Annotated in this window: 51 protein-coding genes and 1 pseudogene (1 of these 52 running past the window's edge); 18 read left to right on the top strand and 34 right to left on the bottom strand. The window is 48.2% G+C overall.

The annotated features are described in order from the left end of the window. Both WBJ47_RS00260 and WBJ47_RS00255 read right to left on the bottom strand, forming a co-directional pair. Window positions 1–185: the beginning of a NarK family nitrate/nitrite MFS transporter gene (locus tag WBJ47_RS00260; RefSeq protein ID WP_422244474.1), read on the bottom strand. Its footprint begins 1,204 nt before the window's first position; only the first 185 of its 1,389 coding nucleotides appear in the window; the start codon lies at window positions 183–185; its stop codon lies beyond the left edge, outside the window. A gap of 22 nt (window positions 186–207) precedes the next feature. Next, a complete protein-coding gene (locus WBJ47_RS00255) occupies window positions 208–1,440 on the bottom strand; it encodes an MFS transporter (RefSeq protein ID WP_422244564.1) in 1,233 nt (410 codons plus the stop codon). 213 nt (window positions 1,441–1,653) lie between these two features. On the opposite strand from WBJ47_RS00255, the gene moaA reads away from it, so the two are divergent. Genes moaA through WBJ47_RS00235 form a run of 4 tightly spaced genes read left to right on the top strand, consistent with a single transcriptional unit; the run spans window position 1,654 to window position 6,015 of the window. Continuing rightward, window positions 1,654–2,646: a GTP 3',8-cyclase MoaA gene (gene moaA, locus WBJ47_RS00250; RefSeq protein ID WP_422244472.1), complete on the top strand. Its 993-nt coding sequence runs from the start codon at window positions 1,654–1,656 to the stop codon at window positions 2,644–2,646. Window positions 2,647–2,661: 15 nt separating this feature from the next. After that, window positions 2,662–3,327, top strand: a complete 666-nt coding sequence (locus tag WBJ47_RS00245; RefSeq protein WP_422244470.1) for a carbonic anhydrase — start codon at window positions 2,662–2,664, stop codon at window positions 3,325–3,327. A gap of 41 nt (window positions 3,328–3,368) precedes the next feature. Next, on the top strand, window positions 3,369–5,357 hold the full coding sequence (locus tag WBJ47_RS00240) for a type IV pili methyl-accepting chemotaxis transducer N-terminal domain-containing protein (protein WP_422244468.1): 1,989 nt from the start codon (window positions 3,369–3,371) through the stop codon (window positions 5,355–5,357). Between the two features lie 4 nt (window positions 5,358–5,361). Further along, window positions 5,362–6,015, top strand: coding sequence for a response regulator (locus WBJ47_RS00235; RefSeq protein ID WP_422244466.1), 654 nt, complete (start codon window positions 5,362–5,364; stop codon window positions 6,013–6,015). Here the strand turns inward: WBJ47_RS00235 and WBJ47_RS00230 are convergent. From WBJ47_RS00230 to ytfE, 6 genes and pseudogenes are all read right to left on the bottom strand, one after another. Further along, the gene (locus WBJ47_RS00230; RefSeq protein WP_422244464.1) at window positions 5,915–6,709 is read right to left on the bottom strand and encodes a Crp/Fnr family transcriptional regulator; all 795 of its coding nucleotides are present in this window, start codon (window positions 6,707–6,709) and stop codon (window positions 5,915–5,917) included. The two genes, WBJ47_RS00235 and WBJ47_RS00230, sit on opposite strands and share 101 nt — an antisense overlap. A 5-nt stretch (window positions 6,710–6,714) precedes the next feature. Continuing rightward, the gene (locus tag WBJ47_RS00225; protein WP_422244462.1) at window positions 6,715–7,419 is read right to left on the bottom strand and encodes an anaerobic ribonucleoside-triphosphate reductase activating protein; all 705 of its coding nucleotides are present in this window, start codon (window positions 7,417–7,419) and stop codon (window positions 6,715–6,717) included. Continuing rightward, window positions 7,382–7,564 carry an anaerobic ribonucleoside-triphosphate reductase gene (gene nrdD / locus WBJ47_RS00220; protein WP_422244460.1) on the bottom strand — a complete coding sequence of 61 codons (183 nt, stop codon included), beginning with the start codon at window positions 7,562–7,564 and terminating at the stop codon, window positions 7,382–7,384. Before nrdD ends, WBJ47_RS00225 begins: the two co-directional genes overlap by 38 nt. Before the next feature lie 18 nt (window positions 7,565–7,582). Further along, window positions 7,583–9,319: pseudogene (locus tag WBJ47_RS00215) on the bottom strand (ribonucleoside triphosphate reductase); the annotation flags it as partial. A gap of 113 nt (window positions 9,320–9,432) precedes the next feature. Beyond that, window positions 9,433–9,996, bottom strand: coding sequence for a hemerythrin domain-containing protein (locus WBJ47_RS00210; RefSeq protein ID WP_422243969.1), 564 nt, complete (start codon window positions 9,994–9,996; stop codon window positions 9,433–9,435). Then, the gene (gene ytfE / locus WBJ47_RS00205; protein ID WP_422243970.1) at window positions 9,993–10,691 is read right to left on the bottom strand and encodes an iron-sulfur cluster repair protein YtfE; all 699 of its coding nucleotides are present in this window, start codon (window positions 10,689–10,691) and stop codon (window positions 9,993–9,995) included. Before ytfE ends, WBJ47_RS00210 begins: the two co-directional genes overlap by 4 nt. 197 nt (window positions 10,692–10,888) lie before the next feature. Here ytfE and norR point away from each other — a divergent pair, with 197 nt between their 5' ends. Then, window positions 10,889–12,454 (top strand): nitric oxide reductase transcriptional regulator NorR, encoded by a 1,566-nt coding sequence (gene norR / locus WBJ47_RS00200; RefSeq protein WP_422243971.1) that lies wholly within the window; start codon window positions 10,889–10,891, stop codon window positions 12,452–12,454. Here norR and WBJ47_RS00195 read toward each other — a convergent pair. Next, window positions 12,438–13,394, bottom strand: coding sequence for a LysR substrate-binding domain-containing protein (locus WBJ47_RS00195; protein ID WP_422243972.1), 957 nt, complete (start codon window positions 13,392–13,394; stop codon window positions 12,438–12,440). The two genes, norR and WBJ47_RS00195, sit on opposite strands and share 17 nt — an antisense overlap. A 120-nt stretch (window positions 13,395–13,514) precedes the next feature. Here WBJ47_RS00195 and WBJ47_RS00190 point away from each other — a divergent pair, with 120 nt between their 5' ends. The 4 genes from WBJ47_RS00190 to WBJ47_RS00175 are packed head-to-tail and all read left to right on the top strand — an operon-like array spanning window position 13,515 to window position 17,332. Continuing rightward, window positions 13,515–14,453, top strand: coding sequence for a dihydrodipicolinate synthase family protein (locus tag WBJ47_RS00190; protein WP_290237640.1), 939 nt, complete (start codon window positions 13,515–13,517; stop codon window positions 14,451–14,453). Between the two features lie 45 nt (window positions 14,454–14,498). Further along, a complete protein-coding gene (locus WBJ47_RS00185; protein ID WP_422243973.1) occupies window positions 14,499–15,464 on the top strand; it encodes a Bug family tripartite tricarboxylate transporter substrate binding protein in 966 nt (321 codons plus the stop codon). Next, window positions 15,454–16,152, top strand: coding sequence for an SDR family NAD(P)-dependent oxidoreductase (locus WBJ47_RS00180; protein WP_422243974.1), 699 nt, complete (start codon window positions 15,454–15,456; stop codon window positions 16,150–16,152). Before WBJ47_RS00185 ends, WBJ47_RS00180 begins: the two co-directional genes overlap by 11 nt. A 13-nt stretch (window positions 16,153–16,165) precedes the next feature. After that, entirely contained in the window at window positions 16,166–17,332 is a 1,167-nt protein-coding gene (locus WBJ47_RS00175) for a mandelate racemase/muconate lactonizing enzyme family protein (protein WP_422243975.1), read from the top strand. A 1-nt stretch (window position 17,333) separates the two neighbouring features. Here the strand turns inward: WBJ47_RS00175 and WBJ47_RS00170 are convergent, their stop codons facing one another. The 14 genes from WBJ47_RS00170 to WBJ47_RS00105 form a co-directional block, all read right to left on the bottom strand. Further along, a complete protein-coding gene (locus tag WBJ47_RS00170) occupies window positions 17,334–18,158 on the bottom strand; it encodes a transporter (RefSeq protein WP_422243976.1) in 825 nt (274 codons plus the stop codon). A 69-nt stretch (window positions 18,159–18,227) separates the two neighbouring features. Then, window positions 18,228–19,208 (bottom strand): Bug family tripartite tricarboxylate transporter substrate binding protein, encoded by a 981-nt coding sequence (locus WBJ47_RS00165; protein WP_422243977.1) that lies wholly within the window; start codon window positions 19,206–19,208, stop codon window positions 18,228–18,230. Between the two features lie 22 nt (window positions 19,209–19,230). Next, window positions 19,231–19,818, bottom strand: a complete 588-nt coding sequence (locus WBJ47_RS00160) for a peroxidase-related enzyme (protein ID WP_422243978.1) — start codon at window positions 19,816–19,818, stop codon at window positions 19,231–19,233. Beyond that, on the bottom strand, window positions 19,815–20,351 hold the full coding sequence (locus tag WBJ47_RS00155) for a CMD domain-containing protein (RefSeq protein WP_422243979.1): 537 nt from the start codon (window positions 20,349–20,351) through the stop codon (window positions 19,815–19,817). Before WBJ47_RS00155 ends, WBJ47_RS00160 begins: the two co-directional genes overlap by 4 nt. 41 nt (window positions 20,352–20,392) lie before the next feature. Beyond that, a complete protein-coding gene (locus WBJ47_RS00150; RefSeq protein WP_422243980.1) occupies window positions 20,393–21,844 on the bottom strand; it encodes an NAD(P)-binding domain-containing protein in 1,452 nt (483 codons plus the stop codon). 112 nt (window positions 21,845–21,956) lie between these two features. Then, window positions 21,957–23,246, bottom strand: a complete 1,290-nt coding sequence (locus WBJ47_RS00145; protein WP_422243981.1) for a threonine/serine ThrE exporter family protein — start codon at window positions 23,244–23,246, stop codon at window positions 21,957–21,959. Next, on the bottom strand, window positions 23,236–24,864 hold the full coding sequence (locus tag WBJ47_RS00140) for an NAD-dependent malic enzyme (RefSeq protein ID WP_422243982.1): 1,629 nt from the start codon (window positions 24,862–24,864) through the stop codon (window positions 23,236–23,238). Before WBJ47_RS00140 ends, WBJ47_RS00145 begins: the two co-directional genes overlap by 11 nt. A gap of 76 nt (window positions 24,865–24,940) precedes the next feature. After that, window positions 24,941–25,630, bottom strand: a complete 690-nt coding sequence (locus tag WBJ47_RS00135; RefSeq protein WP_422243983.1) for a cysteine hydrolase family protein — start codon at window positions 25,628–25,630, stop codon at window positions 24,941–24,943. A 3-nt stretch (window positions 25,631–25,633) separates the two neighbouring features. Continuing rightward, a complete protein-coding gene (locus WBJ47_RS00130; protein ID WP_422243984.1) occupies window positions 25,634–26,602 on the bottom strand; it encodes a Bug family tripartite tricarboxylate transporter substrate binding protein in 969 nt (322 codons plus the stop codon). 28 nt (window positions 26,603–26,630) lie between these two features. After that, window positions 26,631–27,431 carry an SDR family NAD(P)-dependent oxidoreductase gene (locus WBJ47_RS00125; protein ID WP_422243985.1) on the bottom strand — a complete coding sequence of 267 codons (801 nt, stop codon included), beginning with the start codon at window positions 27,429–27,431 and terminating at the stop codon, window positions 26,631–26,633. Window positions 27,432–27,559: 128 nt separating this feature from the next. Next, window positions 27,560–28,822: a hypothetical protein gene (locus WBJ47_RS00120; protein WP_422243986.1), complete on the bottom strand. Its 1,263-nt coding sequence runs from the start codon at window positions 28,820–28,822 to the stop codon at window positions 27,560–27,562. Between the two features lie 43 nt (window positions 28,823–28,865). Next, complete coding sequence (locus tag WBJ47_RS00115) at window positions 28,866–30,596, bottom strand: carboxylesterase family protein (RefSeq protein ID WP_422243987.1); 1,731 nt, start codon at window positions 30,594–30,596, stop codon at window positions 28,866–28,868. 15 nt (window positions 30,597–30,611) lie between these two features. After that, window positions 30,612–30,887, bottom strand: coding sequence for a hypothetical protein (locus WBJ47_RS00110; protein ID WP_422243988.1), 276 nt, complete (start codon window positions 30,885–30,887; stop codon window positions 30,612–30,614). 146 nt (window positions 30,888–31,033) lie between these two features. Then, window positions 31,034–32,041, bottom strand: coding sequence for a Bug family tripartite tricarboxylate transporter substrate binding protein (locus tag WBJ47_RS00105; protein WP_422243989.1), 1,008 nt, complete (start codon window positions 32,039–32,041; stop codon window positions 31,034–31,036). Between the two features lie 200 nt (window positions 32,042–32,241). On the opposite strand from WBJ47_RS00105, the gene WBJ47_RS00100 reads away from it, so the two are divergent. From WBJ47_RS00100 to WBJ47_RS00085, 4 genes are all read left to right on the top strand, one after another. Next, window positions 32,242–34,161 (top strand): TIGR03768 family metallophosphoesterase, encoded by a 1,920-nt coding sequence (locus WBJ47_RS00100; protein ID WP_422243990.1) that lies wholly within the window; start codon window positions 32,242–32,244, stop codon window positions 34,159–34,161. A 134-nt stretch (window positions 34,162–34,295) separates the two neighbouring features. Further along, a complete protein-coding gene (locus WBJ47_RS00095; RefSeq protein WP_422243991.1) occupies window positions 34,296–35,489 on the top strand; it encodes a porin in 1,194 nt (397 codons plus the stop codon). Window positions 35,490–35,537: 48 nt separating this feature from the next. Continuing rightward, a complete protein-coding gene (locus tag WBJ47_RS00090; RefSeq protein ID WP_422243992.1) occupies window positions 35,538–38,363 on the top strand; it encodes a xanthine dehydrogenase family protein molybdopterin-binding subunit in 2,826 nt (941 codons plus the stop codon). Then, complete coding sequence (locus tag WBJ47_RS00085) at window positions 38,360–38,896, top strand: (2Fe-2S)-binding protein (protein ID WP_422243993.1); 537 nt, start codon at window positions 38,360–38,362, stop codon at window positions 38,894–38,896. Before WBJ47_RS00090 ends, WBJ47_RS00085 begins: the two co-directional genes overlap by 4 nt. 32 nt (window positions 38,897–38,928) lie before the next feature. On the opposite strand, the gene WBJ47_RS00080 is transcribed toward WBJ47_RS00085, so the two are convergent. The 3 genes from WBJ47_RS00080 to WBJ47_RS00070 form a co-directional block, all read right to left on the bottom strand. Then, the gene (locus WBJ47_RS00080; RefSeq protein ID WP_422243994.1) at window positions 38,929–39,948 is read right to left on the bottom strand and encodes a formylglycine-generating enzyme family protein; all 1,020 of its coding nucleotides are present in this window, start codon (window positions 39,946–39,948) and stop codon (window positions 38,929–38,931) included. After that, window positions 39,945–40,850, bottom strand: coding sequence for a formylglycine-generating enzyme family protein (locus WBJ47_RS00075; protein WP_422243995.1), 906 nt, complete (start codon window positions 40,848–40,850; stop codon window positions 39,945–39,947). The genes WBJ47_RS00080 and WBJ47_RS00075 overlap by 4 nt, the downstream gene beginning before the upstream one ends. A gap of 333 nt (window positions 40,851–41,183) precedes the next feature. After that, window positions 41,184–41,909, bottom strand: a complete 726-nt coding sequence (locus WBJ47_RS00070; RefSeq protein ID WP_422243996.1) for a hypothetical protein — start codon at window positions 41,907–41,909, stop codon at window positions 41,184–41,186. Between the two features lie 192 nt (window positions 41,910–42,101). Between WBJ47_RS00070 and WBJ47_RS00065 the strand changes: the two genes are divergently transcribed. Both WBJ47_RS00065 and WBJ47_RS00060 read left to right on the top strand, forming a co-directional pair. Beyond that, complete coding sequence (locus tag WBJ47_RS00065; RefSeq protein ID WP_422243997.1) at window positions 42,102–43,109, top strand: diguanylate cyclase domain-containing protein; 1,008 nt, start codon at window positions 42,102–42,104, stop codon at window positions 43,107–43,109. A 96-nt stretch (window positions 43,110–43,205) separates the two neighbouring features. Further along, a complete protein-coding gene (locus WBJ47_RS00060) occupies window positions 43,206–46,019 on the top strand; it encodes an EAL domain-containing protein (protein WP_422243998.1) in 2,814 nt (937 codons plus the stop codon). 25 nt (window positions 46,020–46,044) lie between these two features. On the opposite strand, the gene WBJ47_RS00055 is transcribed toward WBJ47_RS00060, so the two are convergent. Beyond that, the gene (locus WBJ47_RS00055) at window positions 46,045–48,774 is read right to left on the bottom strand and encodes a cation-transporting P-type ATPase (RefSeq protein WP_424585263.1); all 2,730 of its coding nucleotides are present in this window, start codon (window positions 48,772–48,774) and stop codon (window positions 46,045–46,047) included. Window positions 48,775–49,025: 251 nt separating this feature from the next. Between WBJ47_RS00055 and WBJ47_RS00050 the strand changes: the two genes are divergently transcribed. Continuing rightward, window positions 49,026–49,904 carry a hypothetical protein gene (locus tag WBJ47_RS00050; RefSeq protein ID WP_422244000.1) on the top strand — a complete coding sequence of 293 codons (879 nt, stop codon included), beginning with the start codon at window positions 49,026–49,028 and terminating at the stop codon, window positions 49,902–49,904. A gap of 60 nt (window positions 49,905–49,964) precedes the next feature. Here the strand turns inward: WBJ47_RS00050 and WBJ47_RS00045 are convergent, their stop codons facing one another. The 3 genes from WBJ47_RS00045 to WBJ47_RS00035 are packed head-to-tail and all read right to left on the bottom strand — an operon-like array spanning window position 49,965 to window position 52,660. After that, the gene (locus tag WBJ47_RS00045) at window positions 49,965–50,978 is read right to left on the bottom strand and encodes a manganese-dependent inorganic pyrophosphatase (protein WP_422244001.1); all 1,014 of its coding nucleotides are present in this window, start codon (window positions 50,976–50,978) and stop codon (window positions 49,965–49,967) included. 17 nt (window positions 50,979–50,995) lie between these two features. After that, window positions 50,996–51,442 carry a MaoC family dehydratase gene (locus WBJ47_RS00040; protein ID WP_422244002.1) on the bottom strand — a complete coding sequence of 149 codons (447 nt, stop codon included), beginning with the start codon at window positions 51,440–51,442 and terminating at the stop codon, window positions 50,996–50,998. 15 nt (window positions 51,443–51,457) lie between these two features. Beyond that, window positions 51,458–52,660 carry a CaiB/BaiF CoA transferase family protein gene (locus WBJ47_RS00035; RefSeq protein WP_422244003.1) on the bottom strand — a complete coding sequence of 401 codons (1,203 nt, stop codon included), beginning with the start codon at window positions 52,658–52,660 and terminating at the stop codon, window positions 51,458–51,460. Window positions 52,661–52,756: 96 nt separating this feature from the next. Between WBJ47_RS00035 and WBJ47_RS00030 the strand changes: the two genes are divergently transcribed. Next, window positions 52,757–53,521 (top strand): enoyl-CoA hydratase/isomerase family protein, encoded by a 765-nt coding sequence (locus tag WBJ47_RS00030; protein WP_422244004.1) that lies wholly within the window; start codon window positions 52,757–52,759, stop codon window positions 53,519–53,521. Between the two features lie 83 nt (window positions 53,522–53,604). On the opposite strand, the gene WBJ47_RS00025 is transcribed toward WBJ47_RS00030, so the two are convergent. Continuing rightward, window positions 53,605–53,955 (bottom strand): rhodanese-like domain-containing protein, encoded by a 351-nt coding sequence (locus WBJ47_RS00025; protein ID WP_422244005.1) that lies wholly within the window; start codon window positions 53,953–53,955, stop codon window positions 53,605–53,607. A 134-nt stretch (window positions 53,956–54,089) separates the two neighbouring features. On the opposite strand from WBJ47_RS00025, the gene WBJ47_RS00020 reads away from it, so the two are divergent. Continuing rightward, a complete protein-coding gene (locus tag WBJ47_RS00020) occupies window positions 54,090–54,731 on the top strand; it encodes a peroxiredoxin (RefSeq protein ID WP_422244006.1) in 642 nt (213 codons plus the stop codon). Between the two features lie 218 nt (window positions 54,732–54,949). Here WBJ47_RS00020 and WBJ47_RS00015 read toward each other — a convergent pair whose 3' ends face one another. The 3 genes from WBJ47_RS00015 to WBJ47_RS00005 are packed head-to-tail and all read right to left on the bottom strand — an operon-like array spanning window position 54,950 to window position 57,423. Further along, the gene (locus tag WBJ47_RS00015) at window positions 54,950–55,411 is read right to left on the bottom strand and encodes a rhodanese-like domain-containing protein (RefSeq protein ID WP_422244007.1); all 462 of its coding nucleotides are present in this window, start codon (window positions 55,409–55,411) and stop codon (window positions 54,950–54,952) included. Between the two features lie 37 nt (window positions 55,412–55,448). Then, the gene (locus tag WBJ47_RS00010; RefSeq protein ID WP_422244008.1) at window positions 55,449–56,753 is read right to left on the bottom strand and encodes an MFS transporter; all 1,305 of its coding nucleotides are present in this window, start codon (window positions 56,751–56,753) and stop codon (window positions 55,449–55,451) included. A gap of 7 nt (window positions 56,754–56,760) precedes the next feature. After that, window positions 56,761–57,423: an ArsR/SmtB family transcription factor gene (locus tag WBJ47_RS00005; protein WP_422244009.1), complete on the bottom strand. Its 663-nt coding sequence runs from the start codon at window positions 57,421–57,423 to the stop codon at window positions 56,761–56,763. Window positions 57,424–57,671 lie beyond the last annotated feature (248 nt).

The raw sequence follows: 57,671 nt of genomic DNA, 5'->3' as shown, positions 1-57,671 counted from the left end.
GTAAAGCTAAAACCGGCTTTATTCAGATTGACCACAACAACGGACCAGAGCATCCAGACGCTGAAGGCAAGCATCAGCGCTGGGATGGAGATCAGCAGATTTCTATTTGCAATCCTGCTGCCTTCTGAGCGCCAAAAGTCTGGTTGTTCAGGTTCCCAGCGCTTAAGAACGTAAGGTGTCGACATGATGTGTGCTCCGGGTGATCGATCAATGTTGCAAGGCAAGCGCTGCTTGACCTTTGGCGACTGTTTCCTTTCTGAAACTGAAATGCATCCAGATCAGAGAGATACAGACTGTTCCGTACAAAAGCATGAAAGCAGAGGTTCTGACGCCAGTAATGTCGACGAGCGCGCCAAACATGATGGGTAGCACGAAGCCTCCTAAACCTCCTGCCAACCCCACAATGCCGGATACAGCGCCGATATTGCCGCTAAAGTCATCGGAGATGAACTTGAAGACCGAGGCCTTTCCGATGGCTGTGGCAATGCCCACCACGAAGAGCAAAATGGTGAAAATGGTTGGGGAAAGCGCAATACGGAACGTGCGAGGCCCTTCAACGGTCAGGACAGTAAAGTCAGTCTGTGGGTAGCTCAGGAGAAAGAACGCGACCCAGCACACCCACATCACCCACCAGGTTGTTTGATAAGCTCCGTATTTATCTGAAATCCAGCCTCCGAGAGCACGTAACACTCCGCCCGGCAATGAAAAGCAGGCTGCCAAAAGTGCCGCAGTCTGAATGCTGAAACCATATTCGCCAACGTAATAACGTGTCATCCAAAGCGCGAGTGCGACATAGCCTCCAAACACAACCGAGTAGTACTGACAGTAGCGCCACACCCTCGGATCTTTGAGCATCTTGGCTTGCTCTTTCAGACTGACCGAATTCGAAGCATTGTGCGATGGATTGGTCGCCGAAAATATCCAGAAAAGAATCGCGGTGACAAGCATGGCGATGGAATAAACCTGCGGAACGATTGTCCATGAACCACCCGCCATCACGATGAGTCCCGGGGCTACAAATTTAGTCAGTGCCGATCCTGAGTTGCCTGCTCCAAAAATACCCATAGCCAGACCTTGTCGGTTTTTAGGAAACCAGCGTGCGACATAAGGCGTACCCACAGAAAATGAGCCTCCTGCCAGCCCGACGAACATCCCGATGACCAAAAAATGCCAGTACTGTGTCGCGTATGACATCAACCAGATCGGTAGGACAGTGCTGAGCATCAGCAAAAAGAAAACGATCCTGCCACCGAAGCGGTCGGTCCATAATCCCAAAGGTACCCGTACCAGTGATCCTGTTAGAACAGGCATCGCGGCAAGCAGGCCAAACTGAGTTTCGCTGAGATCCAGTTGTTTTTTGATAGGGATGCCGATCACGGCAAACATCATCCAGACTGCAAAGCAGATTGTGAAAGCCAGGGTACTGGAGGTCAGAACCATGACGGATTTTCTTTGGTTTGGTTCCACGGTAATGGTCTCCTGAGTCGTTCGTGTTTGATAGTGAACAGACTACGAGACTGGTGATGCTTTGCCCATTCTCCGTTGGCAGGAGACGGGCGAAGCAATGGACCTAGTTCCCCCCTACTTTAGGACTAGGCCCTTTTAGCCGAATGACGCATGGCTAAATTCAGCACTGAGGGCGAGAATATGTGTATGGATAATCATCTCGCTCCACTTGTTGACCGGTTTGGTCGAAAAATCGACTATTTGCGCTTAAGCGTGACAGATCGTTGTGATTTGCGTTGCAGCTATTGCATGCCTAAAAGTTTCAAAGGGTTTGAAGAGCCGGGAGACTGGCTCACTTTTGATGAGATTGAACGCGTGGTGGGCATTTTTGTGCGCATGGGGACGACCCGAGTTCGTTTAACAGGAGGAGAACCTCTGTTGCGTCGTCACCTGTCGAAACTGGCGGGGCGATTGAGTCAACTGCCGGGCTTGTCCGACCTGTCGCTCTCCACCAATGGAACACAATTGGTCAAACATGCCGAGGCTTTATACGAAGCAGGTGTCAGGCGCCTCAATATCAGCATGGATACCTTATCGAGAGATTGCATGATCCAGATTACCGGGCGAGATTCGATGAGTGCGGTGATGTCCGGTCTGGATATTGCTCAAGCTATTGGTTTTGCGCCGATCAAACTGAATATGGTGGTGATGCCTGGTATTAATTTATCGGAAGTGCAGGCAATGGCCGAGTTTTGTATCAACCGCGGACTGATTCTCAGGCTCATTGAAACCATGCCCGTAGGCAGTACGGGTTTGAAGAGTGGCTTTACCCCGCTTGGTCCGATCGTTGAGTCGTTGCGTCAACGTCTGGATTTGATTCCTGAAATTAAGGTGATGGGAGGAGGTCCGGCGCGTTATTGGCGGACAAGGGATGGAAAAGGTCAAATCGGACTGATTACGCCGATGAGTCAGCATTTTTGTGAAACATGCAATCGTCTGCGGATGTCAGTGGATGGCACGATTTATCTTTGTCTGGGTGAGGATGAAAAGGTCGAGCTTAGACCCTATCTGCGCGGCGGTGCGACAGATGCCGACATCGAGCACGTATTGCGTGAGGCAATTGAGCTCAAGCCAGAGCGTCATCACTTTAATGAAACACCCGAAAAAATTGTGCGGTTCATGTCGCAAACGGGTGGCTAGATTCAGGAAATTGCTATGCCAAAACATGATTTGGAAAAATTCATCAATGGTTTTGAACGTTTTCAAAAAACCTACTACGGTGACGATCACGAGCTCATCGAGGAGCTTACTCAGGCTCAACACCCCCGTACTTTTTTGATCGGTTGCTGTGATTCACGGGTCGATCCCGCGCATTTGATGGGGGCAGAACTCGGTGAGTTGTTTGTGTCCAGAAATGTTGCAAATTTAGTACCACCTTGCGAGGCGAGCGAGGGGAGTCATCATGGCGTCAGCGCTGCAATTCAGTTTGCAGTCCAGAATCTCCAAGTGGAACGAATTATTGTGCTGGGTCACGCTAGATGTGGTGGTATCCGCGCTTTGATGGACGACACTCGGATCAAAGAGCCAGTTGATTTCATTTCATTGTGGGTCAACATTGCCGAATCTGCTAAACGTGAGACCTTAGCGGCGTTTGGCGAGGCACCTTTCGAGGTCAAGTGCAAAGTCTGCGAACAATCGTCTATCCTGAATTCCCTGAACAATCTGATGAGCTTTCCCTGGATACAGCAGGCGGTGGAGGAAAAGCGCTTGACCTTGCATGGCTGGTACTTTGATCTTGAGGCAGGAGAGTTACTCGCTTACTCCAAGCGCGCAGGCACTTTTTTACCAATGGTATGCGCATTGAATCCATCCCTTGAATAAGAAAGACTAAACTACGGTGTCTATTGCAAAAAGTTCAAACGATGACCGCGACCGCGAATCAAACGAACCTGCGGAATATAGAGGAGTCCATTCGGGAGCCTGGGTCTGCTGGCGCCCGGATATCAATCGGCCGTAATTACCGGCTCGGTGTCAGGCTGGTGTCTGTAGCCTTGACCACGCTTGTATTTGGACTGACCATGGTGATGGTCACGCTTTGGCTATCATGGGCACTCGAAGGCGCTGCCGCGGCGATTAACGACACGGGGAGTCTACGCATGCAGTCTTTGCGCGTGGGCTTGCTGATGACCGAACAGCCGGTTTCCCATAAAGAAATTGTCGAACGCGCAAGTTTTTTCAATAACACCTTGCTCGCACTACGCAAGGGGGATCCGCAGCGACCGATGCGCCTGCCAAAGTCCGATGCTGTTCAAGAGCAGTTTGAGCGCGTGCGCTACATGTGGATTGAACAGTTACAACCTGCACTGATGCGTGTTGAATCAAGTCTGGGGCAGGATCGCGCATCGATTCAATCTTATCTCGAGGATTTGCCAGAGTTCGTCAAGCAATCCGATACGCTGGTTTCCTTGATTGAAGCGCAAAATTCCAGGGATACAGCATTGTTGCGTGGCTCTCAGATGGCCGTGATTGTTTTGATGATTGCGGGCTGTGTGGGTATTGTTTATTTACTGTACGGATGGGTCATCAGACCTGTCGAATCACTTCGTCTGGGTATTGCTCAAATGTCCATTCGAAACTTCGCTTACAGAGTGCCTGTGGAGGGAGGTGACGAGCTTGGGGAGCTTGCGCGGGGATTCAATGATATGGCCTCTCAGCTCAGCCATTTGTATCGTGATCTGGAACAGAGAGTTGAGGAAAAAACGCAGCAACTGGCCCAGCAAAATCGCGAGATTTCGACCTTGTACGAATTTTCCGCCTACTTGAGTCAGGCAGGGGATCTTGAGCAGCGGTGCCAAGGATTCCTGGCGCGTTTGATCGAATATTTCTCAGCTGATGGTGGAACTGTCAGGATTTTGGATCCGCGTCAAAAGAACTTGCATTTGACTGTCCATCAGGGACTTTCGCTTGATTTCGTAAAACAAGAACAGTGTTTACATGCAGGCGATTGTTTATGTGGAGAGGCTTCTGAAAAAGGTGTCATGGTCTTGCACGATTTTCGCAAATTGCCACAGGAGTTTAGTTTGCGATGCCGCGAGGAAGGTTTTACGGCGATTGCCATTGCGCAGATTATTCATGCAGGACAGCAGTTAGGTAGCTATACCTTGCACTTTCAGGAACCTCGGGATTTTTCCGCAGACGATAGGCGTCTGTTCAAAACTTTGGGTCAGCATTTGGGTGTCGCGATCGAAAACCAGCGACTGCTCGCCCGAACGCGTGAGCTTGCGATCGCCGAGGAGCGTAACCTCATGGCTCAAGGATTGCACGACTCGATTGCTCAAGGATTGAATTTTCTGAAGCTACAGGTTCAGATGCTGGAGGATTCAATCGCGAGAGGTAAAGATGATGAGGTGAAGGAGGTCATTCAGTTGATTGAGCTTGGCGTGCGCGAAAGTTATGATGATGTGCGCGAGCTCTTGACGAATTTTCGAATCAAACTCGATGAGGGCGATATCGTCGAGGCGTTACGAGCATCAGCCGAGCGTTTTAAAAAACAAACTGGCATTGCCGTATCCGTCCAGGTGTTGCATCAGGGTCCTCCCTTGCCGCCAGAGCAGCAGCTACAAATCCTTTTCATTGTTCAAGAGGCACTTTCAAACATTCGTAAACACGCGAATGCGCATCAAGTCAAAATCATTCTGGATGATCATGACGACTTCAATTTGACGGTTTCTGATGACGGACAGGGCTTTGACATAAAATCTTCGAACGCAAATGAAGAACAGCACGTGGGTTTAAAGATTATGCGTGAACGAGCCTTGAGGCTACAAGCCATTCTGTCCGTCGTATCTGAGCCAGCATCGGGAACATCCATTTCCCTGAGTCTCCCTAAAGAAAATCGTACCACCGGTTAGCGTGATGACTTCTCCCATAAAAGTTTTACTTGTCGATGACCATGCTCTTTTTCGCAGCGGCATCAAGTTATTGTTACAGCGAAACCATGATTTCGAAGTCGTGGGCGAGGCGTCTGACGGCATTGAGGGCGTCAAACGTGCGAAAGCATTGCAGCCTGATGTGGTCTTACTCGATTTGCATATGCCTGGACTTTCTGGTCTGGACGCGATCAAGTTGATTCAAGAAGAGGTCCCTGCTTGCCGTATTATTCTGTTGACGGTTTCAGAAGAGGGCGAGGATCTCACGACAGCGTTGAAAAATGGGGCGGTTGGCTATCTGCTCAAGAACATTGATGCAGACTTTTTTCTCGATGCGATGCGGCGCGCCATGCAAGGTGATTCAGTTATTTCTAATGAAATGACATCAAAACTCGTCGCGAATTTGCGTCGAGGCCATGAACCGATTCCTACTGAAATCAGCAAGCTCACCCCGCGAGAGGGTGACATTCTTTCTCAGCTTGCTTCTGGTTTGAGTAACAAGGAAATTGCCCGAGAACTGAATTTGGCCGAGAGTACCGTCAAAATTCATATTCAGAGTATTTTGAAGAAGCTGGGGCTATCCAATCGCGTGCAGGCGGCGATTTATGCTGTTGAGAGAGGTTTTGGCATTCAGCACTGAGTGTTTCAAACGTCACATCAAGCTGGGGAGCATGGCGCTTCAGAGCTTCGCCGTCAATGATGGTGATTTTTGTTTTATCCACGATGATGCATTTCTCATCGATGAGCTGATGCAACGCACGGGAAAATGTCTCGGGTTGTAATCCAAGTTTGGATGCTATCGTGCGTTTGGGAAGTGACAGATCGATTTCATGTCCCAGAGTCGAGTTTTGAAGTAAATAATCCGCGACTCTGGCGGCGGCGGAGGGTAGATTCACGACCTCGATATCGTGCAGGAGGGTTTCGAATCTTAGGGCCAGACCATTCACTATCTTTTTCATAAATAGTGGGTTTGAGGTCATGATACTGAGGAGTGCATCGCGTTCGATATGCACGAGCAACGTGTCTTCGAGCGCCTGGGCATCGATCAGGTACGGATGCTCCAGAAACATCACCGCTTCGCCGAAGTGTTGGCCGGTACCAAAAAATTCAATCACTTTGTCGTGTTCATGGACGCCAGGAATTGAGATTTTGACTTTCCCAGTCATGACGACGTAAAGACCTGTTGCGCGATCGCCTCGCTTGATGACATAACCGCCCTTTGGCAGTCGCACAATTTTGGAGGCTTGCGCCAGATATTCTCTTTCTTTGCAGCTGATGTCATCAACAAGTGGTATGTGTTTCAGCAGTTGACTGAGTGATATCTGATGCCCCATTTCTCTCACCTATAAGAAAAGGTTTCAAACAGATCCTTTAAATGACTGAGTGCGGGAGGACTGAGTGAAACATTGCTAGTGTGCGTCCCTGGAGATCTGAAACGCTGTAAGGCATATTCCCTCACACCTTGCTGGGACAAGCTTTGCGCTAAATCAATTAATTCGCTTTCAGACAGCCAGTCGGGTGACCAGGTTGTCCTGCACTCAAAATTTCCGCCCCAGTCCAGCAATATCTCGAGAGACTGTGCTGTTTGCTCGAAGCTTTTGGCCTGTCCAGTCAATTTTTCATAATGGCGTTCAGTCGTTTTAATATCCAATGCGACCCATTGAAGTTCTGGAAGGATCTTTTTCAGACGTCCCGAATACATGCCTGCCGTGTGAAGCGCAAGCCCAAAACCTTGTTGTCGGATGTCAAGTGTCATCTGCTCAAAAAATGGATCACTCAGGGGCTCTCCGCCTGACAATACAACGCCGTCTAATAAAGCAGCACGAGATTTTAAAAAGGAAAGTATTTGTGACCAACTTTCAGCTTTCTGACGTGTTTGGAGATGAGGGTTATGGCAGTAGTGACACCGCCACGGACAGCCTGAGATAAAGACAGTGCTTGCAAGTTTTCCTGGCCAGTCTACAGTTGAAAAGGGCGTGAACCCTCCAACTGAAGGCCCATCATTTTCACACTTTGTTTGATTCAGTAAAGAACTGACGCTCATTGAATTCCCCCTTTTTGCCGATATTGAACGAGCTCACCGGACGGTGATAGCCCATCACGCGTGTCCAGACTTCGCAGCGGGTTCTTAGGTGGTCTGGCGGTAAGTGACTGTTGTTGATGTTTGACTGGCTTGTGCTGTTTGCCATGATTGAATGCTCCTCGGGTTAGGTGATTTGAGTTTGGTTGCTTGGGTTAGACTGTTTGAGTGATGTCGCTTGACCAAGTTTTTCCTGTGCGATGATTTCAGCATCGCATTTTGGACAAAACTCGTGATGACCGGATAGATATCCGTGTTTTGGACAGATTGAAAATGTGGGGGTGATGGTCAGGTAAGGCACTCTAAAGTTGCTGAGGGCGCGTCTGACGAGTTGCTTGCAGGCTTGTGCACCCGATATCGCCTCACTCATATAGAGGTGAAGCACGGTTCCGCCGGTGTACTTCGATTGCAACGTTTCTTGCAGGCTCAGTGCTTCAAAGGGATCATCTGTATAGCCCACGGGTAGTTGACTTGAGTTGGTGTAGTAGGGCTGATCATCGGTACCCGCTTGCAAAATATCTGACCAACGCTTCTTGTCTTCTTTTGCGAAACGATAGGTTGTTCCCTCTGCGGGTGTGGCCTCGAGGTTGTAAAGATGTCCGGTCTTTTCTTGAAATTCAGTCATCCGCATTCTGACATGATCAAGAAAGCGTAGGGCAAACTCATGACCTTGTGGCGAGGATATATCAAAAGTGTCGTGACTGAAGTTTCTGAGCATCTCGTTGATACCGTTGACCCCGAGCGTACTGAAATGGTTTCTCAGCGTACCCAGATAGCGCTTGGTATAGGGGTACAGTCCTTCGTCGATGTATTTTTGAATCGTTGTTCTTTTGCGCTCCAAAACATCGCATCCCAAGTTCAAGAGTTCGTCCAGGCGATCCATCAGCGCGCCTTCGTTGCCTGCATAGAGATATCCCAGTCTTGCGCAGTTGATCGTGACAACGCCCACACTACCTGTTTGCTCGGCTGAACCAAAGAGTCCATTGCCTCGCTTGAGCAGTTCGCGCAGATCGAGTTGAAGGCGGCAGCACATTGAACGCACCATATGTGGTTCAAGATCTGAATTGAGAAAGTTTTGAAAGTATGGCAAACCATACCTGGCCGTCATTTCAAACAATGGCGACGTATTAGGGTGTTCCCAGGGAAAGTCTTTCGTGATGTTGTAGGTGGGGATGGGAAAGGTAAAGGCGCGACCCAGCGCATCTCCAGCCATCATCACATCAATGTAGGCACGGTTGATCATATCCATTTCTTTTTGCAAATCACCATAAGAAAATGGCATCTCAATACCACCGACGTAGGGGATTTGCTCTTTGAGATCTGCGGGACACGTCCAGTCAAAGGTGAGGTTGGTGAAAGGTGTTTGTGTACCCCAGCGACTCGGGACATTCAGGTTGTAGATCAGTTCCTGCATGCATTGCCGGACTTGTTGATACGTCATTTCATCTTTGCGGATAAACGGCGCCATATAAGTGTCAAAGGAACTGAAGGCTTGCGCGCCAGCCCATTCGTTTTGAAGGGTTCCCAAAAAATTAACGATCTGACCGATCGCGGCAGACATGTGTTTCGCGGGTGAGGCCTCCACTTTTCCGGGAACACCGTTAAAGCCTTCCCTGAGGAGTTGACGCAGCGACCAACCTGCGCAGTACCCTGAAAGCATGTCCAGATCGTGTATGTGGAGATCTCCATTGCGGTGTGCATCACCCGATTCGGGACTGTATATGTGCGATAGCCAGTAGTTCGCCGTGACTTTGCCCGCTACATTGAGAATCAGACCGCCCAGGCTGTATCCCTGGTTGGCGTTGGCATTGACGCGCCAGTCACGTTGCTCGAGATACTCTTCCATCGCTTGTTCAACATTGACGCTGACGGGAAATTGTGTGGTGATTGAAGGATTCATTTGACACTCTATGTTGTGTTGTTCGATGAATCCTAACACCACATATTGTGTTTTAAAGAAAAATCATTCGACTTCTTTCAAATCGCTTGATTGAGGTCAAGCGTCCTGTGGCCTCTGCGTAACGCCATGTTCATGCCAATCGTGCGAAGCGTTTCTGGGGGAAGAAACTGGGCGTGGGGATAGATGAACTTTTCTTCCCGATCTGCATGATGCATGTATTTTGTAGCAAACTCATCGAGACACATTGGCGTTGTACCCAGTTTGTTTTCAACAATATCTCTGAGCCAATTTTCAATTTTGCTCCACAGCACGCCGAATGCGACGTGCTCTGATTCAAGCTCTTGAATAGTGTTGTTCAAATTTTTATATGACTCTTCACCAAGCGTTGCTGGAGATAAATGCATGAGCGCTGGAAAAAGATCATCTTCTTCGTCCTGGTGATGAAGCGGAGCTGCGATCGTGAAATATCTGAGAACAGACTCGGCGGCTTCTTGTGCTTTCCTATCGATTCCCTTTTTCTCGATGTGATGCGCGATTCGCTGGGTCAGTGTCGCGAATCGTCTGATTTTTTCATGGCAGGCTTCGAGTAGTTCGATGGGTGAATCGAAGCCTGCACTGTGAAGGGAAAAAAAATCAGTCACGCTAAGTGGGCCTGTGTCGGAGCCGCTGATCGATCAGCCATGAAAAGAATATTGTTTTCAAGATGAATGTGTTGCATCAGATCCTCCCTGAGTTGACGTAAACCTGCGTATAGCGCCCGCCAAGTATTGCAGGCATCAGCTGGCGCGATGATGTCGTTGGTCAATTGTTCGAGATGCGCGAGCGCCTCACCATGTTGATCATGCTCAAAGCGCATCATTGAGATCGGTGCGGACACTTGTGCGGCGCTGGCTCGACGCAGCATTGGAAATAAGATCTGTTCTTCTTTCATCATATGACTTTCAAGCTCTTGCTGCATATCTGAGAGATGATCGGCGAGACCTTTCGGACAATCGGCGCGCTCTCCGTGCACTTGTTCGACTCGACGCGCAAGTCGAATGAGTTCGGGCAAATCCTCCCTGTGTTGCTGGTGGTACCTCACCAGAATGTGATCGATTAAGGCATCGTTGCTCTTCTCATGCCAGGGAGAGTTTGTGGTTTCAGTTTGGGTCGCCATAAGTTTGGCGAGCCGATCGAAGATCGGTTGAGGGTTGTTTATTTTGCGTCGTTCGAGAGTTTCGCGCAGACTGCGATGACCACCGCAGCAAAAATCGAGTTTGTATTCATGAAAGATTTGTGTGGCGCCAGGAACGTCGCAGGCGATTGAGCCGATGGAGCGGTCGAGTAGATCAGTCATGTTATTTCCTTCTATGAGTGTGTATATCACTCAAAGCAAATGTCATGCCAGTTTGTAACTTATTGAATTAATTCGATTTAATTTTTAATTGGTTAAAAATACCTTTTAATATTTGGTTAAAAGTACCATTTTTAGGGTTAATATCACCTTATTCATGCGGTCTCTCGCTTTATTCTTACAAAAGCTCAATCACCACGATGAATGCTGAACTGTCTTTAATTGCAGACATGATTGCAGACTTGCCACGCGCTGTCCGCGCACAGCGAATGGTACGTACGATTCGCGATCAATTTAATTGTCACGCTGTCGGATTGTTGAGACTCGAAGGAGACACTCTTGCACCGGTTGCATTTGAGGGACTGACGCGCGAGGCGATCGGTCGGCGGTTTGTGATCGCACAGCATCCCAGGCTAGTGAGCATTTTATCGACACGCACCCCTGTTCGTTTCCTCCCTGGTAATCCTTTGCCTGATCCTTATGATGGCTTGCTCGATGATCGCGTCGGCGAGCCTTTGCCCGTGCACGACTGCCTGGGGATGAGTCTTCATCTCGAAGGCCACCTGTGGGGCGCATTGACACTTGATGCGTTTGAAGGGAAGTCCTTCAAGGCAACAGATATTGAAAGGTTAAGTGCTTTTGCTTTGGTGGTCGAGGCCGCCGTACGCGTGTCCCGCCTCGAAGAGGAAAATCGAAGTTTGCGTCTTTTCAGAGGAAGCGATTCGATCGATCGTTCGACGGTGAGTGTTCCAGATGAAATCCTGGGGCAAAGTGCTGTGATTCAAGCTGTGTTGCGTGAGCTTGACGTCGCCGCTGAGTCAGACCTGCCCATTTTGTTACTCGGTGAAACTGGCGTGGGTAAAGACCTGTTCGCGCAGCGGGTGCATCGTCAGTCTCTCAGACATCGGGGACCTCTGGTTCAGGTCAATTGTGCCGCCTTGCCTGAGACGTTGGCTGAAAGCGAATTGTTCGGACATATCAAAGGGACATTTTCGGGTGCGACGGCGGACCGTGTTGGACGTATTGAGGCTGCAGAAGGGGGGACACTGTTTCTGGACGAGGTTGGTGAGTTGCCGCTCTCCATTCAGGCAAAACTGTTACGCACGCTTCAAAACGGAGAGATTCAGCGGTTGGGCGAAGATACCCCCCGCAAGGTCAATGTTCGCTTTGTATCGGCCACCAATCGCCAGCTGCAGGAAAGTGTCAGAGCTGGACGCTTCCGGGCCGATCTATACCATCGACTCTCGGTATACCCAGTACATATTCCTCCCTTGCGTGAGCGCGGGACAGATGTGCTGATTCTTGCGGGACGCTTTCTCGAGATTAATCGCTCCCGTTTGGGATTGCGTAGTATCAGATTGTCGGAGCGTTCGGAGATTGCATTATGTCGTTATGACTGGCCTGGCAACGTCAGGGAGTTAGAGCACGTGATCAGTCGAGCCGCCTTGCGGGCAGTCAGCCGTGGTGCGGATCGCAACGATATTCTGACTCTTGAACCAGAGTTGCTATTGTTGGAAAACTCAGATCGAGTCATTGTTCATGCGCCTAGCAAACTCGAGTCTGACATATCAGATCAGGAACAGAAATCGAGTTCTCACGAAACGCTTTCGATGCGTCAGGCCACCGAATTGTTTCAACGCCAACTCATACAGCGCGAGTTAGCGCGTTTTCAAGGCAATTGGGCCAAGGTATCTCGCAGTCTGGGGATTGATACGAGCAATTTGCATAAACTTGCGAAACGATTGGGGCTCAAGGATGCGGCGTAGTCGTTGAGACTTCAGTCAGCATTTTCCATACCGATTCTGCTGGTTGACTCATCTGGGCTTTTTGTCTGTACAGTTTGATGTCAATGGGAATTTGCCACTGAACCCCACCAGCCAGGACGAGTTCTTTATTGTCGAGTTCCTGTTGAATCAAGGACGCTGGTATCCATGCGACCCCACGTCCACTCATTGCCATGGTTTTCAGCAACATCGCGTTGTGAGCTGAAAATACAACCGAGATATTTAACTGTTTTCCTGATTGATTTTGATCGTAGATCAAAGGTTTGAGTTTGGTTCCGGCAATCAACCCAAGCGCCGAACTTTGATTGTATTCAAGCAAAGGAATGACTGAAGTTGAGTCCAGAGAGTATTGAGGAGTCTGGTCTTGCTTGATCGCAGAAATCGGTACGAGTCTATCGCGACCTAAAGTCAGTACAGGATAGTTGTCTTGATCCAGCCGAGAGGGAATATCGGGATGCCCATACGAGAGCATGAACTGAACTTTCCGCATGCTCATCATCTCGGCGCATGCTTGAAAAGTATCAGAAAATGTCTGGATCGCACTAAAACGATAATAATTTTCCAAAGATGCCAGCCAGCTCGGGAAAAAAGTTAAAGAAAGGGAATGCGTCACAGCAAAGCGCAAACTTGCAGACTCGGCATCGTGAGCAGCACGCGCTTTAATTCTTGACGCCTCAAGCGCTGCCAGGATGGTTTCGACCTGGGTTTTGAAAGCTGCTCCAGCAGCGGTAGGTTGAACTGGATGCGCTGCTCGGTCTATCAGCTCGACGCCCACCCATTCTTCCAGGGATCGAATATGTCGACTCAGTGCGGGTTGTGCAATGCAGCGAATAGCCGCAGCACGCGAAAAATTCTCTGTTTCGCAGAGTACGGCAAAGTCTTCTAGCCAGTCCAGGTCGAGCGGGCGGTTGCCGGGTCCCATATTGATGTTTGCCTAGAGTAATTCGGACAGTGAATAGTTTTATGCGTTTTTAGTATTGGATTGAATGCGCCACACGCAGCAGAATTGAACGGTCTCAATCTTTCAAAGTGTATAACGACTATGCCACAAATCAAGAATTACAAAGGAATCATTCCTGCAATTTCCTGTCCATTTACACCGGATTTTAGAATTGATGAGCCAGCATTAAGAAAGCTGGCTTCCTGGCTCGCGAGCCATGATGGTGTAGTTGCAGTCATGACCAACGGTCATACGGGAGAGGTTTTTTCGCTCACGCCTGAGGAACGCGTCGAAGTCACCCGCATTGTCGCTGACGAGCTGAAAGGAAAAACTCCCGTTATTTCGTCAATTGTCTGCGAAGGTCTTGCAGATGCAGCGTCACATGCAAAGGCTGCCCGCGCCGCGGGAGCTGTCGCTCTTGACGTCATGCCTCCGCATCATTGGTTGCGTTTTGGATTCACGAGAGATCATGCGCTGCAGTATTTTGACGCCATCCACAAAGCGACACCTGATCTTGACTTGGTGTGCCATGTTTACCCAGCATGGACGCGTGCATCGTATTCGTCACAATTATTGGCTGAATTAGCTCAGTTGCCCTATTTGCAGGCTTTTAAAGTCGGACAAAGGGATATGAATAAATATGCCCGTGATATTCAGGCAATTCGTGAGGCTGATGCGAGCAAAGCCATCTTGACGTGTCATGACGAATACTTGCTTGCGTCAATGGTGCAGGGAGTTGATGGTGCACTAGTAGGATTTGCAACATTTATTCCGCAGCTCATTATCGATCTCTGGAACGCTGTCAAGGCAGGTGATCTCAATAAAGCAATCGCCATTCAAGCTGTCATTACACCCCTCAAAGATGCAGTCTATGGAGGAGGTGAGCCAACTGGAGAGGCGCATGCCCGCATGAAAGGCGGCATGTATCTTGCTGGTGTCTTAGATAGTCATACGGTACGACCACCGACAGAATTGCCAAGCGCTCAAGAGATGAGTGTTTTGCGCGCAGCTGTTTCGCAGGCGGGTTTGTTAAAGCGCTAAGTTTTTAAATAATTTGCATAACAAGATTGAAATTGGAGACTGATAATGAAAGTACGTAATATTCTTTTTAATGGTTTAACGGCTCTTATAGCGATGACTGCAATCACCGCCTCGGCACAAAGTTATCCAACCAAAGCTGTGCGCGTCATTATTCCATTTCCTCCTGGAGGAACTTTGGACTCTGTCGGTAGAACACTGGCTAATAAACTCAGCGAGCAAACTGGGCAACAGTTTGTTGTCGAAAATAGGCCGGGTGGAAATGGAACCATTGGTGCCGATGCCGTTGCGAAGGCACCTGCCGATGGTTACACGTTGTTATTCAATGCATCGACATTTACGACTGCACCGATGACGATGCCTAAAGTGCCATATTCGGTCGTCAATGATTTTGCCCCTGTCGCTTTAGTTGCAAAAGCACCACTGTCCGTGGCGATCAACAAAGATTTGCCAGTTAAGGACATCAAATCTTTGGCTGTTTACGCAAAATCCAAATCAGATAAGGTGAATTTTGCGGTGGGGTCGATCGGCTCGGCCGGGCATTTGGCCACTGAGCAGTTAAAAAAAGCGGGAGGCTTTGATGTCAATATTGTTCCTTACAAAGGAACAGCGCCCGCACTCAACGATTTAGTCGGAGGCCGTATCGATGGCTTTATTGATCCGATTTTGGGTTCCTTGCAATTCCACAACAGCGGTATGGTTCGAGTCATTGCGGTGACATCGGTGAGCCGTACACCGAATCTTCCCGATGTGCCCACTGTAGCTGAATCGATTCCCGGGTTCGAAGCTTATAGCTGGTATGGATTGTGGGCGCCTATTAAAACGCCTAGAGCTATTCAGGAACGTTTGAATGCTGAAGTCAATAAAGCACTTTCTTCCAATATCCGTGAGAATTTGATTAAACAGGGTTTGTTGGTCACCGATGGCTCGATCGAGGATTTCATCAAGTTTCAAACAGAAGATATGGCCCGATCACAAAAAATTGTCACTGAAGGAAATATTCGTGTCGAGTGAGCAAGGTCAGGTTGTACTTGTATCAGGAAGTAGCTCAGGTATAGGTCGAGCCATTTCTGAGCATTTGTTAGCAGGGGGATGGTCTGTGCTCGGTTGGGATAAAGCTCAATCCAGTATTGAGCATCCTTCTTATCAGCACACTCAAATTGACCTCATGAATGTTGAAGCTGTCCAGCGTGCACTGGTCGATGTCAAAAGCTATGGATTTATCCATGCCGCTGGGATCATGCGCGTGGGTCGGCTTGGAGATCTTGATTTGTCAGCAGGCAGTCTGATGTGGTCCATTCATGACCAATGTGCTGCAGTCATGACAAACGCCTTGATTCCTCATATGGTGAGTATGGGAGAGGGCAGGGTGATTTTTATCGGGAGCCGGGTTTCCCAAGGAATGCCTGGGCGAGGGCAGTATGCCGCAACCAAAGCTGCTCTCGTGGCGATGGCTCGCAGCTGGGCGGCCGAGCTTGCGCCAACAGGGGTGACTGTCAATGTGGTTTCTCCTGCGGCGACAGCTACGGCGATGCTTTCAGATCCTGACCGAGCGGGTAGTCAGCCACGATTACCACCCATTGGGCGACTGATTGAGCCTATTGAGATTGCCGCACTCGTCAGCTTTTTATTAACCAAACCCGCCGCAGCCATGACCGGACAGGAATTGACAATCTGCGGTGGTTCTTCCCTTCATTTATAAAGTTTTTTGCATCATGAAAATCGTTAGCATCTTAGAGTCTACCCGTCCGATCAAATCAGATATTCGTAATGCATATATTGATTTCTCAAAAATGACATTAAGTTTGGTTGCCGTCGTAACCGATGTCATCCGTGAGGGCAGACCTGTCGTTGGTTACGGATTCAACTCAAATGGTCGTTACGGGCAGGGCGGACTCATTCGAGAGCGCTTTGTGCCCCGCGTGCTTGAAGCGGATCCCGCCAGCTTGATCAACGATCAAGGGACTAATTTAGATCCTCATAAAATTTGGGCTCGGATGATGACGAATGAAAAACCCGGCGGTCATGGTGAGCGTTCTGTTGCCGTGGGTACGATTGATATGGCGGTCTGGGATGCCGTTGCCAAAATTGCCGAAAAACCTCTTTATCAGCTTTTAGCTGAGCAATACGGAAACGGAATTGCTCAGCCCCACGTGTTTGTATATGCCGCGGGTGGTTACTACTATCCGGGCAAAGGCCTTGATCAACTTGGCAAGGAAATGCAGAGTTATTTAGACCGTGGGTATTCGGTCGTCAAAATGAAGATCGGAGGAGCATCGCTCGCTGAAGATTGTCAGCGTATTGAATACGTCCTGAAGATGCTTCAACCGGGTCAACAGCTTGCCGTAGATGCAAATGGACGCTTTGATCTTGCTACGGCGGTCAGTTACGCCAAGGCCTTGTCCCAATACCCGCTTTTCTGGTACGAAGAGCCCGGTGATCCGCTCGATTACGAATTGCAGGCCAAGCTGTCCGAGGTTTATCAGGGTTCAATGGCGACCGGAGAAAATCTTTTTTCGATGCAGGATGCGCGTAACTTGATTCGTCACGGCGGTATGCGTAAAGATCGAGACTGGTTACAGTTTGATTGCGCACTTAGTTACGGATTGGTTGAGTATCTACGCACCTTAGAAATGCTAAAAGAGTATGGATGGTCTCCGAGTCGCTGCATTCCGCACGGAGGTCATCAGATGTCACTCGCCATTGCGGCAGGCTTGGGTCTTGGAGGCAATGAGAGTTATCCAGATTTGTTCCAGCCGTATGGTGGATTTCCGGATGGCGTAAAGGTAAAGAACGGATATGTTGATTTGCCGGCACTCCCTGGTATCGGTTTTGAAGGCAAGTCTGATCTGATCACTGAGATGCGTGCATTGGCTCAATAATTTAAAACTGCCAGGTCACACCTGACATCACAGACCAGTTGTATTCGCGGCTTGGGCTTCCAATTGCACGGTTACCCATGAGGCCTAAGCCAAGCTGAACATTTTTTACAGGTGCAAACACGGCACCGATCTGTGCGTATGCTACCTGGGCGCTCGTGGCGTTAGGATTGGTTTCCAGGCCAGCATCTGCGCCAAGCTTCCATTGGTGATTCAATACCCAGACGGGTGCTACTGAAACTCCCCAGAGGTGTTGAGCCTGCTGATCTTCGGCGCCGCTGTAGGACAGGTTGCTTGTGTAGCGGGCGTTGACGTGGACTTCATACTTTGGCTGAAGGTATGAGCTAATCAATGAGACCGTACCGTTGGTTTTGCCGTTCCCCAGTCCGGACGTTTCCATGCTGCGCGTGACAGGCGTGAGAAGTGCGGGTTTAATTGCAAAGCTCCAACCCTCCTCGGCATCTCCAGCAAACCGCCATTTAAAACCAATGGCGGAGTTCATCCAGCCATTGGTTGGGGAGGTTTGACGGATGATGCCAACGAACACGTCAAGATCGTCGGTCAAACCCCGCGTGTAGGTCATTGGAAAAGAGTTGCTAGTGCCGTAGTCTCCTGGGTAGTAAGTCCCATCTTCGGCTACACCAACACCACGTTCCTTAATGAAAACGTAGTTGAGCTCCAGCTGATTACCGCCTTCGCCTTGCGTGCCAGTATCATCTGTGATGAAGGGAAAGTAGGCGTGTGCGGGTATGGAACAAAGCAGTGAGAATGATGTGGCTAACGAAAAAACGAATGAACGCAAACGCAGATTTGAAACACGGTGGGTCACGAGCGACTCCAGATTATTGTTTTAATAAAAAACGTATTTTAGATGATCGCCCGTGTCTGAAACACAAAGTTACTGTGCCTTAATGCCCGCAGCTTGTATGACTGCTCCCCATTTATCAAGTTCTGCACTCAAATGCGCTGACAGTTTTTGAGGGGTCCCTCCCAGTGTGGTTGCACCAATGGCGGCGAGTTTCTTTTGGAACTCGGGATCCTTTAAAACTGCATTGATCTCAGTATTCATCTTCTCGATGATGGGTGCAGGTGTGCCTTTGGGGGCCAGCATCGCGAACCAGGTTGAGGATTGCAGCTTTGGAAAGCCTAGCTCAGTGGTGGTAGGGACATCAGGCAGGGCTGGCGAGCGAGCGTCAGACAAAATTGCTAAGGCTTTGACTTTTTCTGCCTTAACCTGACTTGCGATGCCGGGGACGAGCTGGAACATGAGCTGGATGTCATTGGCAATCATGTTGGTCGTTGCCGTGCCGGGTGCGTTATAGGGTACGTGAACCATTTTTGCACCGGTCTGCGTCATAAACAACTCTCCCGCCAGATGCATTGAGCTGCCGATTCCGGTTGAGCCGAAGTTGAGTTTGCCGGGATTATTTTTGGCGTACTCAACAAATTCCTTGAGCGTTTTGACGGGTTGCCCATTGTTAACAACAAGGATGTTTGGTACATCGCAGATCAGCGCAATGGGTGCGAAGTCCTTTTGCGAGTCAAAGCCAGGTGTGGTGTAGAGCTTTGGACTGACAGCAAGAGTGCCTGCCCAGGAAAACAGAAAGCGATAACCGTCTGGCGCACTTTTCGCTGCAAAAGACGCACCGATATTGCCGTTTGCACCTGGTTTGTTTTCAATAACAAAACTTGTTTTGAGTCGAGTGGCTAATTGTTCAGCTAGCATGCGGGCGATCGTATCCCCCGTGCCACCTCCACCTGGTGCTGGAACGACGATGTGCACAGGCTTGCCAGCTTCGGGCCAAGACTGGGCACAGACCGGTGCCGTCAATGCAGTGATCAATGCGACAGAGGAAAGGGTTTTAAGGATCGAGTGCATGTGCTTCTCCTTGTTGAGACAGTCAAGCGGATGGAAAGACAGGTTCGCCGAGATTGAGCATCAGTCGATTGGCCCAGGCGAATATAGCCACAGAGTGAATCAGATCAAGAATCTCCGCATCGGTGAGGCCAACGTCCTTGAGTGCCTGAATATCTGCTGCGCAGACGGCCTCAGGGTGTTCGGTCAGTTGGATGCTGAACTGAACAATCGCTTTTTCTCTGTCGGTTGTCCCAGCAGTGCGAGGCTCAGTAAAAACTTGCTTAATGCTGTCGTTTCTTTTGGCGAGCTGCTCGAAACGCTGAGCGTGGACAGATGCGCAGTACACGCAGCCGTTGATGCGGGATACCACGGCGGTGGAGAGTTCGCGCTCGGCGCGAGGCATGCCTCCGGGCGCATACATGATGGCGTTGAACGCGGCAGAACGCTGTCGCAAGATTTCAGGCTGATGCGCAAGAAAGAGGTAATAGTCGGATTCTTTAGCCTTAGGGTGGCTTTCCTCTAGGATAGCGATTTGTTCAGGACTTGCCGCGTTGATATCGACGACGTCGAGCCATGCTTTCCAGTCCAGTGTTTCATTAGTAAAACCGTTAATCCGGATCGTTTCGCTCATGACTGTGCTCCTTGCGTGTTCAATGCTTTAAGGGCATGAAGTCCAGCATAGACTCTGACCTGATAGGACACAAAGGCAACTAGTTGTGCCAGTGCAGTAATTTGTGGGGTACTCAGGCCTGATGCTTTCAAAGCCAACAGTGCTTGTTTATCTGCTTTGACAGGATCTGTAATCAGTGTGGCTGTAAAAATCAGTATTTGCCTGAGGCGTTGGTCATTGAGTTGATCAAGTTGAGCGCTTGCCACAGTTTGTATCGTTTGCTCCGGGATACCCAAAGCGGAGAGCCTGTTTACATATTCGTTTTTTAAAGCCTCCGACGGTGTCAGGGCGCAGGCAAGCAAGGCCACGAGGAGTCGGTCACTGACCGACAGTCCTTCGACAGGAGTACCAAGCAGCAGATCCTCGCTTGCCTGAGTCGCATCCACCACCTTTGTGCGTTGATGCCTGATTTCATATGTCGGGTGGCTGGGTGTGAGCCCGAGTAGATGATCTAGTGTGTCCGGTTTGGAGTGCAATGTCTCGTGATTTGTCATGTCTCTTCCTGTTCAATGATTGCGAATGAACGCTATTCGGTTTATTTCAAAGTCTGAGGAGGCGGGGCTGCAGACCACTCATCGCCCATGAGCTCAGGCTCTGAAAAATTCTGGATCTTTTCAAAGTGATCCGCGATATCTTCTTGATAAAATAAGCTTACGATGCCTTGAGCCAGTCTTTTTGCGCCATCGCTAATTGCGGGAATATCCCCCGAGACAGTGCCATGGGAAAGAGCAGCTGGATAGCAAAACACATGAATCCGCTCGAGTCCTGGACACTGACCGGGATTTTTTTCTCTTAAGTCGAAGTTTGCTCCCAAATCAGGGGAGTCTTGGAGCTCTCTATCCGCTAGGCCAGCTTCATGTTGATAGCGGTCACCCCAGGTGCGCAGATGTTTGGCAATGACTGCGTATTCAGGACGGGCGAGCCAGTCGATTTTGAATCCAGTCGCAAAAATCAGAAAGTCGAGTTCGAATATTCCTTTTGGGGTGAGAATCGCCAAACTGCCGTCTGGATTGATTGTGATTTCATCAATAGGACAACCTAGATTAAAGCGCGCGTTGGCATGTTTCGATACACGCAACGTGCTACCTCGTGGAGGCGGCACTTGTTGCGCATTGATGTAATGCCGTAGTCGCCATTTCCACGCATCCGGTAAATCAAGATGCCCATGCGTCAGTCCTGGGTTGCCAGCTCCCTTGCCTTTATTGACTCGTGGTAAGTCAGCGCGTCGGATCAGCATGTCGACACTCTTGGCGCCACATTCGAGTGCAGTGGCCGCACTGTCCATGGCCGAAGCACCGGCTCCGATCACACCCACGCGTTTACCCTTGAGAGAGTGATAGTCAAGAGGATCAGAGGAGTGTGCTCTGAGTTGGGGAGGAATTTTGTACGCAAAATCAGGTAGTGAAGGTCCACCCAGACCATCCCGACCAGAAGCAATGATCACACGTCTTGCCAATATTTTTTCTATACCCTTGGGGTGTTGCACCAAGAGTTCGACGAGCTGATCTTCTCTAGGATTGACTTCGAGGATGAGATGCTCATTGCGAATCTCAAGTTTGGTGACCTTGCGATACCAGCGCAGATATTCCATCCATTGCATGCGCGGTATTTTGTCGAGATTCGTCCAAGCTTGATCGCCAAACTGTGCCTCAAACCAAGCGCGAAAGGTGAGGGCGGGCAATCCCAATGCTGGACCCGTTAGTTGCTTGGGTGAACGGAGGGTTTCCATGCGAGCGGTGGTGACCCAGGGGCCTTCGTAGCCCTCTGCTGCACGGTCAAACAATACAGGATGGATTCCGAGAAGACTCAGTGCTGTACCCGCCGTGAGTCCTGCCATACCTGCACCGATGACGGCGACTTCGATGACGGGTTTCCCTGCATTGGTTTTATTGATCATCCAGGGCTTTGAAGGAAGTTCAAGCCAGGAAAGATCTTGCCTGAGTCTAGTTTCAAGCAAGTCAAGACCGTTATGAGCGCGTGTGTGCATTCTGAAGGGTTGTAAAGCCAATGGGTGCTGAAACGAATTGTTACTTTTGATTGTCTACTACTTGGGGATATAAAGGCAAATGTTTCTTCTTTATATGCAAATAAGTCCAGCTTTAAAGTCGACCTACCTGAGGAGGGGATTTCTGCTCCCGTTCTCCAAGCCAGCTATCGATCAACATTTTCGGCACAATCAGCCCAAAGGTCATTGCCATCACAATCAGAAAGGTCGCGGTTCCATTAGAGACAACGTTCGTTAGCATAGCGATTGTGGCATCACTGTCTGCGCGATAGACTTCTACCAGGCCACTGGCGAGTTTAAAAACAAAAATACCGGGCATCATTGACACCACAGCACTAAAGGCGAGAGCGGCAAAGGGGAGTTTTAAGTATCTCGCCAACATCGCTGTGATGATGCCGGCGATCAGGCAGGCGACGAACGCACCTAGCACCACACCACCGCCGTTTTCCAGTATGAACCAGCGACTCGCATGGCAAATCATGCCCACCAGGATCGGTGCGATCAGGATGCGCCAGGGAAGTGAAAAGAAGGCACCGAAGGCCGCGACGGCGATACCTGCAGACAGGATGTCAAGCCAGAGTGGCACTTGAGCTGACAGCATGCCATCGGTGAGTGATCCGTTCGTCACTGTGAGTCCCATCAAGAGTCCTGCACAGATCGCTAATAAAATCATGAGGCAGTAAGTGAGGCGAGCGATGCCAAGGCTCAAACGACCTCTCGCCAAATCAAGTGAAGCATTCAAAATATGCGCACCCGGTACAAGGATCATGCAGGGTGTGATGTCTACAAACTGAAGTTGTGTATCTGTCAATAAATGTTGGGCTGCTCCGCCCACAAGACCCGCAACAGAGGCCGCAACAAGGGGCTGCACAAAAAGATTTTCACCTGCGAGTGCGCGTCTTAAGATCGCGCCCAGCGCCGCAGCAAAGAAAATCAAAGCAAGCGTGAGCTGACTCGTCACACCAAAGATCAAGCCGAGGGCAGAGGCACCTAATCCCGCCATCAACACAAACCGCATATTGCTACTAGGCTTGAGGTCAGCAATTTTAATGAGTGCTTGATCCGCGTGGGCGACAGTTTCTTCAGTTAACGGCGAAGCTAAGGCGCATAATCGATCAATCAAATGCGTGGTTTGAGACACCTTATTCATATCCACGCCAGTTGGCCGGATATGGACAGATTCGTCACGCCATAAATGATGTGCCTCAGCACCCAGCGGTCTAAAACGCAGTAGGATTAAATCCCACTGCGGTAAGACGACCGCCTCATAACCGAACGCACGCGCCAAGCGGGTTGTTGCCTCAATGACGCGTTGTGTCGTCTGGCCATTCGCATGAAGCAGTGCTGCGGCCCTAAGGACGCAAGCGATGCGGTCAGTCACCATAAACAGGTTTGTAAGCCATATCTTTGATACTTGCAGCAATGTCAGTCGGTCGATCAACGCGTGCTAAGCCTTGATCAAACACGTATGTTGCGACTTTCGCAGCAGTATGCAAAGAGGCTGCAAGAATTTGTGATTGAGGCGGGTAGATCAGGCCTGTGTTCAAATCCTCCTGTGTGACTTGCTCAGCAACGGCTTTGGCTGCCACGATAAACATTTGCTGTGTGACGCGCTTAGATTGTGTCGCGAGCACAGCCATGCCCATCGCAGGGAAGATGTACACGTTATTGCCTTGACCGGGAACAAACGTCTTGGCGCCAAGTGTGACGGGATCAAAAGGGCTGCCGCTCGCAAATATCGCCTTGCCGTTTGACCATTTGTACGCTTCTTCCGCTGTACATTCTGAGCGCGATGTTGGATTGGAGTAGGGAAAAATAATGGGTTGCGCATTGACCTGGGACATGGCCTCGATCACTGCCTGATTAAAGAGTTTGGGGACGGTGCTGACACCCACAATTCCGTTTGGCTTGATGGCGTTAATGGCATCGACAAAAGACTTGCACGGCTTATGCTGATGCGCAAAGGGCTTTTGAAAATCAGCCAGGTCGGTACGTGTGGACTCCACAAGTCCATTGATATCAAACAAAAAGTTCCGCGCACGCGCTTCTTCGATCGTGAGGCCTTCCATCACCATCGCCTCACTGATCAGCTCGGCGATGCCGGTGGCGGCAGAGCCTGCACCCATAAAGAGAAAGCGCTGATCTGTCAGATTTTGACCCGTGATGCGCAGGGCTGCATACAGGCCAGCGAGTGCGACACCAGCGGTGCCTTGAATGTCATCGTTGTAGGTACAGATTTTGTCTTTGTATGTATCAAGAATCGACACAGCGTTAAAGTTTGCAAAATCTTCCCACTGCAGACAACATTTTGGATAAAGCGTTTGTACGGCATCGACAAACTCTGCAATGAACGCATGGTACTCGTCGCCGCGTACACGCTGCTGACGCAGACCTAGGTAAAGAGGGTCATCTAGCAGCGTTTGGTTATTTGTACCAACGTCAAGAGTGATTGGTAGTGTCAGCTCGGGCGGTACGCCAGCAACCGCTGTGTAAAGCGCTAATTTACCGATCGGGATGCCCATGCCGCCCACACCCAGATCACCCAGGCCAAGAATACGTTCGCCATCCGTGACAACGATAAAGCGAATGTCTTTTTGTGGCCAGTTCGACATCAGCTCTTTTAACCGTCCTTTGGCGCTGATTGGTAAATAAAGACCACGCGTGGAACGAAAGATATGATCAAACTTTTGGCACGCCTCACCCACTGTGGGTGTGTAGACAAGCGGCATAAACTTAGCTGGATCTGACATCAGCACCGCATAAAACAAAGTTTGATTACGACTTTGCAAGTCCATCAAAAACAAATAGCGTTGCAAATCAGAATCGAGAAGATCAAGCTGGGTGTGTACTCTGGCAATTTGCAGTTCTAAGGTATCCACGCCTGGTGGTAATAGACCTTCTAAACCAGAAGCTTTTCGTTGGGCTTCAGTAAATGCTGTTCCGCGATTCACAAGTGAGTCGTGCAATACGGTGTAGCCTTTGTTTTCAATGGGCATGGACATCTGAAATGCTCCGAGCAGAATGTATCTATATTTAACAAAATGTTAAATAAAAAGTCAGGTCCATGCTAGCAGAGTTTTAGGGAGAAAATGAACGAATAAATCCCAATGTTTCGTCTGTGCTGGCGACCTGACAATAAATCCAGTTAATTGATCTCAGTTCGTGTTCGTGCAATTCATTTGTTGCAGCCGCGCAGGCATCGTGACAAACGATCACATCAAAACTTTCGTCGGCAAGACTGCGCACAGTGCTGGAAATGCATTGGTCGGTAAAAATTCCAGCACAGATCACATGCTGGATACCCATGTTATGTAACGTGAGACGCAGACTGGTGCCCGTGAGGGCGCTATCGGTCGTTTTCAACACGACGATTTCGTCAGGGTGTGGCGCAAGCGCATCAATGATTTGGCTGGCCCATTCATCTTTTGGTAATAAAAGATTATTGAAACCGGGCTTGCGCTGGGAGAGAGAGCGATCGCGGCCGTCGGGCAATTGGCAGGCAATGCGAGCAAAAATAACGTCGATCTTGCTCTCACGACACCTGTCAATCAGGCGTCGCGTATTGGGAATGACCTGTTGATGCATGCGTGCCATAAAGGGCGCCCAGCGCGTTCGCTCGGCCGGATCAGCTGACTCCGTTAAGTAAGCATTTTGTATGTCAATCACGAGTAATGCTGTTTTAGCCGAATCGAGCTCCAAGTCCTCAGGAATTGGAGCGTGCTCGTAATAGAACGATCGATAGGCTGTTTTCCAGCTTTCGTCAGACATGGCTTACTCTGCCTGAATATTTTTAGTGCGAATGACACGCTCCCACTTAGCTGTGTCTTTTGAAAGCAAGTCGGCAAGCTGCTGAGGCGTCGAGGCTGCAGGTTGAGCACCTGAGTTAGCCAGGCGTGTTTTGACCGCATCATTGGCGAGTACGCGAGCGATGGCCTTGTTAATCCGTTCGATGTCAGCTGGAGGCGTACCTTTAGAGGTAAAGATGGCATACCAGTTGTCCGAGTCTACGCCCTTGATGCCCATTTCTTCGAACGTTTTAACATCAGGCAAAAGAGGGTGACGCTGTGTGGCCGCCAACCCCACTGGTTTGAGCTTGCCGGCTTTTACATTGTTAATCAGTCCGGGTATGTCACCAAAAAAACCATCCACATGGCCTGCCATCACATCGGTAATGGCTGGTGCTGCACCTTTGTAAGGGACGTGGACTAAGTTTGCACCGGTCGCATCAGCGACTTGTTCCATTGCCAAGTGAGGCACGCTGCCTGTCCCTGATGAGGCCATTGTCGTGCGCTGCTTTTTTGCATTAGCGACAAATTCGGCTGGGTTATTGGCAGGGTTTTTAGGGTTGACGACGAGCAGTTCTACGTTGTTGACGACCAGTGAGACGGGAGCCAAGTCTTTTTGTGCATTGTACGAAAGCTTGGGGTAGAGGCTGGGGTTAATGGCGACTGCGCCGACGCTGGTCAGCCAGAGGGTATTGCCATCAGGTGCGGACTTGATGACATAATCTGCTGCGATCGCACCATTTGCTCCGGCCTTGTTTTCAACGATAACAAGCTGTCCTAATTCTTTGGATAGTGCCTCGCTGATGCTGCGAGCGACAAAGTCTACGGGTCCACCGGGCGGAAAGGCGACAATCAGTTTGGTGCTCTTGGCTTGCGCCATGGCAAATTGTGGGGCTGCTGCCACGAGTAAAGAGCCCAAAAATGTCAGCGCAATTTTTTTAATTGTGATGGTCATGAAAATTCTCCAGTAAAGAATGAAAATGTTAGCCGCAGCGCACAGACATGCCGCCATCGACGACGATTTCAGTGCCTGTAATAAAACGCGCTTCGTCCGAGGCCAGAAAGACGGCAGCATTGGCGGTGTCACGCCCATCACCCATAAATGGTAGTGGAATACGTGCCTGGCGCTGCTCAAGAAGTTTTGCGACATCTCCGCCCGATCGTTGACCGGCGAGTCGTACTTCGACCATGGGCGTGTGCAGCTGCCCAGGTACGATGGTGTTGACTCGAATGCCTTTCTTTGCGTACTGAATGGCGACCACTTTTGACAGTTGAATGACGCCAGCCTTGGTCGCCGCGTAAGCGACCTGAGCAGAGCCCGTCCAGCGGGTGCCGGAGGTGGACGACATATTAATAATGGCGCCACTGCCTTGTTTTTCCATCACAGGCAAAACATGCTTACAGCTCAAAAATACACTTTTAAGGTTGCTGTCGACTTGCGCATCCCAGACATCTTCATCGAGTTCGACCGGTCCGCCAGCAGCTGAGCCACCAACGTTATTGACTAAAATATCGATGCGATCCCACTTTTCAACACATTGACGGACGATATCTGCGACTTGCGCACTTTGGGTGACATCGCAAGGGGCAATTTCGATTTCCCCGCCGAGCTCTTGAATGCGGGTAACGGTTTCCGCCATGCGAGTCAGGTCCATGTCTACGCCAAATACCTTGGCGCCTTCCTCGGCGAAACGCACTGCCATGGCTCGACCATTTCCCCATCCAGGGCCCACTGATCCTGCGCCGAAAATCAGTGCAATTTTTCCTTTTAGCCGAGCGGTCATGTTGTCTCCGTGTAAAAAACAGTAAATGTTTCTTATTAGAGCTTCATTTTTATATAAAAATTGAAAATATCCAAAAAAAATCAATATTTAATGATTTTCAAAATGACTTAACCCAACACTCCTTTAATTTATCTTACGATCACCGCAGGAGAGGCTGGAATTGCGCCTGGAATTTTCGCAATCGTGACAAGTGACGCCATAAACTCCATGACATCTTTTGTGTAGGACTGATCGTTGTCAGCAATCGTGTAAGTGACCCCCTTGTAGGTGACTGACGCTGCGGTATCCATATTTGCAGCATTTTTATATACCTTGAACAAAGGATGCGGTTCTTGATAGCGCTCGTTATATCCATCCAGCACTGACTTAGAGGGTTGTATCAAGACCTCTCTGGAACCGTCGCCTTCAAGCTGCGCATTTAATACAGAGCCAAGAAAATCAAACACGTTACCAGGTGAACGGACCCCAATGACTAACTCCAGATTACTCGCATCAGGGAAGTGAGCGGTAAAGGCTTTAATCACGTTGGCATAATTTTGATCTGATTTTTCATAGCGCGGCGAGTCCTGGCAATAGGAGGCTGCGCTCAGCATATTGCCGAGCAATTCTTGCGCGCGATATTGATTGACACAGGCTCGATGGCGTTGCTCATTGCGAACGAGTTGATACAACTCTCTGCCATTTTTATTGATTTTTTCAAAGGATAGGAGGCCCTTGGCAAGATTGTCGACCGTTGCACTGCCCCAGGCATCAAGCGAGCGGGTCAGCACTGCAGGTTCTAAAGGTGGTCCGAGGGGGGTCTTGACTTGTGTATTCTCGGTTGTCAAGCCGGCTTCGATTAAAAGATACAGCAAGCTTTGAAAATCTTTAAAGTTCGGATCGAGAGGGTCATTGTTGAAACGGTGCACGGAGGCATTGTTTCTGCGAAGCTCGATGCTTTCAACTAACAAAGTGTAAGAAACTGCTCTAGGCAACAATCTTCTTGTCCCTTTCACGCCCAGTACGCTCAGCGGTATTTCTTTGAGAAATGACTGCATAAATTGAGCGTTGTCGAGCGAAGCTTGAGTAAACGTAAATCCACTATTGACAGCGAGTCCGATCGAGGCAGAAGTAATCGATGGCGGCGAAACCTGAGTGCCTACGCTCTGCGTTGTACCAACTCCAGTATTCGCAGCCACATTACCTGTGCCGATGACAGAAGGAATATCAAGAAAGCTCAAAGGCATATTCTTCGATGCGCGAACGATATTCAATAGAATATTTTCATTGCTGTAATTTTCAACAACTTGTCTGTATGCGGTCGACATGTCGCTAAAACTAGTGGAGTTAATGCCGGTACAGCCCGTCAAGGACGCGATAAGAATGGAGACGGTAAGGTGTTTGATTTTCATTATCCAGTCTTTAGATAGGCGTTGTTACAGATTAGATTACAAATTAGTCAGGATATAGTGCGTTCCAAAAGCCGCATTGATGGCCTTGGTTAGATGATGCATCAATGGCACCGTAAGCGTTGCGTGCATGAATCTTGCCTGGACTAAAAAACATGACGCGATCGGATGCTGGACGTTGCATGGACCCGTCGTATTTTTTCCATTCTGCTAGTCCTTGCGCCCGCGGGTTGCCATCACGCATAAAACTTGACACATATTCAATCATTTGTTGCCCGAGTTGCTGCGAGGTAATGCTTAACTCAGGCGCATCAATGGCTGCAGTATTTGAAAGTCGTGGAAAAAAATAATTCAAAATAGAGGAGTGAACTGAGCCAAGTTCAAAGCCAGGATCTTTTCCTTTTGAAATACTAACGCCTAGAACCAGTGCCCCAGGATCGTCAAACTGAAACTGATAGATAGCCGGTGCAGCAGGCAGATCATTCAAGGCATTCGCTGTTTTTAAATTTAAACAGTTGTTGATCCCGACGTGTGGATTGAAGTCTGACAACATTGAACCCAGAGTGGCACCGTTCAGATTTTTTGGATTGTCAGCAGAACCAAAGTAATGAGTCAGGATTGCTGTATTTTTTTTCTGATCTGAGCCATAAAACGCTGGGAGATAATATTCTTTTAAATTCTCGAACGTGACTGGGTACTTGGTACGGTTCGCATTGTCACCCAAGACATCGTAAGCGACAAACACGCGTAATTCGTTTTTTGCGCCACCAATCATCATTGGAACTTTCACTATTTGACCTGACTTGACTGCATCTCTAAAAGCGCGCGGAACAGTTTGATTGCCTGTGACCGGCACAAAACTTAAAATTCTGTTCCCCGCCTCATATGTTTGAGCTTCGAGAAGCGTTTTGACAGAGATTGATTTTAAACACGCCAAAGATTGACTATCTGAATAGCCAGAATCGCCTGGGACTGGACAACGAAATGTCCGGGCTGGGTCTTTTGGATTGTGTGAAACGGTATGCCAGATGGGGTCTTTCAGCGCTTGCTGGACTGTAGGTAATACTTGAATGCAGGCACCGCTGATCAGAATCGCTCGATGAAACAGTCCTGATACGTGTTCTGGACTTGCAAGGTGCTGACAGATGGATCCACTACCAGCTGACTCCCCTGCGATGGTGATATTGTTTGGGTTGCCACCAAAGGCAGCGATATTTTTTTGTACCCAGCGCATCGCTTCGCGTTGATCTTCAAGCCCTAGGTTCCCATTTGAAGCGGCATCCATGGCGGGGTGTGGCATAAAGCCAAACAGTCCAAGTCGATAGTTGATCGATACCACTATCATTCGACCTTGTTGTACCAAAAGATCCAGCCGATATAAGTTCGATCCGCCACCCACGAAACCTCCGCCCGGAATCCAGATCATGACGGGAAGTTTTTCTCCCGGTTTCATATCAGAGGGGGTAGAAATATTGAGATACAAACAGTCTTCGTTCAGGCTTTCTTCGGTCAGGTTATAGCGTGCCGTTTGGGGGCAATTGCTGCCAAACGTTTTGGCATCCTTGAGGCCAGTCCATGAAGGCGTTGCGATAGGTTTCGCGAATCTCTCTGCTGTGGCGTAGCGAATTCCTTTAAATTCATTCACCATTGACGTTAGGTTTTTAACGCCTTGAAGCTGACCCGCTGGGCTTTTAATCACAACGATCTGACTCTGAGCAAGCGTGACGCTTGCGAGAGTGATTAAAGCGATGAGGAGTGCGTTACGCAGTCGTAACATAGCCAGCTTCTAGTGTTACTTCTTGGCAGATCCAGCAGGTGTTTGTGTTTTGATGTGTTCACGCGTGGTGTCGCGCTGTGCTTGCGTCACGGAGTCTGTGATTTGGCTGTTGCTGGGTGTTGGGTAAGAGCGTGGAGGTGTCGCTGCGTTTGCGGGTGCAAGATTGGGGTTAGGCATGATTTGCCCGGGTGACTGAATGGGAACGATCGTTGTTTGGGCCAATACTGATGTTGTTGGGAGCAACGCTGCAATCAGTGCAACCAAGCCGATTTTTTTATTCAAATGACGCATCACAAAAACTCCTAATAAAAGTCCGACCACTGAAAAAATCTTGATTGATTTTCAATCAGTAGTGCTGATATTGGCAAAGTTTAAGCCGCCAATATCAGCATCGAAACCTTTTTAGAAACTTTGTCGGTATTTGTCGGTATTAAGTTTTAGTCGAGCTTGATCCCCGCGCTGACAACCTTTCTCCAACCTTGCAGTTCGTTTTGTAACATCTCTCCAAAAGCGGCCGGTGATCCATAAAATGGGCTTGCACCTTCACGTTCGAAACGGTCTTTTAGCGCAGGTGATTCGCTGTTAATCGCAGCATTCAGTGCAGTCACAATATTTGCGGGGGTCGATTTCGGTGCGACGATTCCCCACCAGGTTGAAACATCATAGCCAGGTACGCCACTCTCGATCACAGTCGGCACACTTGGAAACATGGGTGACCGTTCTTTGGAGGTGACTGCAAGTAGATTGACTTTGTCGGACTGGATCTGGCCACGAATCGTTGGGACAGTTGAGAAAAACACTTGAGTGCGCCCAGCGATCAGGTCGAGTGTGGCAGGACCACTTCCTTTGTAGGGGACATGTGTCATTTTGACGCCAGCCGCTTGCGCGTACATTTCAGCGGCCAAGTGATTGATGCCTCCAGGACCTGATGTGCAGTAAGCGAGTTCGCCAGGCGATTTCTTTGCTTGCTCAAGCAGCTGTTTCATACTGGTAATGCCTGAGGCCTTAGAGGTCACCACGACAAGAGGACCGCTACCTAACAGCGCAACAGGTGTAAAGTCTTTGAGCGGGTCGTAGCTGGATTTCGGGTCTGAAGCTGCATGCGTGGCAAATGTCGAGGTGACAAAAAGCAGTGTGTGCCCGTCGCCCGGAGCTTTTGCCACACCATTTGCAGCAATCGAGCCGCCAGCGCCGCCTTTGTTTTCAACCACGACAGGGGTGCTCAGTTTTTCACTGAGTAATTTTGCAAGATCGCGAGCAATGCTGTCTGTACCACCACCCGGGGCAAAGGGAACGACAAGCGTGATTGGTTTTTTAGCGAAGTCGACAGGTTGTGCCTCAGTCGTCGCCGTGACGACGCTTGCTGCTAACACCAGCATCTGACAAAGCATGGTTTTGCAAAACAAACGTCTCTTAGCGGATAGATCAAAGCCGGCAATCATCATTGAAAGTCTCATAAGGTTTAAAAAAAGCCCTTGAGTCATTTGAATTCAAGGGCTTAGAGTGATTTGTCCAGATAGAATGTAGCATAAGCCACTCTTTCCAGAGTGCGCCAAAAGGAAGGCAAATGATGGGCAAAAATACAAATGACGCCTTGGATAAACTGGCTAAGCAGTTTTCGCGGCGCGTGTTTTTGAAATATTCAATGAGTTCATTATCTTCAGTGACTTTTGGGTCGCTTGCGTTCGGTGCAAGGAGTGAGTCTCCAAAGGTTGCGACCTACCCAATCCGTGAACGTGCTGTGACCACGCTCGAAGAGATGATCTCTTTTCCGAAATCACTACCTGGTTTGAGCAAGTTGCAGCTATCTGAGGTCGATCAATATAGCGTTTTCGGATACGGCGAATGGACACTTGGATCACCCCTCCCACTGATGCCAAGGCGAGACCTATTGCATGCTTCACACCTGAAGCAGGACCTTGTTGCAAAAAATGCAGTCATCCGCAAGAAAAAGCTCATGCGGTTCTTTACTTTCTCAGATATTCACATCACAGATAAAGAAGCTCCGAATCAGCTCATTTATTTTCAGCAAGCCGAGCGCTTTGCGATCAACAACACCTCCATTTACTCGCCTGTCATGCTGTACACCACGCATGTCCTGGATGCAGCTGTTCAAACTGTGAATGCCTTGCATAAAATAGATCGCTTCGATTTCGGAATGTCTTTGGGAGATACCTGTAACAGTACCTCTTACAACGAACTTCGATGGTACCTGGATGTCATCGATGGCAAGATGATTACTCCCAGTTCAGGGGCCCATCTCGGATCGAACTCGATTGACTATCAAAAACCTTATCAAGCGGCAGGACTGAGTCCCTCCATTCCTTGGTATCAGACAATGGGCAATCACGATCATTTCTACATTGGCTCATTCCCTGTGGATGCAGACCCTGCTCTGGGTATCAGGGCGTCATTTGTCGCCGACACGGTTTGGTCAACAGCCGATTTTCTTGTTCCCAATTTTAAAAACTTTCCCGTTCTTTTCAATATAGAAGGCATGCGCGCGTTGCCTCAGTTTTATACCGGTGTGCTGGATGGAGCATCCAAATATGGAAAAATCATCCATGCTGGCCCTGTGGCCGATGTGACATTCTCTATCGGTGCTCCCAAGGTCGCTGCCGATCCAGATCGTCGCTCACTGAATAGAGCAGAGTGGCGAAAGGAATTTTTCAATACAGCCACTCAGCCGATAGGACATGGTTTCAACCTGGTGGATGACAGTCAGCCGGAGGGATTCACGTGTTATGCCTTTATCCCCAATCCAGACATTCCACTCAAGGTCATCGTGCTTGATAACACTCAACGCGAAGATGATGGTTCTACTGATATTCATGGACATGGCTATCTGGATGCACAAAGATGGTCTTGGCTGCAAGAAGAGCTTAGTAAAGGTCAGGCCGATAATCAGTTGATGATTATTGCAGCCCACATTCCAATCGCCGTTGCACCAATCGGTTCAGAGATGGAATGGTGGAATGAACCAAATATCAAACCTGAGTTTAAAAACGCAGTGAGTCTGTCGGGCTTGATTCAAACTCTTCAAAACACTCCGAATTTGTTGATGTGGGTAGCAGGTCATCGCCATCTCAATACTGTCAAGGCATTTCCCTCTAGGGATCCTGAAAAACCCGAACAAGGATTTTGGCAAGTTGAAACATCATCATTGCGCGATTTTCCACAACAGTTTCGTACCTTTGAAATCTACTTAAATAGTGATTACACCATTTCAATTGTGACGGTGAATGTCGATCCCGCAGTGGCCGAAGGAACACCGGCAGCGACATCCCGCCATTACGCTGTTGCAACTCAACAGATTATTCAAAACGAGCTGAATCAAAATTATCCTAACTATTTGACGGTAGGAGGAGCTGGAAAGTTATCAGTGCCCTCAATGGATCCCACCCGAGCGCAGAGTGATGATCCGCGTGCAACAGATCCGACAATAAAATATGTGGATTTGAGTCAAGCGAATAAGCCAGTGCCTGTTCACGGTTCTTATAACGCTGAGCTTTTTAAACAGCTCAGTCCACAAATGGTGAACGTATTAAAGTCGATTTTTAAGTAGTGTCGGATTGTGTCGTTTTTCATGTCAGCATGGCGCTCAATGTTTACTATTCGCTCGCGCCCTTGATCTTGTGCACATCAAGTCGATCACCTAAGATCGGAGCACACTAGATTCAATTGAAAAAGGCTTCGACGATGCTCGCTTCGCAAATACTGACCTGCATAGGTTTATGTTTTTTAATTGCGCCAGGTCAAACTCTCGCTCAGACCTCTGTCACGCTTTACGGAACAGTTGATTCTGGATTTGCTTATCAGAGTCACTCGGCAAATGAATCCGGTACTTACGGTAGCGCATCGCGCTTCGCCATGATCAGTGGCGGACAGTCTGGCAATCGTTTTGGACTCAAAGGGAAAGAGCAAGTCACTGTCGATACAGAAATAAATTTTATGCTCGAAAGTGGCTTTGATATTGGTAATGGTACGCAGAGTCAAAGCGGCCGTATCTTTGGAAGACAGTCTTGGCTCGGCCTCAGGCACAAGGGGCTAGGGAATATTCGGATAGGTAGACAGTACGACTTTGCCAACGACTATATCTCTGAACTCACACCCTTCGGTCCAGGTGATTTTTCATCCGCTTCTTTGGGGTTGTCATTTGGATCTGCCAATGCTGAGCGCTTCAGCAATATGATTCGCTTGGAAACCGATAGTCTGGATGGATTTAAAGCGGGAATTGGTTACTCTTTTTCAACGCAGATTCCCTCTGCATATATCCTCAATGGTTCAACGCCTGCCGTAGCGGGGGAATCCAGGGACTATAACTTTTCACCACAAGATAATTTACGTTCTTTGACTGCAGGTCTTCAGTATCGTACTGGGTCTCTTTATACGACTGCTACTTACGATGCCTATTATCCCAATGCCGCCACCGCGAAAGGCAATGTTCCCAACGCCAGTGCCTGGATTCTTGGGGCTGCCTATGACGTTGGCATGTTCAAGTTATCTGGTGCATATGGACAAACGCGGAATGCCTGGCTAAACCCTGCTCAACTCCTTCAGACCTTCAGGCAGCCTAGCGACCTTGGCAACACCAATAGCAGTATTGTGTTTGATTCAAATATCGCAGTCGATTCTTATTTGCTTGGATTGACCTTCGAGCCCAGCGAGGTCACAAATGTATTCTTGTCGTGGCAGATCGCCAAGCCGACAGGGTCTATGCAATCGACTTCATTCTTTCCAATTGATACCCAAACTGTCTATAGCATTGCATACACATACAACTTCACGTCGCGGACAAATATTTATGCAATGGGTGCTTACTCGACCAACTACAGCATGAGTCAAGGACTGACATACGCACTGATTGGTTTTGGTCTTCGTCACAAATTCTGATTTAAATACAACAGAATTTTTCAATGTCAGTATTCGTCGGAATGATTTGTGAACAAAAATGAAAGTGGTATTTCTCGCAGAGATTTTATAAAAATCAGCGTGATTGGCGGCATCACGGTTTACCTGGGTGTCAAGCCGATCCATTCAATCGCACAGCAAGCTTTAACGCTGGATCGCGTCTCTTGGACACCAACGCTGGATGTCAAGCCTGCTCAACGCATTGATGCCGTAGCAAAAGTGACAGGCGCGAAAGTATTTGCCCGCGATGTCCGAGCCAAAGACATGCCTGGCTGGCCTGTTGATCAGTCATATGCTTTGATTTTAAGAGTGGCGAGTACTGATCGCCTTTATTTAGGTCTGGATCTCTCGAGTTTGCCCTTGGAGGCAAAACCAAATCGTGTCGTGACAGCTGAGGATTTAAAGCGAGACCAGTTAGATTTTCCCGCTTTTTATACCAAGCATATGTTGTTGCCTGAGGGAGAGCGAGCCAGTATCTTGGGTCAGGCAGTAGCAATTTTGATATTCAATTCTTATGCGCAATATCGTGAGGCTAAAACTGCGTTGCGATTTCGCACAGATATTTTTAAGTTCAGCGATGCAACCACTCCCTTGGCTGAGTTCACCCCTTGGGGTGCATTGCGATCGATTCGCGTATCTGGAAAAGAGGCGCAAGAGCTTTACTCTCCTTTGAAAAATGGATGGATACGTCCCCTCGGTTACAGTCGCGGAGAGCCTGTTTGGCCTGAACCAGATGCCTCCGGTCATGCTGCCGCACGTGGTATGGCACATGCGCACGATCTGGATCGCTTGCTGCTCAATTCTTCCGAAAGTCTGTTTGTGCTTAAGCGCAGCTATCGTACACAGTCCACAGATGCGGTCACACTTGAAACTGAAAATGCAAACTGCTGGTATGACCCCCAGGAGCAGGTCTTACACATGGTGGTATCGGTTCAGAACCCCGAAGAGGTGCTGACGCACTCCGCCGCAATGGTCAAAGCATGTGCATTCCCTGTCAAGGCGATTTATGTCCAGCCAACTTTTACAGTCAGTTATGGCGCCAAGGATTCATCGAATCATACTTATTACGCCTTAGTCGCTGCACTGTATGGCAATGGCCGTCCTGTGCAGACCGTCTTAGACCGCTACGAGCATTTTCAGGCCGCTCTTAAACGTCATCCGTTTGAGATGGAGTACACCTTGGCAGTTGATCCACGCACGGGCGACTTTCAAGCGTTACGAAGTCATCTTCAAGCCAATGGTGGTGGCAGACCCAGCTTTTCCAATGTGGTGATACAGGAGTCGACCATTCAGTCGACAGGGATTTATCAATTCCCCATTTCAGATTTGACGGGGATTGCGCAACGCTCGCGCGCACTTGATGCGAGCGCGATCCGGGGTTTTGGAAACCTACAAACTATGAGTGGTTTGGAAATGTTGGTGGATGAACTGGCGCATCAACTCAAGCGAGATCCCATTGCGTTGCGTATTCAGAATGCCATGCGCACTGGGATGCGTAATTCCCAAGGTGGGGTTCCTTCAGGTCACCTACGGATTGTCGATGTGCTTAATCGTGCCGCTACGTATCCTTTATGGACTGAGCGGGAAAAACATAAGCTTGCTTTTGAGCAAGCCAATCCAAAAGCTTTATATGGCGTGGGTGTTGCCATCGCTCAGAAAAATTTTGGTACGGGTGGTGAGGCTGCTTTTGCAAAGGTTGAGCTTGATCCCCAGGGTCGTATCAAGGTGTATCACTGTGGTGTTGAGACAGGTACAGGTCTGGCGACAACACAAGCTGTTGTCTGTGCAGAGTGGCTAGGTCGCAGTGCCCATGAAGTACAGACAGGCGTGACTGACTGGTCAGATATTCCGATGGAGTCAACGGGTAATGCCTTTGACACCACTCAAGAGTTTGAGGATCATGCTCAAAAAAATCCACGCTGGACACCTCGTTTTGTCTCTTCTTCTGGTGCCACGAACACAGCCTATTATTTTACGCATGCGACACGCATGGCGGCTCGTGTGATTGCCCAATATGGCATCTGGCCTGCGGCACTTGATATTTGGGGGGCCAAGACAGGCGGTGGTCAACTATCGACAGAGCAACCTGGCTTCGCCCAAGCACGTTGGGTAGAAGGACACCTAACTGCGAGCGGGATGGAACCGCTTGCTTGGTCACAGTTGGTCACTCGTGCATATGAGATGGGCATGGTGACGGGCGCTGCTGTGCACTCATTCAACCGATGGCGTTGGGCGCAGGCAGACTATCTGATTGGTGATGTTCAGGTACGCCTGCCTCTTGATGGTTTGTCCGTCAAGTATGGTAACGGTCAAGTACCGGGTTCGCGAACTGCCGATACACCCAACTTATATTCTTTGCTTAAACGACAGAATATGGTCTTTCCACCTGTGCAACGCTATCGTGGTGGTCCCACGCTAACGAGTGCTGTAGCCTCTGTCGTAGCCTTGTCTGTGCAACGTGATTCAGGTGAGGTGAACCTCCTGGATCATCACACAATTCTCGAGTGCGGACGCGTCATGGTGCCTGAGTTAGTCGAAGGGCAAGTGCAGGGAGGCACTGCGATGGGAATTGGTTTTGCGTTGTACGAGGAGTTGCCACTCTACGAAGACGGACCAGGTAACGGTCAGTGGAATTTTGATCGCTATCGATTACCACGTGCGCAGGATGTCGCAGTATGGAAACAATCCATAGAGATTCTTGCGCCCTTGAGCGACAGTGATCCGCCTAAAGGCTTTTCAGAGGCCGCCGTGATCCCAGTGGCGCCCGCAATCGGCAATGCGATTGCGCACGCGTGTGGCAAAAGACTATATGAGTTTCCAATGACAGCCAGCAAGATCAAGGAGCAGTTATTATGAGTGACACGATCGCGCTGAGACTGAAAGTGAACGGTCAGGCCGTCGGGCCACTACAAGTGCCTGCATCAATCAATATGATCGAGGTTTTGCAAGAGTATCTCAACTTGACGGGTACGCGGTTTGGCTGTGGTGTTGCCCAATGCCGTGCATGTACCGTGATTGTTGACCAGCCTGATGGAAGTTCGGCTTCGATGCTTACCTGTATTGTGCCGGCTATCGCCTTTCAGGGCTTATCCATTCGCACGATCGAAGGCCATGCTACAACTGCCGCAGACGGCAGCGTGACACTCTCGCCAGTTCAGCAAGCCTTTGTAGATCATTTCGCTTTTCAGTGTGGTTATTGCACACCGGGCTTTGTGAACGAAGCCACCATTCTTTTCGAACATTTAAAAACAAAACCTATTCCGAAAGCCGACGTCGAGCAATACATTATGGATGGCTTAAATGCCCATCTTTGTCGATGTACGGGTTATGTCCGTTACTACCAGGGCTTACGCGACTTGATCATTAGTACGCCAGGCTTAACAACTTAACCCCGGTCGTATTGATTAAAGATGCTTGAGCGTTAGGGTCTTGTCGCGAGACGAAAGCCTGTATCGTCATCGCGATAAAAGCCATCGGTTCCCATCAGTCCATAGTCGCGATGTTTAGTTTTTAAGGGGGGAGTTAAGCCTGGCCCCCAAGATCCGCCTCGAACAATTTTGTTTTGTGGACCATAGGTTCCCTCTGTCCATTCCCAAAGTGAGCCTGCTTGATCACAGGTTCCCCATGGGCCTCGACTATCTAGACGAGGTTCTTCACTGGCGTAGGCACAGACAGGCGTCAGTACACCGCCATTCTTGCGGCGGAGCTCCCCATAGACTTCATTAAAATTTGCTGCAGGTGCAGGTGGTGCAATGATCTTGTGGCCATCTCGAAGCGTGAGCCGCACGTCTCGCGGTGGGGTATCGCTGCGCGTGGGATAGCTCCAGTAACCGGCGCCTCCAGTTTTGTTTGGATCAAAATAAGCGGCTTTGTACCATTCATTTTCGGAGGGAATCCACCAGCGCGCATCAGGATTGCGAGCGACAGTCCCTTTGGTTTGATAATTGATCAGCGGATAGGCGCCCGACTCAGTGTCCGCATTTGCGGTTGCACCGTTGTGCATCCAGTTTGCAAAGCGTGCAGCATCAAACCAGGTCACCCAGGCAACAGGACGCTTGCCTGCATGTGGTCCCCAGAGGGTGGAGGGTGCAATCGCATAACGATAGGGATCCTGTGCCGTGCCTGAACCACTTCGCGAAATTAACGGGCCCGGGTCTTCTTTTTCACTCATCATTTCAGTGGCCCACAGATCGCTGATGGCTGGGTGTTTAGGAACCGCTGCGATTGCATTTAAAAAGGCGACATATTGCTCTAGTGTAATTTCACTTTTGCTGATCTTGAAAGCTGCATTCACGGCCCCATAGCCTGTCATCTGGTCAGCAGGGTTGCCAGGTGCATTGACTAAAACTGTCTCAATGAAATGCTCCTGAGCCAATGTAGGGGTCGAGCTCATGATAAGTGCAGTCAATATGGGTGCTGCGCAGAGTTTCAATGTTTTCATTTCGATGCTCCACGAGTCGCTAAACGAAAACCTGTGTCATCGTCGTTGTACTGTGGTAGATAATCTCTCCCGCCATGCTTAGACACATTAATTTGACCAAGACTCCATGAGCCGCCGAGCAATCCCAAGGTGGTCGGTTTGTCTTCATGATTGGCATAACTCGTATCTGACCATTCCCATAACAAACCCGCCTGATCGTAGGTCCCGTAATAGCTGATACTTTGGGTGTATGCACCGACTGGTGTGATGCGTTGCCCTGCAGGCTGACCACTGTTGTAGTTGGCACTGTTTGTGTTGCCCGGGACTGCTTGTGTGTCCGGGAGGGTGTCGCTTCTTGTTGGATAGGTCCAATAGGGTTGTGCGCCTGTTCGAGTGGGATCGTAAAAAGCGGCTTTGTACCATTCATGTTGACTGGGTATCCACCAGCGGGCATCCGTATTGCGTGGGATGACGCCTGTGCGAGCTCCGTTGAGTGTGTACGCACCGTTTTCAGTATCTGCTTCCACCGTCGCACCGTTGTGCATCCAGTTTGCAAAACGTGCGGCGGCAAACCACGAAATATTGAGCATGCCGCGCTGCCCAGAACGGGCCCCCCAGACTGAATCTGGAATCTCATTAAACAAGAAGGGCGCTTCAGCCGTACCTTGTCCTGTGCGTGCGATCAGACCATCTTTTGAAACATAGTCGTGTGTATTTTTCATGTCGGGTAGCCAAAGTTCAAGTAATGCATCACGTTTGAACGCATTTGACACATGAGGCTTGGTGGCCACCGCATTCAGAAAACGCAGGTATTGATCCAGTGTGACTTCATATCGGCCGATCGCAAAGGGTTCGGCGACTGCTCCAAGACCTGTCTGAGTGTCAGCGGGGTTACCTGGATCACCCACCTCGACGACCGTCATACACACTAGTCCGACGCATAGATTCCGCTCGAAAATATTTTGAGCTTGAATAGATGAACTTAGAATAATTGCACTAACTAAAGCCAATCTTCGTATACGAGTTAATTGATATGAAAATTTCAAACGAATAGCCTTATTCAGATGCAATATCGCGAGAAGAGATATTTTTAGCAAAGACCATGCTAACGCAACATGCAGCGTATATGAAATTGATGTCGTTATTGGTCGGAATATATAAGAGAACTACTAATTACTTAACAGCCAAGTCGATTTCGCGATCGAAAAGTATCGCGTGTTTAAGTAATAAACAGCATGCGTTTTGATTTATATTATTTAGAGAAGAGAAGGAAACTCTAAATAAAGCCAGTTTTTTTCAGACACCATTTCATGGCTTACAACAACAAACTTGTTTTTTTTGAGAACAAAGCCAGATGAGCGTGCCACGAACCACCGCTTTTCTATGGGTGAATGACAAGCGTATTTCATGGCGAATTCATTAATCGTATCGTCAAGCACTGCACGAATTCCGGCTGCCATCATTGTGGCAGTATGTTTATCTTCACCACGAACCTGATCGCAGACATGTAGATAGTTGGTAAAGGATTCAATATTTGGCACATCGTGAGTAGAGTTTGACTCAGCAAACTTTCTCCAAGAGCGATTAACCTGAATGATGTTTCCGTTTTTATCCAAAATTGCAATTTGTGCAGAAAGCGCATCCAGTGCTTGTTGAGCAAACAAGACACTTTTTTTATCACTTAGGTTTTCATCTTTAAGCGACTGTGTAAGGGTTGGATCAAGTGCGCGTTTGTTTAGCAAAATATCAGCAGGATTTAACTCAAGCCAATCAATCAATAATTGGAGTCGATCTGTCTCTGGATAAGACGATCCGCGAAGCCATCTCCTCGCCGTTTCTCTTGTTATCCCTTTAACTCCAATTGCTTGATCATTGAAAGAGTCGGCAATCACACTAGTTGAAGGAACTTTACCGAATTTTTTATAAAGTCCAGCCGTAAATGCTTTCGCAAAGCGTTGTAGGACCAAGTCATGTTGTTCCATCAGCCCATACCTATAAACAATGCTTAATAACCGTAAGGATTTCAAAATGCTAACTCATTTATATGCTAAAAATGCCACATCAAACGTGGCAAATGAAATAAAGGATAAGTCGTCCTGTGTGAGCGGCAACAGCCCAGTGACTTACTAGATCAATCCAAGGTGAGAAATGAACATGCGTGGCAGAAAATACGCATGTTTTTCAAACAGCAAATGGTAGGCATCAAGTTGAAGATTAACGTAGCGAAGAAATGCAATTCACTCAACACACCGCCTATAAACAATGATCAGTTGCTCAATGAGCAGTTGGCTATTCTTAACAGCAGAATTGTTGGAATGGTCAAACTAAAAAAGAAAGAAATTTTTTGGTGTAATGATGAGTTCGCTCATCTTTTTGGGTATACATCAACCGAACTAATGGGACAGTCAATCAAAAAAATTTTTATAAGTAATAAAGAGGACGTCTGTTTTTGGTTGGCAGCAAATGCCGTGATGAACTATGGGAAAGTTTTTAGACAACAGCTACAGCTAAAAAACAAGAATGGAACCCTCGATTGGTATGAGGCTAATGGCGAAAAACCTCAGTCTAATTGCAATGAATCTGTATGGGCATTCATCAATATTTCTAAGCACAAGCGATACGAGCAAAAAATTCACCAACTTGCATTTTTTGACGTGCTGACCAATCTACCAAACCGACGGTTACTGTACGAACGTCTTAATCAAACACTCTCCTCAAGTAAGCGATCTCGCCAATTCGGGGCACTCATGATGCTTGATCTTGATTATTTCAAATTAGTAAACGATACATTTGGTCATGGTGCAGGTGATGGTTTACTAAAAGAAGTGGGTCAGCGATTGAAGGAAAATATTCGAAGTCATGACACTGTTGCGAGAATTGGTGGTGATGAATTTATTGTGTTAGTGACTCTTCTCGGTACAAATTTAGTGAATGCCAAACTCAGCGCTGCAATAATTGCAGAAAAACTCCGCTTCGTGCTTGAGGCACCATATCAAAACATTACTAAAAGTAATGATGGAGATAGGAAATCTTCAGCTAGACCCTGGTGCACAGCGAGTATTGGCGTTGTCATGTTTCCACAAGAAATAGCAAATTGCGATGAATATCTTAAGTGGGCAGATGATGCTATGTATACAGTCAAGAAAAATGGCGGCAATTGCGTCAAGTTTTATGAGGGTTGACAGCATCATAACTTTGATAGTGCATAAAGTTTTTTTTCAATGAATTCCCTCAAATTCATATTAGTCAAATTATTGTACAAAAAGGAGTCCAAGGACATGACTTACGCACCAACTCGTACGTTTAAGAATCATGAACCACGAGGTGCGTCAGATAGTGCGATTTTGGGGGTTTCGTATTGGGATAATGGTCAAATCAATCGCATGAGTAGCCCTTCATTTATATTGCTCGTCGGTTTGAATAAATTGCACATTGATGGGGAGCCTCTAAACGAGGTGCTTGGCGATGTGCAATATGGTTTGCACATGCCATATATTGAGGGAGTTTTGAGAGGGGAACTCCATTCAATTAGTAGCGATTCCGCGTTCACCCCCCACTCTAATATCAAGCAAATGCGCTTCACATATGTTCCCGCATTCGAAAACTCAGAGCAGTGCGGCTTTTATATCGAACTTGTAGACATTACCGTTCTTCTTAAAGTCGAGTCTAATTTCAAAAAATATCTGTATTATTTTTATGGATTATTTGAGCGCTCTAGTCATGGAATTGTTCTGACAAATACTGAGGGAACAATATTCGAGTTCAATGTGGCATTTTGTAAAATTATTGGGTATGAATTAGATCTCGCAAGACACATTGAAAGCTTTCGCACCATGTCTGCGCAGTGTTTACAGCGAGAGTTCAAAAACCTCGGTGACCTTAGTGCAGATGGACAACTTGGACCTATTGAATCAAAACTTAGTCGTGTTGATGGTTGTCAAGTAATTGTGTGCATTACAGGCCGCGCTATTGTGCTGGAGAGGAAGCAGCATTACATCTGTTGGAAGATTGAGGATATATCAAAGAGCAAGCTGATTGATGCGCAATTGAAAGCGAGTAAGGAAGTATTCAAGGCCGTCACTGATGGTGTACTTATTACAGATGAAAAAGGCGTATTGATTTCAGTAAATCCTGCATTTTCAATAATTACAGGTTATCGAAGTGAGGAGATGATCGGTAAGACCTGTGCATTTCTTCAGGGACGCAACACGGATGTAAATACTGTTAAAGCCATAAATTTTGCACGTGAATCAGGCGATAGCTTTTGTGGAGAAATTCTAAATTATCGCAAAGACGGTAGTTTTTTTTGGAATGAGCTCACTATTGCACCCGTACGCAATGACCAAGGCAATGTATTTCAATATGTTGGCATTGCAAGAGACATCACAGATAGAAAAGTCGCAAAAGAAAATCTTGAGGTTGCTGCAGTCGCGTTTGAATCCAGAGAGGGCATCATGATTACAGATGCTGATCAACAAATATTACGTGTGAATACGGCTTTTACCGAGATTACTGGCTATAGCGTTTCTGACGTAAAAGGGAAAACGCCTCGAATGCTTAGCTCCGGACGGCATGATGAGTTTTTTTATGAAAAATTAATATCAACCCTTCGCAGGGACTGTAAATGGCAAGGAGAAATATGGAATAGGCGAAAGAACGGAGAGGAATATCTAGAACAGTTGATCATCACCGCTGTCAAGGATAGCTTTGGTAAAGTAACTCATTATGTTGGTGCTTTTACTGACATTACAGAACAAAAGCGGACAGCAGAGAAAATTCATCAACTTGCTTTTTTTGATCAACTTACAACTCTCCCTAATCGACAGTATCTTTTTGATCTAATACAAATTTCATTACAAACCAGTAAAGAAAATCAGCAATATGGAGCGTTGTTATTAGTTAATTTAGATCACTTTATGACTCTCAATGACACGCTGGGGCACGATGTAGGGGATCAATTACTTAATCAGGTTGCGGCTAATTTAGTTACTTCGCTGTCAGGTGTCGGGCATGTGGCAAGATTGGGTAGCGACGAGTTTGTAATATTGTTGCAAACACTCGGGACAATCAAGCAGGATGCCGCAGATCAGGCTTCCGAAATTGGCACAAAACTCATTAGATTGCTAGATCGTACTTATCAATTATCTAACTATACCTATGAAGGTACTGCTAGCATCGGGATTACTATGTTCTCTGGGAATGCAGAGGATACGTTTGATGAGCTTCTTAAGCAAATAGATTTAGCACTTCATTTTGCAAAGTCCTCAGGTCGAAATACGATGCGTTTTTATGCACCTCAGATGCAGACCAAGGTTCGTGAGCGAGTAGAAATTGAAGCCGATCTTCGGACTGCAATCCGATATGAGCAGTTTGTGTTGCACTATCAGCCCCAAATTGATCGGTCTGGAAAATTGACTGGTGTGGAGGCGTTGGTACGATGGCATTGTCCTAAGCGTGGAATTGTATCTCCTGCTGATTTCATTCCATTACTTGAAGAAAATGGATTGATTCTGCATTTAGGTAATTGGGTTATTCATGCTGCTTGTGAGCAATTGGTATCTTGGGCTTCATTGCCTCATTTATCTTCGCTGACTATTTCTGTCAATATGAGCGCCAGGCAACTACACCAACCAGACTTTGTCAGTCAGGTTTTGACATCTATAACGAAGACAGGGGCAAATCCTAGCCGACTTGAACTAGAGTTAACTGAAAGCTTGTTGCTTAATGATGTTGAAGATACGATAAAAAAAATGACTACCTTGCGAAAAATAGGTATCTCTTTTGCCTTGGATGATTTTGGAACGGGCTATTCATCTCTCTCCATTTTGAAACGATTACCAATTGATTGCTTAAAAATTGACCGATCCTTTGTTCAGGAGGTTCCCTTCGATTTAGAGGCAAGTGCCATCGTGCGCGCAATCGTTGGTTTGGGGAATAGTCTTGGTCTGATGATGATAGCTGAAGGTGTTGAAACGGATCAGCAATTCGATTTTCTAAAGGAAAATGGATGCGACGTTTTTCAAGGGTATTTTTTTTCTCGACCATTAAGTAGGAATGCATTGCAAACTTATACAAATCGATTGTTGCTTTAAAAGAAAATGGGAGATTTTCATCCACCTATTTTTCAGCTAAGGTATATTTGAGGGTTAGCAGATGGAGTCTGATCTGCTTTTCAGTTTCAACGATTGCAAAGAGCGCTATACCGATCGCAATCACGAGTATTCCGTCCCCAAGCCCAATCGCCTCTGTTGCGAATACGTTCTGTAGGATGGGGACATAGGTGATGGCTAATTGTGCCAGCACAACGGCCGTGACAACTATCCAGGTCACTTTGGTGCCGCGTACAGCTTTCCACGTCAAGGACGTGCTGTAAAAATTTCGAATAAAAAATAGGTGAAAGATTTCCATCACGACCAAAGTGTTGACAGCTAAGGTGCGCGCTAATTCGACCGAATATCCTCGGTCAACCGCATAGGTGAAGATGCCATACACTCCACTCAGAAACAGGATCGAGACTAGAATAATGTGCCAAACAAGTGCGCCCGTTAACAGGCCCTCCTGTCTCATACGCGGCGCACGTTTCATGGTGCCATCTTCTGTCGGCTCAAAGGCCAGTGCAAGCCCCAGTGTGATGCCGGTGATGAGATTAATCCAGAGGATTTGGATGGGGGTGATGGGCAGAGTCAAACCAAAGAGCAACGCCACCATGATTGTCGCTGCTTCACCCGCATTGGTAGGTAACGTCCAACTGATGACTTTCCTGATATTGTCGTAGACGGTCCGACCTTCGCGGATAGCTGCAACGATAGAGGCAAAGTTGTCGTCGGCTAAAACGAGTTCGGCTGCTTCCTTCGCTGCTTCAGAACCCTTTTTACCCATCGCAATGCCGGCATCGGCACGCTTGAGTGCTGGTGCATCATTGACACCGTCCCCTGTCATCGCAACAGTCAGATCTTGAGACTGAAGCGCCATGACGAGTCGTAATTTGTGTTCAGGGCTTGTACGGGCAAAAATATCGCAGTCTAAAACCGCTTGACGTAATTCTCCCTCATTCATCCTGTCCAGATCGACTCCGGTCAGGACACTGTGATGGTTAATCAGGCCGATTTTCTTTCCAATTGCTACTGCAGTTTTTGCATGATCGCCTGTAATCATTTTTACGCGAATCCCTGCGCCATGACACTCCTGAACAGCGGAAATTGCCTCAGGGCGGGGCGGATCAATCATTCCAACAATTCCGAGTAACGTCAGCGATCCCTCAACATCGTAATGACTCAGTGAGGTCATCTTTTGTGTGACTGATCGCACAGCAAATGCAAGCACGCGTTGACCTTGCTCGGCGATGACTTCTGCTTGATGAGTCCAATAGAAGATATCAAGTGGCTCATTCTGTCCATCGGATTTGCGTTGATGATTGCACATTGTGAGTATGCGTTCTGGTGCACCTTTGACAAATATACAAGCTTCGCCATTTTTTCCATGGTTAAGCGTCGCCATGAAGCGGTGCTTAGCATCAAAAGCAATCGCATCGATGCGTACCCAATCATTAACTTTATTTCTTAGCTTGGCATTAACCTTTCCAGCAAAGGCGAGCAGGGCACCTTCCATCGGGTCACCCTCGACCAGCCAAACGCCCTCTTGTTGACGAAGCACTGCATCGTTACAAACATAGGCGGCACTTCCTAATTCGAGCAGCGTCTGACTGCTTATTGTAGAGAGCGATTGATCGCCCTGCCTGACGAGACCTACTGGTGCATAACCATCACCCTCGATAATAAACTTCTGCTTGAGTGTGACGACACAAGCCACCATCATCTCATTTCTCGTCAAAGTGCCTGTTTTGTCGGTACAGATGACAGACACTGAGCCAAGCGTCTCAATGGCAGGTAAGCGTCGCACAATAGCGTTGCGACGCGCCATGGCTTGAACACCCACTGCCAGAGTGATGGACAAAACAGCGGGAAGACCTTCTGGGATCGCGGCAACAGATAGCCCTACCACGGCCATGAACATTTCTGAAAAAGAGTGGTGGCCAACGAAATAGCCATACGTAATCAAAAGAAATGCCACCAACAAGATGAAAATACTTAACCACTTGGCAAACATAGCTATTTGGCTAACCAAGGGTGTGGTGAGTGTTTCTACGTTAGAAAGTAGGTGGCTGATATGTCCAATTTCTGTATGCGCGCCAGTTGCGACGACGATCCCTTTACCTTGACCACTCGCTACCAACGTGCCTGAAAATGCCATACATTTTCGGTCTCCAAGGGGCGCTTGATCCGTCACCATCACAGTATGTTTTTCGACAGGGACAGACTCACCAGTAAGAATGGCTTCTTGTACGGATAAGCCATGTGTAGTGATCAGTCTTAAATCTGCAGCGATTTTGTCACCGGCTTCGATCAATACAATATCGCCAGGCACTAAATTGTCACCTTGAATGCTTGTGCGCTCACCATTCCGAATCACATTGGCATGAGGCGCCAGCATATGGCGAATCGCGTTCATGGCGTGTTCGGCTTTGCCTTCCTGAATGAACCCAATCAAAGCATTGGCAATCACAACCGCTAGGATGACACCCGTATCGACCCAGTGCTTTAAAAAACCTGTGATAGCAGCAGAACCGATCAAAACGTAGATCAGTATGTTGTGAAAATGCAGGATAAATCGGTTTAGCCAGGATTTGCGAGCTGTTTCAGGTAAACGATTGGGCCCGTATTTTGAAAGTCGCTCTTGAGCATTAGCCTCGGTTAGACCATCCTGCGAGCTACTTAAGTGTCTGAAAATCTCCTCTGTCGATAGAGCATGCCAGGCAACTTGGGATTCATCTGTTCTTGGGATCGGCATAGTCACTCGCGAGAGAAAGTATTCATCAGCGTGCGTCACGGTTCGTCATAGATTACCTGTCACTCTGTGCCTAACGTTTCGATCATAGTGTCAATTCATGATGATGAAAGATTGATATGTTGATCTGAATCATGAAAACGTTTGATATATAAATTTTCAAATGGCGCGCTATGCTTGCCAAAGCCGCATGGTTTAAATGTGTTCAGCGCTCTACACTGTGTTTTTGTAGAACACGTTAAAAGGCCATCGCAATGAAAAAGCTATTTCTTCTTGGCATGGCATTGCCTCTCTTGACTAGCATGACGTCAATCGCGAGCGCACAATCCAGCAACACTTCACTTGTGCCGAACTCAGGCGCATACATCGGTCTTGGTTTGGGTTTGAATTCCACCCAATTCAAAGGCCAGATGCTTGAAGCCACGGGTATTTCAAACGTGACCAATACCGCCTCAGGCGCTTTAGTTTCTTCGGGAACCGCAGGCGGCCCACCTGTCGGGATTGATATGCCCACTGCGAATGGTATCTCTCCCTTGATTCAAGGCGGATACTTTCAAAAGCTGCAAGGTTCTGATTACTTGTGGGGCGTCAAGTTTTCGTATGGTTATTTAGGTGGGACGACCGCGACCAATGACTATATTCGCGTGCCGCAATACGGCTCATATTCGAATGGCACCCCCTTTACAGGGAATGCGATTGCCAGCTCATATCAGAAAACAATCAATCATCAGTTTTCACTGATCCCGTACTTCGGTCAGGCATTCGATAGAGGAACTGTTTATTTTGGTGTGGGACCGACACTGTCGCAGGTCGACACCAAGATCAATAATCTGGTCGGTTTTGCTGATTTGAATGGAGTGAGAACCGACATCTCTGGTTCACCGCAAAACTTTTCAGCAAGTCAGTGGGTATGGGGTGGGGCATTGGTATTGGGTGGCACGTATTACATCGACAAGTCTTGGTTTCTGGACTTGAGCTACACAATCAATATGACACAGAACAAAACGGCGAGCTACTACTCGACGTTTAACAACCCGGGCTCGCCTAATACGTATAGCGGCTCTTTGATTGGCAGCAGCACAGGAACGGCAACAACACAGTCGATCATGTTGACGATTAATCGGCAGTTTTAAGCGAGATATATCGATCTCGTCACTCTTTTCCTAGAGACTCTTAAGAGCAAGGGCAAGTCGTTATTTGTTTTGGAATACCATTTCTAGCAATGGTACGACTTGTTTCTTTCTGCTCATGACACCAGCAGCCCAGCCAGAATGATTGTTTAAAGTCACATTGAGTGCTTTTGCAATTTCCTTTTGATGAGTACCTACTAATACGATCTCAGAACCTTTGGCTTGCACGTCTGTCAGCATCAGCACAAGTGTTTCATATCCTTGCTGATTTACCAGCTTGAGCATCTCTTCGTAAAATTCGTTTTTCCGTACGTTGAGAAGTTCAAAGTTAAATGCTGACAAATTTGCGACGCCAACTTTGTATCCACTCATCTCAAAATTTTTGAAGTCTCTTTGCAACAAATTGCCAATAGGTGCTGTTTTTAAATCAACTTCACCCGCTAAAAACATTTGTTGAGCAAAATTTTGAAGATCTTCGATTCCTGCAATTGATGCGAGACTCTTGGCTGCAATCTGATCTGATTCTGTTGTCGTGGGTGATCGAAAGCCCAAGGTATCTGAGAGGATCGCCGTCAACATACCTCCGGCAATAGAGGCAGGTATGGGTATCCCAGCTTGTTGGTAAAGTTGCCAGATGATTGTGTTGGTACAGCCAACAGGCTTGATGAGTACTTCTATAGGCTCATCCGTAGAGATGTCACCTAGACTATGGTGGTCAACGATCCCTACAATTTTTGCCTGCTTAATATCATCGGGTGCTTGACTATAGGTGTTGTGATCAACGAGGATGACCTTTCGAGTCGCGACGTCAGTCATCATCTGTGGGGCTTCTAACTTAAAGAAATCCAATCCAAATTGCGTCTCAGGGTTGGGCTTGCCCAATGCAATTGCAATAGAGGGCTGTCCCTGTTGAGTTTTCAGATGCGCGAGTGAAATGGCTGAAAAAATTGAATCACTGTCTGGATTTTTGTGGCCGACAACCAAGATAGGCAAGCCAAATGCAGGCATGATTGGCATGACCAAAACCTGACAAATCAATGCCGTTTTGAGAAAATTTAAAATCTTAGTGAACATCATGATGTCCGCCTCCACCCTTACCGGCGTTTAATGAGATATTTCTGTTCACCTTCCATGACCAATTCATCTCGTTGATTCAAAATGGTGGAGGCGAGGGTGACCACGCCAGTGGTCTTGCCGCAGTCTAGCTTAGATATTTTTAGGCTTGGGTAAAGGGTATCGCCAACGTAAACAGGTTTGAGAAACTTACTAGATTGCTCAATGAAGCCTTTCATTGAGTCCTCTACGTAATGGGGAAACCATCCCGCACCCGCAGCGCTTTGAATCAAAATTTGAAAGCCGTGCGCGCCTAAGTTTGGCATGCCACGTTTACGGCAGTATTCAACATCATAATGACTGGGATGGTTGTCTGCACTCGCTAGCTGGAACGCAGCAAAAAGCGCCTCTGTCATCGTGCGAGACGGGATTGGGAATTCTTCACCGAGGGTAAAGTCATCAAAGTAGTACTGTTTAAAGGTAAACATAAGCTTCTCTATTTTTCAAAGACCAATCTTTGCCTGCTCAACGACACCATTTTCAAATAAAGCATCAATGCGCTCATTGGATAAGCCCATTTCTTTGAGTACTTCTTTGGTGTGCTCCCCCAAGAGCGGCGCGTGGCGGGAGGCATGTCTGGGTTCATGATTGAATTTGACGGGATAGCCGACATTTTTGGTCGGTCCAAGTACTGGATGATCAGTTTCAACAATGAGTGCGCGTGATTGGACTTGCGGATGTTCAAGCGCTTGATCCAGCGTATTAATTGGCGAGCAGGGGACGCCTGCTGCTCTGAGTAAGCTCAACCACTCCTCGGTTGTGCGTGTGCGCATCACTTCGCCCACCACGCGAACAGTTTCATTAAAATTTGAAACACGCTCTGCATTCGTGGCAAAGCGTGGATCGTTCATTAAAGTTTCAAACTTTGTCGCGACACAAAAGCGTTTCCATTGGGCATCATTGCCCACACCAAGCATCAGATAACCATCTGCTGTTTCAAACGCCTGATATGGTGACATGGCGGGATGCGCCGTCCCCATGCGGCGAGGTGGCGAACCTGTTCGCCAATAGTTTTGCGCCATGTATCCCATTTGAGAGATCGAAGTATCGAGCAGAGACACTTCGACATACACGCCTTTGCCGGTTTGCTGGCGTTCTAGTAACGCTGCGAGTATTCCACTCAGTGCAAAAGAACCCGTCCCTAGATCGACAGGTGAAAAACTTGCGCGTGAAAAGCTACCGTTAGGGTCGCCCATCGAGCTGAGCATTCCGCTAAACGCCTGAAGCATCACGTCATATCCGGGTTCTTTACCGAGCGGGCCCTCACGACCATAGCCTGAGATTTCAAGATAAATGATGTTTGGGTTGATCTTGCTGATCGTTTCATAATCAACCGCTAGTTTTTTTGCCGTGCCCGAACCAAATCCCTGAAGAATAATATCGGCACGGGCCACGAGTTCATGGACAATTTGTTGGCCTTCAGGCGATTTAAGATCGACCGCAATGCTGCGTTTGTTGTGGTTCACGGCCAAGAAAATGGCTGATTGATCTTTTTCTTTAGGCAACCATGCGCGTGTGTCATCGCCTGCGCCGACCGGTTCAATCTTTATCACATCGGCGCCCAGCTCACCCAGAAACTGTGCACAAAGCGGCCCTGCGAGGACTTTGCTCAGATCGACGACTTTTATATTTTTTAAGGGTTTCATATAAGCTTTGCTATGACGTGATGATTTATATCGGACTATTATGCAGTGCAAATTCCATCATGTGTCAGTGATCGTTACCCAGAACAAGGAAAAATCATGTCATTTCTGAGTTATGAAGTGCGCAACAGTGTTGCTGAAATCATGCTCAATAATCCGCCGGTGAACGCGCTCTCAGAGCAAATGCTCGATGAGTACTTAGCCTATCTAGAACAGGCGGCTGCGGATGATGCGGTACGTGCTGTGATCGTTGGTAGCCACGTTCCTGGCAGGTTTTGTGCGGGATTAAACCTTGCGGCAGTCCATGCAGAAGGTGCGGCTAAATTTCGCTCGCTGCTTGATCGGCTTTATATCAAAATGACGGACTTGCAGTTTTCGATGGGTAAGCCCACCATTGCCGCCATTGGTGGTACGGCGCGAGGGGGTGGGATGACACTGGCCATCTCTTGCGACATGATTGTCGCTTCGCGCACAGCCACTTTTGGCTACCCTGAAATTGATGCAGGGGTATTGCCCTCGATACATTTCACTCACTTGCCCCGCATTATTGGCCGTCATCGCGCGTTTGAGTTGCTTTTTAGCGGCCGCGCGTTTGATGCGCATGAGGCGATGGGGATGGGATTGATCAGTAAGCTGGTCGATGAGGGGCAGGAGATGGACGAGGCACGTGCACTAGCACAGTTGATGTGTGGCAAGTCCCCTGAGGTGATGCGTTTCGGGCGTGCGGCCTTCATGCAGGCCAATGACAATGGTTACAGACAAGCGGTCACTGCCGCCGCGGACAGCTTTTGCAACATTGCGATGAGCGCTTCGGCACGCGAAGGCATCGCAGCCTTCGTTGAAAAGCGCAAACCTAAGTGGTGAAGAATTGAAGGCATCGTCCTTTAACCACCTGTCTACTTTTTTATAGGAAGCATTTCAACCAAGGTCTTTTTTGATTGAGTCCCTCAAGACCCAAGCGCACGATAGCTCTTCAGCCCTCCAGCAATCAGTTTTGCATTTTTATACCCCATCGAACGAAGGGTATCTGCTGAGAGTGCACCACGGTTAAAGGCATTGCAATAACAAAGAATCGTAGTATCGAGATCTGGAATCACGCCTTCGATATTCATTTCTAATTTTCCCCTGCTGATGTGCAATGAGCCAGGAATGTGATCGAGGTCGTGCTCTTCTTTGTCACGAATATCCAGTGCGACTGCTCCGTTTTGCATCAGTGCGTCGACCTCTGCGGGTTGGACTTCAGAGATACGCGCGCGAGCAGCATCAGCGAGTTGTTGGAATTTATTGGTATAGGCCATCCGGGGACTCCTGTTTACTTGTGATAGATCAAATCAATCGATCTTATAATAATATATATATTTACATAATATTCTATATGAATTTAAATGAGTTGTGTGTTTGAAATCTCAAACGCAGACTCAGGAGATTCAAAATGGAACAAACTTCGTCAAGCTTTCCCCAACTCAACGCACCCGCACCAGATTTTGATGTGCGCACAACCCACGGACAGAAAAAACTTGCTGATTACAAGGGAAAGTGGCTCATTTTATTTGCCCACCCCGCCGACTTTACCCCTGTCTGCACAACGGAATTCATCGCTTTTGCTCGAGCCCATGACAAGTTTCAATCCATGAATTGCGATTTACTCGGATTGTCCATTGATTCGGTGTTCGCTCACTTGGCTTGGACGCAAAACATTGAAGATAAATTTGGCGTCAAGATTCCCTTTCCGATCATTGAGGACATCAAAATGGATGTCGCCCGTGTCTATGGAATGGTTCATCCAGGTGCTGCTGATACACAAGCCGTTCGCGCCACCTTCTTTATTGATCCCAAAGGAATTTTGCGTGCGATGGTCTACTACCCCATGAGCAACGGTCGCTCCATTAATGAGTTCATCAGGCTGTTAGAGGCATTGCAAACAACGGACGAACACGGAGTTGCTACACCAGAAAACTGGACACCAGGTTGCAAGGTAATTGTTTCACCGCCAAAAACAAGTCAGGATCTTGAAAAGAGACTGACCGAGGGTTATGAAATGACTGACTGGTATTTTTCGCAAAAGTCTCTTTAACTTGAAGTAAGCCTGCTGTTTTCATTTGAGAATGGCAGGTCTGCCAAGGTTGTTGTTTCTGACGTGCGAAGGGATTGAGGCATTTGTTCTAAAGCGCAAACCTAAGTGGTAGTATCTTTCTGAATGCACCACGCGAGCACATCGATGCGGTCTTGCCCCAAAAAGGTTTCTAGACCTAATTAGGATTGCACATAGGGCAATGACAGTACATTGTTCAGTTAGTACTTTGCGCGCTCGGTGGATTGAGTCGAGGCATCAAAGCCACCTTTCGCTTTCCATTCTTCCATGCCACCTTGCAAGATACGTACATTATCCCAGCCTGCCACACGCAGGGCGAAGCCCGCTTGTGCCGAGAGTGTGCCGGTATTGCAGTAGATCAGCACAGACTTATCCTTTGGAATGGAGTTGCGCTTGGCCAATGCCTGCCGCCAGTCCATGTTGACTGCCCCCGGGATATGTCCTTTAGCGAACTGCTCCGGATCCCGTGCATCGATCACCATCATTTTTGCCCATTCTTCCTTTGGGATCTGCTGGGCAAAAATCACACCACCGCCGTAGTCCACGAACTCGAGATAACCCTCCATTTCGTCAATTGCAGCAGCTTTATTGTCAGCCCAGGCTGAACTCAAGGTCATGCATGATAAAGCGATCACGGCTAATAATGAATGTAGACGGCCCATGGGGGTCTCCTGTTTATGGTTATGTTTAATTTAAAATTTATGTAAGAGGATTCAACTGTGGATGTGTTTCTTCACCCCACCATATCAAGATCAATCCCGAGACGAGCATAGCGAGGGCCACAAACCAATAGGCCGCTTCGACCCTTCCGGAAAAGTGTGCCGTCAATCCCAGACCAAGCGCGCCAATTCCGTAACCTAAATCGCGCCAGAAACGGTAGATGCCGATGGCTGATCCACGCCAGTTTGGATGGGAAATATCAGCGACCGCTGCAGACAGATTGGGGTAAAGCATGGCCATACCCACACCAGAGAGGGCGGCCGACAGTGACCACCACAGCGTTCCTTGTCCAGAGACCATAAGGGCAACGCCAGCACCGCAGATCCACATCCCCCAGACATTGAGGCGATGACGACCGATTCGATCCGATAAACGTCCGGTAATAAGCTGCAAAATACCCCAAGTGATTGCATATACGCCAACGATTGAGCCGACCTCAGTCAGGCTCAATCCCTTTTGATACAGGTATATTGGGTAAAAACCCCAAACGAGTGCGTCTACAAATTTTTCAACCATCCCCGCCTGACTCAGCGCAAACATTCGTTTGTCACGCCAACTCATCAGAGTAAAAACCTCTAGCGTACTTGGCTGGCTGCTGATGTTATTTGGATACCGGGGCCGTAGGGTGGACTTTTGTTGCACACTAAATTTATGGCGAGACGCTTCGGCTTTTGCCCAAGGCAATGTTTCACGAACCCAAAGTTGCGTCAAGATCAACGCACTGAGGATGACCACCAGACCGAACAGCAACAAACTGATACGCGCCCCCAGGATCGACGCGAGCCACGCTGTGAAGATACCCGCCAATGCCACACCCACATAGCCTGCGAACTCATTGAGACCGAGTGTCAGTCCGCGTTCTTGCATGCGTGTGATATCAAGTTTGGACGATTGTGTCATAGACCAGGTTAGTCCCTGATTGACACCTAACAACACAGTAGCCGCTACGATCCAGCTCCAACTTGGGGCGTACCAAATCATGACTGGAATGGGTAGGGCAATCCACCAGCCTATTAATAGGACACGCTTGCGTCCAATGCGCTCGGAAAGTCGACCTGCTACAAAATTCATGACTCCCTTGACCATGCCGAAGGCGATGACAAAGGACGTAAGCAACAAGAACGAAGTTTTTGGAACGCCAAAGTCAGACTCCGCCAATGCGGGCAAAACGGTACGCATCATGCCGATCGTCAAGCCTACCAGCAGCACCTGCAGTAGCTGGTGCAGAAACTGACTCAGATTGACCTGGATGCCATGTTCGTGATTGATTGATTGAGTCGGCATCAGGTATTCACTTGGACATCAACGGCATGCCGGCAGCCTGCCATTCGCTGACACCATCGAGTAATTTATGCACACGGTAGCCCTTGCGAGTCAACAGCTGAAATGCGTCTTCTGAAAACAGGCAAAAAGGGCCGCGGCAATAGGCAACGATGTCCTTATCTTTTGGAAGTTCCGCCAAGCGATTGGCAAGCTCATTAATTGGCATTGATCTTGCAAAAGGGAGGTGCGCTTGTTCATATTCGGACTCTGGTCGCACATCGATCACCAGGACGTTACCGTCTTTGGCATGTTTGAGCAGAGTTTCACGGTTCATTGTTGTGAGTTTCGATGGTTCCGCGACCATCTGGCTAAGAGCCATACGCAACTCGATCAGATGTTCCTCTGAGACTTCTCGCAGCGTGACCCACAGTCCTGCGACATCTTTGCCGGCAAGCTGATAAACAACGAACTTACCCTCTTTGTGGGAAGTCACTAGTCGCGCCTCTCTAAGGACTCGCAGGTGCGCACTGACGAGCTTGATACTGATCGAGAGCTCGGTGGCTAAATGCTCGACAGAATTCTCTCCTTGCGCGAGAAGCTCCAAGAGTTCAAGTCGTTTTGGACTCGAGACGGCTTTCCCGACGCGAGCGACCTGTTCATAAAGCAAATCTTTGATTTTTCTTTTATTCATAAAATATTCTAACGAATATTAGATTGTTATGCATTATTTTTTTATTAGTTTGATTTGGTTAGACCATCGCACGGTTAAATCTCCTCTCTCAAAAAAAAGACCACCCTCGAAAGGATGGTCTTGTGCGGTAATGGTGGTGGGGTGGGTACCGAGTAAAAAAAGTTGGTAGTTCAAGAGGTTAGGGCGTTTGATAACGCCTAGGTGTCAATTTTTTTGATCGGCGCCAACACATTGAGTCTTTGATTTAC

Origin of the sequence: Zwartia sp., from assembly GCF_049655405.1 — a bacterium.
Taxonomy (GTDB): domain Bacteria; phylum Pseudomonadota; class Gammaproteobacteria; order Burkholderiales; family Burkholderiaceae_B; genus Zwartia.
The sequence above is the reverse complement of the archived record's forward strand: the minus strand, read 5'-3'. Positions and strand labels throughout refer to the sequence as shown.

Coding starts and splice junctions, on each gene's coding strand:
- WBJ47_RS00255 (WP_422244564.1), bottom strand. CDS start 1,440: ATGGTTCTGACCTCCAGTACCCTGGCTTTCACAATCTGCTTTGCAGTC.
- moaA (WP_422244472.1), top strand. CDS start 1,654: ATGGATAATCATCTCGCTCCACTTGTTGACCGGTTTGGTCGAAAAATC.
- WBJ47_RS00245 (WP_422244470.1), top strand. CDS start 2,662: ATGCCAAAACATGATTTGGAAAAATTCATCAATGGTTTTGAACGTTTT.
- WBJ47_RS00240 (WP_422244468.1), top strand. CDS start 3,369: ATGACCGCGACCGCGAATCAAACGAACCTGCGGAATATAGAGGAGTCC.
- WBJ47_RS00235 (WP_422244466.1), top strand. CDS start 5,362: ATGACTTCTCCCATAAAAGTTTTACTTGTCGATGACCATGCTCTTTTT.
- WBJ47_RS00230 (WP_422244464.1), bottom strand. CDS start 6,709: ATGGGGCATCAGATATCACTCAGTCAACTGCTGAAACACATACCACTT.
- WBJ47_RS00225 (WP_422244462.1), bottom strand. CDS start 7,419: ATGAGCGTCAGTTCTTTACTGAATCAAACAAAGTGTGAAAATGATGGG.
- nrdD (WP_422244460.1), bottom strand. CDS start 7,564: ATGGCAAACAGCACAAGCCAGTCAAACATCAACAACAGTCACTTACCG.
- ytfE (WP_422243970.1), bottom strand. CDS start 10,691: ATGACTGATCTACTCGACCGCTCCATCGGCTCAATCGCCTGCGACGTT.
- norR (WP_422243971.1), top strand. CDS start 10,889: ATGAATGCTGAACTGTCTTTAATTGCAGACATGATTGCAGACTTGCCA.
- WBJ47_RS00195 (WP_422243972.1), bottom strand. CDS start 13,394: ATGGGACCCGGCAACCGCCCGCTCGACCTGGACTGGCTAGAAGACTTT.
- WBJ47_RS00190 (WP_290237640.1), top strand. CDS start 13,515: ATGCCACAAATCAAGAATTACAAAGGAATCATTCCTGCAATTTCCTGT.
- WBJ47_RS00185 (WP_422243973.1), top strand. CDS start 14,499: ATGAAAGTACGTAATATTCTTTTTAATGGTTTAACGGCTCTTATAGCG.
- WBJ47_RS00175 (WP_422243975.1), top strand. CDS start 16,166: ATGAAAATCGTTAGCATCTTAGAGTCTACCCGTCCGATCAAATCAGAT.
- WBJ47_RS00165 (WP_422243977.1), bottom strand. CDS start 19,208: ATGCACTCGATCCTTAAAACCCTTTCCTCTGTCGCATTGATCACTGCA.
- WBJ47_RS00160 (WP_422243978.1), bottom strand. CDS start 19,818: ATGAGCGAAACGATCCGGATTAACGGTTTTACTAATGAAACACTGGAC.
- WBJ47_RS00155 (WP_422243979.1), bottom strand. CDS start 20,351: ATGACAAATCACGAGACATTGCACTCCAAACCGGACACACTAGATCAT.
- WBJ47_RS00150 (WP_422243980.1), bottom strand. CDS start 21,844: ATGCACACACGCGCTCATAACGGTCTTGACTTGCTTGAAACTAGACTC.
- WBJ47_RS00145 (WP_422243981.1), bottom strand. CDS start 23,246: ATGGTGACTGACCGCATCGCTTGCGTCCTTAGGGCCGCAGCACTGCTT.
- WBJ47_RS00140 (WP_422243982.1), bottom strand. CDS start 24,864: ATGTCCATGCCCATTGAAAACAAAGGCTACACCGTATTGCACGACTCA.
- WBJ47_RS00135 (WP_422243983.1), bottom strand. CDS start 25,630: ATGTCTGACGAAAGCTGGAAAACAGCCTATCGATCGTTCTATTACGAG.
- WBJ47_RS00130 (WP_422243984.1), bottom strand. CDS start 26,602: ATGACCATCACAATTAAAAAAATTGCGCTGACATTTTTGGGCTCTTTA.
- WBJ47_RS00125 (WP_422243985.1), bottom strand. CDS start 27,431: ATGACCGCTCGGCTAAAAGGAAAAATTGCACTGATTTTCGGCGCAGGA.
- WBJ47_RS00120 (WP_422243986.1), bottom strand. CDS start 28,822: ATGAAAATCAAACACCTTACCGTCTCCATTCTTATCGCGTCCTTGACG.
- WBJ47_RS00115 (WP_422243987.1), bottom strand. CDS start 30,596: ATGTTACGACTGCGTAACGCACTCCTCATCGCTTTAATCACTCTCGCA.
- WBJ47_RS00110 (WP_422243988.1), bottom strand. CDS start 30,887: ATGCGTCATTTGAATAAAAAAATCGGCTTGGTTGCACTGATTGCAGCG.
- WBJ47_RS00105 (WP_422243989.1), bottom strand. CDS start 32,041: ATGATGATTGCCGGCTTTGATCTATCCGCTAAGAGACGTTTGTTTTGC.
- WBJ47_RS00100 (WP_422243990.1), top strand. CDS start 32,242: ATGAGTTCATTATCTTCAGTGACTTTTGGGTCGCTTGCGTTCGGTGCA.
- WBJ47_RS00095 (WP_422243991.1), top strand. CDS start 34,296: ATGCTCGCTTCGCAAATACTGACCTGCATAGGTTTATGTTTTTTAATT.
- WBJ47_RS00085 (WP_422243993.1), top strand. CDS start 38,360: ATGAGTGACACGATCGCGCTGAGACTGAAAGTGAACGGTCAGGCCGTC.
- WBJ47_RS00080 (WP_422243994.1), bottom strand. CDS start 39,948: ATGAAAACATTGAAACTCTGCGCAGCACCCATATTGACTGCACTTATC.
- WBJ47_RS00075 (WP_422243995.1), bottom strand. CDS start 40,850: ATGACGGTCGTCGAGGTGGGTGATCCAGGTAACCCCGCTGACACTCAG.
- WBJ47_RS00070 (WP_422243996.1), bottom strand. CDS start 41,909: ATGGAACAACATGACTTGGTCCTACAACGCTTTGCGAAAGCATTTACG.
- WBJ47_RS00065 (WP_422243997.1), top strand. CDS start 42,102: ATGTTTTTCAAACAGCAAATGGTAGGCATCAAGTTGAAGATTAACGTA.
- WBJ47_RS00060 (WP_422243998.1), top strand. CDS start 43,206: ATGACTTACGCACCAACTCGTACGTTTAAGAATCATGAACCACGAGGT.
- WBJ47_RS00055 (WP_424585263.1), bottom strand. CDS start 48,774: ATGCCGATCCCAAGAACAGATGAATCCCAAGTTGCCTGGCATGCTCTA.
- WBJ47_RS00050 (WP_422244000.1), top strand. CDS start 49,026: ATGAAAAAGCTATTTCTTCTTGGCATGGCATTGCCTCTCTTGACTAGC.
- WBJ47_RS00045 (WP_422244001.1), bottom strand. CDS start 50,978: ATGATGTTCACTAAGATTTTAAATTTTCTCAAAACGGCATTGATTTGT.
- WBJ47_RS00040 (WP_422244002.1), bottom strand. CDS start 51,442: ATGTTTACCTTTAAACAGTACTACTTTGATGACTTTACCCTCGGTGAA.
- WBJ47_RS00035 (WP_422244003.1), bottom strand. CDS start 52,660: ATGAAACCCTTAAAAAATATAAAAGTCGTCGATCTGAGCAAAGTCCTC.
- WBJ47_RS00030 (WP_422244004.1), top strand. CDS start 52,757: ATGTCATTTCTGAGTTATGAAGTGCGCAACAGTGTTGCTGAAATCATG.
- WBJ47_RS00025 (WP_422244005.1), bottom strand. CDS start 53,955: ATGGCCTATACCAATAAATTCCAACAACTCGCTGATGCTGCTCGCGCG.
- WBJ47_RS00020 (WP_422244006.1), top strand. CDS start 54,090: ATGGAACAAACTTCGTCAAGCTTTCCCCAACTCAACGCACCCGCACCA.
- WBJ47_RS00015 (WP_422244007.1), bottom strand. CDS start 55,411: ATGGGCCGTCTACATTCATTATTAGCCGTGATCGCTTTATCATGCATG.
- WBJ47_RS00010 (WP_422244008.1), bottom strand. CDS start 56,753: ATGCCGACTCAATCAATCAATCACGAACATGGCATCCAGGTCAATCTG.
- WBJ47_RS00005 (WP_422244009.1), bottom strand. CDS start 57,423: ATGAATAAAAGAAAAATCAAAGATTTGCTTTATGAACAGGTCGCTCGC.